50 protein-coding genes and 1 tRNA gene (1 of these 51 only partly in view) are annotated in these 57,343 nt (G+C 66.7%); 24 read left to right on the forward strand and 27 right to left on the reverse strand.

From position 1 onward, the window contains the following. Positions 1-767: 767 nt before the first annotated feature. Complete coding sequence (locus ACLQ3I_RS05025) at positions 768-944, reverse strand: hypothetical protein (protein WP_425793245.1); 177 nt, start codon at positions 942-944, stop codon at positions 768-770. Between the two features lie 167 nt (positions 945-1,111). On the opposite strand from ACLQ3I_RS05025, the gene ACLQ3I_RS05030 reads away from it, so the two are divergent. Together ACLQ3I_RS05030 and ACLQ3I_RS05035 are read left to right on the forward strand one after the other, a co-directional pair. Beyond that, positions 1,112-1,633 carry a peptidylprolyl isomerase gene (locus tag ACLQ3I_RS05030; RefSeq protein WP_425793246.1) on the forward strand — a complete coding sequence of 174 codons (522 nt, stop codon included), beginning with the start codon at positions 1,112-1,114 and terminating at the stop codon, positions 1,631-1,633. A gap of 47 nt (positions 1,634-1,680) precedes the next feature. Continuing rightward, entirely contained in the window at positions 1,681-2,574 is an 894-nt protein-coding gene (locus tag ACLQ3I_RS05035) for a rhomboid family intramembrane serine protease (RefSeq protein WP_425793247.1), read from the forward strand. Positions 2,575-2,590: 16 nt separating this feature from the next. Here the strand turns inward: ACLQ3I_RS05035 and ACLQ3I_RS05040 are convergent, their stop codons facing one another. Beyond that, on the reverse strand, positions 2,591-3,094 hold the full coding sequence (locus ACLQ3I_RS05040; protein ID WP_425793248.1) for a PH domain-containing protein: 504 nt from the start codon (positions 3,092-3,094) through the stop codon (positions 2,591-2,593). A gap of 92 nt (positions 3,095-3,186) precedes the next feature. Continuing rightward, positions 3,187-3,477 (reverse strand): cell division protein CrgA, encoded by a 291-nt coding sequence (gene crgA / locus ACLQ3I_RS05045; protein ID WP_124709472.1) that lies wholly within the window; start codon positions 3,475-3,477, stop codon positions 3,187-3,189. Between the two features lie 219 nt (positions 3,478-3,696). Here crgA and ACLQ3I_RS05050 point away from each other — a divergent pair, with 219 nt between their 5' ends. Next, positions 3,697-4,380 (forward strand): aminodeoxychorismate/anthranilate synthase component II, encoded by a 684-nt coding sequence (locus tag ACLQ3I_RS05050; protein WP_425793249.1) that lies wholly within the window; start codon positions 3,697-3,699, stop codon positions 4,378-4,380. Between the two features lie 136 nt (positions 4,381-4,516). On the opposite strand, the gene pknB is transcribed toward ACLQ3I_RS05050, so the two are convergent. The 7 genes from pknB to ACLQ3I_RS05085 form a co-directional block, all read right to left on the reverse strand. Continuing rightward, positions 4,517-6,439, reverse strand: coding sequence for a Stk1 family PASTA domain-containing Ser/Thr kinase (gene pknB, locus ACLQ3I_RS05055; RefSeq protein WP_425793250.1), 1,923 nt, complete (start codon positions 6,437-6,439; stop codon positions 4,517-4,519). Between the two features lie 106 nt (positions 6,440-6,545). Continuing rightward, on the reverse strand, positions 6,546-7,928 hold the full coding sequence (locus ACLQ3I_RS05060) for a serine/threonine-protein kinase (RefSeq protein WP_425793251.1): 1,383 nt from the start codon (positions 7,926-7,928) through the stop codon (positions 6,546-6,548). Further along, positions 7,928-9,433: a peptidoglycan D,D-transpeptidase FtsI family protein gene (locus ACLQ3I_RS05065; RefSeq protein WP_267631056.1), complete on the reverse strand. Its 1,506-nt coding sequence runs from the start codon at positions 9,431-9,433 to the stop codon at positions 7,928-7,930. Before ACLQ3I_RS05065 ends, ACLQ3I_RS05060 begins: the two co-directional genes overlap by 1 nt. Continuing rightward, the gene (locus ACLQ3I_RS05070; protein ID WP_425793252.1) at positions 9,430-10,860 is read right to left on the reverse strand and encodes an FtsW/RodA/SpoVE family cell cycle protein; all 1,431 of its coding nucleotides are present in this window, start codon (positions 10,858-10,860) and stop codon (positions 9,430-9,432) included. Before ACLQ3I_RS05070 ends, ACLQ3I_RS05065 begins: the two co-directional genes overlap by 4 nt. Further along, positions 10,860-12,317, reverse strand: coding sequence for a PP2C family protein-serine/threonine phosphatase (locus ACLQ3I_RS05075; protein WP_425800268.1), 1,458 nt, complete (start codon positions 12,315-12,317; stop codon positions 10,860-10,862). Before ACLQ3I_RS05075 ends, ACLQ3I_RS05070 begins: the two co-directional genes overlap by 1 nt. Then, positions 12,314-12,778 carry an FHA domain-containing protein FhaB/FipA gene (locus tag ACLQ3I_RS05080; protein ID WP_425793255.1) on the reverse strand — a complete coding sequence of 155 codons (465 nt, stop codon included), beginning with the start codon at positions 12,776-12,778 and terminating at the stop codon, positions 12,314-12,316. Before ACLQ3I_RS05080 ends, ACLQ3I_RS05075 begins: the two co-directional genes overlap by 4 nt. Positions 12,779-13,001: 223 nt before the next feature. Beyond that, positions 13,002-14,195 carry a DUF3662 and FHA domain-containing protein gene (locus ACLQ3I_RS05085; protein ID WP_425800269.1) on the reverse strand — a complete coding sequence of 398 codons (1,194 nt, stop codon included), beginning with the start codon at positions 14,193-14,195 and terminating at the stop codon, positions 13,002-13,004. A gap of 389 nt (positions 14,196-14,584) precedes the next feature. Between ACLQ3I_RS05085 and ACLQ3I_RS05090 the strand changes: the two genes are divergently transcribed. After that, positions 14,585-14,670, forward strand: a tRNA-Leu gene (locus ACLQ3I_RS05090). A gap of 91 nt (positions 14,671-14,761) precedes the next feature. Here the strand turns inward: ACLQ3I_RS05090 and ACLQ3I_RS05095 are convergent. Beyond that, positions 14,762-15,334 (reverse strand): hypothetical protein, encoded by a 573-nt coding sequence (locus ACLQ3I_RS05095; RefSeq protein ID WP_425800270.1) that lies wholly within the window; start codon positions 15,332-15,334, stop codon positions 14,762-14,764. After that, positions 15,331-17,175 carry a multicopper oxidase family protein gene (locus tag ACLQ3I_RS05100; protein ID WP_425800271.1) on the reverse strand — a complete coding sequence of 615 codons (1,845 nt, stop codon included), beginning with the start codon at positions 17,173-17,175 and terminating at the stop codon, positions 15,331-15,333. Before ACLQ3I_RS05100 ends, ACLQ3I_RS05095 begins: the two co-directional genes overlap by 4 nt. A 157-nt stretch (positions 17,176-17,332) precedes the next feature. Here ACLQ3I_RS05100 and ACLQ3I_RS05105 point away from each other — a divergent pair, with 157 nt between their 5' ends. Continuing rightward, the gene (locus ACLQ3I_RS05105) at positions 17,333-18,175 is read left to right on the forward strand and encodes an SDR family NAD(P)-dependent oxidoreductase (RefSeq protein ID WP_425800273.1); all 843 of its coding nucleotides are present in this window, start codon (positions 17,333-17,335) and stop codon (positions 18,173-18,175) included. 374 nt (positions 18,176-18,549) lie between these two features. Here the strand turns inward: ACLQ3I_RS05105 and ACLQ3I_RS05110 are convergent, their stop codons facing one another. From ACLQ3I_RS05110 to ACLQ3I_RS05125, 4 genes are read right to left on the reverse strand one after another with little or no spacing between them, the layout of a single operon-like run. Further along, positions 18,550-20,250, reverse strand: coding sequence for a dipeptide ABC transporter ATP-binding protein (locus ACLQ3I_RS05110; protein WP_425800275.1), 1,701 nt, complete (start codon positions 20,248-20,250; stop codon positions 18,550-18,552). Further along, positions 20,250-21,194, reverse strand: a complete 945-nt coding sequence (locus ACLQ3I_RS05115) for an ABC transporter permease (RefSeq protein ID WP_425800277.1) — start codon at positions 21,192-21,194, stop codon at positions 20,250-20,252. Before ACLQ3I_RS05115 ends, ACLQ3I_RS05110 begins: the two co-directional genes overlap by 1 nt. After that, on the reverse strand, positions 21,194-22,150 hold the full coding sequence (locus ACLQ3I_RS05120; RefSeq protein ID WP_425793264.1) for an ABC transporter permease: 957 nt from the start codon (positions 22,148-22,150) through the stop codon (positions 21,194-21,196). The genes ACLQ3I_RS05115 and ACLQ3I_RS05120 overlap by 1 nt, the downstream gene beginning before the upstream one ends. Beyond that, a complete protein-coding gene (locus ACLQ3I_RS05125) occupies positions 22,150-23,745 on the reverse strand; it encodes an ABC transporter substrate-binding protein (protein ID WP_425800279.1) in 1,596 nt (531 codons plus the stop codon). Before ACLQ3I_RS05125 ends, ACLQ3I_RS05120 begins: the two co-directional genes overlap by 1 nt. Positions 23,746-23,968: 223 nt before the next feature. Here ACLQ3I_RS05125 and ACLQ3I_RS05130 point away from each other — a divergent pair, with 223 nt between their 5' ends. Together ACLQ3I_RS05130 and ACLQ3I_RS05135 are read left to right on the forward strand one after the other, a co-directional pair. Continuing rightward, entirely contained in the window at positions 23,969-26,308 is a 2,340-nt protein-coding gene (locus ACLQ3I_RS05130) for a sulfatase-like hydrolase/transferase (protein WP_425800281.1), read from the forward strand. A gap of 90 nt (positions 26,309-26,398) precedes the next feature. Beyond that, positions 26,399-27,382, forward strand: coding sequence for a TauD/TfdA dioxygenase family protein (locus ACLQ3I_RS05135; RefSeq protein ID WP_425793267.1), 984 nt, complete (start codon positions 26,399-26,401; stop codon positions 27,380-27,382). 108 nt (positions 27,383-27,490) lie between these two features. Here the strand turns inward: ACLQ3I_RS05135 and ACLQ3I_RS05140 are convergent, their stop codons facing one another. Further along, on the reverse strand, positions 27,491-27,646 hold the full coding sequence (locus ACLQ3I_RS05140) for a DUF6131 family protein (RefSeq protein ID WP_190267130.1): 156 nt from the start codon (positions 27,644-27,646) through the stop codon (positions 27,491-27,493). A gap of 172 nt (positions 27,647-27,818) precedes the next feature. Between ACLQ3I_RS05140 and ACLQ3I_RS05145 the strand changes: the two genes are divergently transcribed. From ACLQ3I_RS05145 to ACLQ3I_RS05160, 4 genes are read left to right on the forward strand one after another with little or no spacing between them, the layout of a single operon-like run. Next, a complete protein-coding gene (locus tag ACLQ3I_RS05145; protein WP_425793268.1) occupies positions 27,819-28,640 on the forward strand; it encodes an SDR family oxidoreductase in 822 nt (273 codons plus the stop codon). A gap of 10 nt (positions 28,641-28,650) precedes the next feature. After that, a complete protein-coding gene (locus tag ACLQ3I_RS05150) occupies positions 28,651-29,916 on the forward strand; it encodes an acyl-CoA dehydrogenase family protein (RefSeq protein ID WP_425793269.1) in 1,266 nt (421 codons plus the stop codon). After that, positions 29,913-30,962 carry a phosphotransferase family protein gene (locus ACLQ3I_RS05155; RefSeq protein WP_425800283.1) on the forward strand — a complete coding sequence of 350 codons (1,050 nt, stop codon included), beginning with the start codon at positions 29,913-29,915 and terminating at the stop codon, positions 30,960-30,962. Before ACLQ3I_RS05150 ends, ACLQ3I_RS05155 begins: the two co-directional genes overlap by 4 nt. Before the next feature lie 4 nt (positions 30,963-30,966). Beyond that, the gene (locus ACLQ3I_RS05160) at positions 30,967-31,605 is read left to right on the forward strand and encodes a TetR/AcrR family transcriptional regulator (protein WP_425793271.1); all 639 of its coding nucleotides are present in this window, start codon (positions 30,967-30,969) and stop codon (positions 31,603-31,605) included. A gap of 84 nt (positions 31,606-31,689) precedes the next feature. On the opposite strand, the gene ACLQ3I_RS05165 is transcribed toward ACLQ3I_RS05160, so the two are convergent. After that, entirely contained in the window at positions 31,690-33,192 is a 1,503-nt protein-coding gene (locus ACLQ3I_RS05165; protein WP_425800285.1) for a long-chain-fatty-acid--CoA ligase, read from the reverse strand. A gap of 41 nt (positions 33,193-33,233) precedes the next feature. Next, positions 33,234-34,193 (reverse strand): phosphotriesterase family protein, encoded by a 960-nt coding sequence (locus ACLQ3I_RS05170; protein ID WP_425800287.1) that lies wholly within the window; start codon positions 34,191-34,193, stop codon positions 33,234-33,236. Positions 34,194-34,446: 253 nt separating this feature from the next. Between ACLQ3I_RS05170 and ACLQ3I_RS05175 the strand changes: the two genes are divergently transcribed. Both ACLQ3I_RS05175 and ACLQ3I_RS05180 read left to right on the forward strand, forming a co-directional pair. After that, a complete protein-coding gene (locus ACLQ3I_RS05175; protein ID WP_425800289.1) occupies positions 34,447-35,163 on the forward strand; it encodes a hypothetical protein in 717 nt (238 codons plus the stop codon). 48 nt (positions 35,164-35,211) lie between these two features. Continuing rightward, a complete protein-coding gene (locus ACLQ3I_RS05180) occupies positions 35,212-35,838 on the forward strand; it encodes a hypothetical protein (RefSeq protein ID WP_425793276.1) in 627 nt (208 codons plus the stop codon). On the opposite strand, the gene ACLQ3I_RS05185 is transcribed toward ACLQ3I_RS05180, so the two are convergent. Further along, positions 35,773-36,582: a DUF1266 domain-containing protein gene (locus ACLQ3I_RS05185; RefSeq protein WP_425793278.1), complete on the reverse strand. Its 810-nt coding sequence runs from the start codon at positions 36,580-36,582 to the stop codon at positions 35,773-35,775. The two genes, ACLQ3I_RS05180 and ACLQ3I_RS05185, sit on opposite strands and share 66 nt — an antisense overlap. A gap of 276 nt (positions 36,583-36,858) precedes the next feature. On the opposite strand from ACLQ3I_RS05185, the gene ACLQ3I_RS05190 reads away from it, so the two are divergent. Together ACLQ3I_RS05190 and ACLQ3I_RS05195 are read left to right on the forward strand one after the other, a co-directional pair. Next, positions 36,859-38,280: a phytoene desaturase family protein gene (locus tag ACLQ3I_RS05190; protein WP_425800291.1), complete on the forward strand. Its 1,422-nt coding sequence runs from the start codon at positions 36,859-36,861 to the stop codon at positions 38,278-38,280. 119 nt (positions 38,281-38,399) lie between these two features. After that, positions 38,400-38,987: a histidine phosphatase family protein gene (locus tag ACLQ3I_RS05195; protein ID WP_425800293.1), complete on the forward strand. Its 588-nt coding sequence runs from the start codon at positions 38,400-38,402 to the stop codon at positions 38,985-38,987. A 21-nt stretch (positions 38,988-39,008) separates the two neighbouring features. On the opposite strand, the gene ACLQ3I_RS05200 is transcribed toward ACLQ3I_RS05195, so the two are convergent. After that, positions 39,009-39,158, reverse strand: coding sequence for a hypothetical protein (locus ACLQ3I_RS05200; RefSeq protein ID WP_425793281.1), 150 nt, complete (start codon positions 39,156-39,158; stop codon positions 39,009-39,011). Positions 39,159-39,306: 148 nt separating this feature from the next. On the opposite strand from ACLQ3I_RS05200, the gene ACLQ3I_RS05205 reads away from it, so the two are divergent. Then, entirely contained in the window at positions 39,307-39,429 is a 123-nt protein-coding gene (locus ACLQ3I_RS05205; protein WP_425793282.1) for a hypothetical protein, read from the forward strand. A 104-nt stretch (positions 39,430-39,533) separates the two neighbouring features. Here ACLQ3I_RS05205 and ACLQ3I_RS05210 read toward each other — a convergent pair whose 3' ends face one another. After that, positions 39,534-40,733 (reverse strand): acyl-CoA dehydrogenase, encoded by a 1,200-nt coding sequence (locus tag ACLQ3I_RS05210; protein WP_425800295.1) that lies wholly within the window; start codon positions 40,731-40,733, stop codon positions 39,534-39,536. Next, positions 40,730-42,112, reverse strand: a complete 1,383-nt coding sequence (locus ACLQ3I_RS05215; RefSeq protein ID WP_425800297.1) for an LLM class flavin-dependent oxidoreductase — start codon at positions 42,110-42,112, stop codon at positions 40,730-40,732. Before ACLQ3I_RS05215 ends, ACLQ3I_RS05210 begins: the two co-directional genes overlap by 4 nt. A gap of 185 nt (positions 42,113-42,297) precedes the next feature. On the opposite strand from ACLQ3I_RS05215, the gene ACLQ3I_RS05220 reads away from it, so the two are divergent. From ACLQ3I_RS05220 to ACLQ3I_RS05235, 4 genes are read left to right on the forward strand one after another with little or no spacing between them, the layout of a single operon-like run. Next, positions 42,298-43,965, forward strand: a complete 1,668-nt coding sequence (locus ACLQ3I_RS05220) for an ABC transporter substrate-binding protein (RefSeq protein ID WP_425800299.1) — start codon at positions 42,298-42,300, stop codon at positions 43,963-43,965. Next, positions 43,962-44,981 carry an ABC transporter permease gene (locus ACLQ3I_RS05225; RefSeq protein WP_425800301.1) on the forward strand — a complete coding sequence of 340 codons (1,020 nt, stop codon included), beginning with the start codon at positions 43,962-43,964 and terminating at the stop codon, positions 44,979-44,981. Before ACLQ3I_RS05220 ends, ACLQ3I_RS05225 begins: the two co-directional genes overlap by 4 nt. Continuing rightward, the gene (locus tag ACLQ3I_RS05230; RefSeq protein WP_425800303.1) at positions 44,978-45,847 is read left to right on the forward strand and encodes an ABC transporter permease; all 870 of its coding nucleotides are present in this window, start codon (positions 44,978-44,980) and stop codon (positions 45,845-45,847) included. The genes ACLQ3I_RS05225 and ACLQ3I_RS05230 overlap by 4 nt, the downstream gene beginning before the upstream one ends. Continuing rightward, positions 45,844-47,532 (forward strand): dipeptide ABC transporter ATP-binding protein, encoded by a 1,689-nt coding sequence (locus tag ACLQ3I_RS05235; RefSeq protein WP_425800305.1) that lies wholly within the window; start codon positions 45,844-45,846, stop codon positions 47,530-47,532. The genes ACLQ3I_RS05230 and ACLQ3I_RS05235 overlap by 4 nt, the downstream gene beginning before the upstream one ends. A gap of 274 nt (positions 47,533-47,806) precedes the next feature. On the opposite strand, the gene ACLQ3I_RS05240 is transcribed toward ACLQ3I_RS05235, so the two are convergent. Next, entirely contained in the window at positions 47,807-48,232 is a 426-nt protein-coding gene (locus ACLQ3I_RS05240) for a MarR family winged helix-turn-helix transcriptional regulator (RefSeq protein WP_425800307.1), read from the reverse strand. An 81-nt stretch (positions 48,233-48,313) separates the two neighbouring features. Here ACLQ3I_RS05240 and ACLQ3I_RS05245 point away from each other — a divergent pair, with 81 nt between their 5' ends. Together ACLQ3I_RS05245 and ACLQ3I_RS05250 are read left to right on the forward strand one after the other, a co-directional pair. Beyond that, positions 48,314-48,625, forward strand: coding sequence for a DUF2316 family protein (locus tag ACLQ3I_RS05245; RefSeq protein ID WP_425800309.1), 312 nt, complete (start codon positions 48,314-48,316; stop codon positions 48,623-48,625). A gap of 44 nt (positions 48,626-48,669) precedes the next feature. Continuing rightward, positions 48,670-49,590, forward strand: a complete 921-nt coding sequence (locus ACLQ3I_RS05250) for an aldo/keto reductase (RefSeq protein ID WP_425800311.1) — start codon at positions 48,670-48,672, stop codon at positions 49,588-49,590. A gap of 24 nt (positions 49,591-49,614) precedes the next feature. Here ACLQ3I_RS05250 and ACLQ3I_RS05255 read toward each other — a convergent pair whose 3' ends face one another. Then, positions 49,615-50,805 (reverse strand): alkaline phosphatase family protein, encoded by a 1,191-nt coding sequence (locus ACLQ3I_RS05255; protein WP_425800313.1) that lies wholly within the window; start codon positions 50,803-50,805, stop codon positions 49,615-49,617. Positions 50,806-50,886: 81 nt separating this feature from the next. On the opposite strand from ACLQ3I_RS05255, the gene ACLQ3I_RS05260 reads away from it, so the two are divergent. Next, positions 50,887-54,270 (forward strand): SNF2-related protein, encoded by a 3,384-nt coding sequence (locus tag ACLQ3I_RS05260; RefSeq protein WP_425800315.1) that lies wholly within the window; start codon positions 50,887-50,889, stop codon positions 54,268-54,270. Here ACLQ3I_RS05260 and ACLQ3I_RS05265 read toward each other — a convergent pair. Next, positions 54,230-55,216 carry a hypothetical protein gene (locus tag ACLQ3I_RS05265; protein WP_425800317.1) on the reverse strand — a complete coding sequence of 329 codons (987 nt, stop codon included), beginning with the start codon at positions 55,214-55,216 and terminating at the stop codon, positions 54,230-54,232. The genes ACLQ3I_RS05260 and ACLQ3I_RS05265 overlap by 41 nt on opposite strands. Positions 55,217-55,435: 219 nt before the next feature. On the opposite strand from ACLQ3I_RS05265, the gene ACLQ3I_RS05270 reads away from it, so the two are divergent. Beyond that, complete coding sequence (locus ACLQ3I_RS05270; protein WP_425800319.1) at positions 55,436-55,822, forward strand: VOC family protein; 387 nt, start codon at positions 55,436-55,438, stop codon at positions 55,820-55,822. A gap of 292 nt (positions 55,823-56,114) precedes the next feature. Here the strand turns inward: ACLQ3I_RS05270 and ACLQ3I_RS05275 are convergent, their stop codons facing one another. Then, a protein-coding gene (locus ACLQ3I_RS05275; protein WP_425800321.1) for a DUF3556 domain-containing protein crosses the window boundary here: on the reverse strand, positions 56,115-57,343 show its 3' portion. The gene runs 517 nt beyond the window's last position; 1,229 of the gene's 1,746 nt are visible here — the last part of the coding sequence; its start codon lies beyond the right edge, outside the window; its stop codon occupies positions 56,115-56,117.

The raw sequence follows: 57,343 nt of genomic DNA on the forward strand, positions 1-57,343 counted from the left end.
CGTCGGAAGGTCCGAGGAATGGCCCGGGGCGGTTGACGGTCGTCTTGTCGTCGCCGGGGGTCGGTGCTTGCGTCGTCGCGTCGGAAGACGCCGCAGAGTCAGGTGGTGAGGCAGCGCGGGTCGGCGCGGCGCCGGGCGGCGGACCACCTGGCGGAGGACCGGCCGGACCGGACCCGCGAGGAGGCGGACCACCGGGGGGCGGGCCACCGCGCCCCGGCGGGGGCGGACGTTGTCCGGGAGGCGGTCGGTAACCGGGCGGCGGGGGACCACCGCGACGCGGAGGCGGAGCATTGCGCGGCGGTCCACCGGGGCCGGGGTTCCATGGCGGAGGACCGCTGCCAGGTCCACCGGGCGGGGGCGAACCGGGCGGAACCAGTCCTCGACCACTCGGTCCGCGTCGTCCCTGCGGCGGTGGGCCGGGCCTGTTCGCAGGCGGCGGCCCGGATTGAGGCGGGCGGGGAGCCCCACGGCCCGGTGGGGCTGGGGGTTGTGGTGGCGACTGAGCCGGCCGAGACGGCCCGGAGGCCGGAGGCACCGTGCCGGGCGCGGTGACAGGTGCGGTCGGGCGGCGCTCCCACGGAGCCGGGATCTGCGGGGCCGGCGTCGCGGCGCTGCGATCGTCGTCCTTCCCGCTGTCCGTGGGATCCGGATCGCCGGGCGGACGCGAGCTGTCGTCGGAGGTCACCATTACAAATTACCGGTGTGGGCGCGGCGACCGCGCCGCTACCGCTGGGTCGTTCGTCGCAGTGGCCGAGCCTGAGTGGATTTCATGACGCCGCCGTCGTCGAATCCCCTGGTGTGGCGTTGAGTTCCTCGACGCGTGGGACCGTCGCGGACACAGGTGCCGGTTCGCGACGAGAGCGTCGGACGATGACCACCGCGGCCGCGGTCGCGAGCAGGGAGGTCAGGACCGACACCGCGGCCCACACGTACTTGTTCGGCATGCCCACCAGCGTGCCAGCCCGACTGACCGCCTGTCACCTCGGACGTGTCCGACATGTTCGGGTCAGGCCTGTTGGCGGAGCGCCTGTTCGCGGACGGCCCTGTTCGCGGAGGGCCCTGTTCGCGGAGGGCAGAGTGCAGACTTGGCGTCAAGTGGTTGGATGGAGATGTGACTACTCAGAAGCAGACCGCGACCCTCCACACCAATCGCGGCGACATCGTTGTCGAACTCTTCCCGAACCACGCTCCCAAGACGGTGGCCAACTTCACCGGCCTCGCAGACGGCTCTCAGGAGTACAGCCAGCCGAACGCCTCCGGCGGCGACAGCGGCCCGTTCTACGACGGCTCGGTCTTCCACCGCGTCATCGAGGGCTTCATGGTCCAGGGCGGCGACCCGACCGGCACCGGCCGCGGTGGCCCCGGCTACCAGTTCGCCGACGAATTCCACCCGGAGCTGCAGTTCGACCGTCCATACCTGCTGGCCATGGCCAACGCCGGGCCGGGCACCAACGGTTCGCAGTTCTTCATCACGGTCGGACCGACCCCGCACCTGAATCGTCGCCACACCATTTTCGGTGAGGTCGTCGATCCCGCCTCGCAGCAGGTTGTCGACGCCATCGCGACCACGTCGACCGACCGCTCCGATCGTCCTCTCGACGAAGTGGTCATCCAGAAGATCGAAATCAACTGACCGGCCCGCAACAACCCGGACCTCAGTACGCCGCCGGCCCGCCGGCGGTGTGCTTCCGGCATCCCGACCGCCCGACCGGCCTAGCGTGCAGCCGGTGTGGTCGACCTGCCTGCCCGGAATGTTTGCGTCCGGCGGCGGTCGGACAGCACTGCGTCGACTGCCTGCGCAATGACGGCGTCCAGAAGTCCGTGACACAACCGACGTTCGCCGACCGCGGCATCCGCCCGATGGTCACGAAGCCCATGGTGGCGGCCCGCCCGTACGCGACGTACGGCCTGATCGCGGTCAACCTCGTCGTCTTCGCGATCTGCGTGATGCAGGCGAAGGGCGTCGACATGGTCCGGTCGCCGTTGTTCGTCGACTGGGCGCTGGTGAAGCCCTGGGTCGCCGGCGGCGACTACTGGCGACTGCTCACGGCCGGATTCCTGCACTTCTCGGTCACCCACATCGCGCTCAACATGATCTCGCTGTACATCCTCGGACGTGATCTCGAGGTGGCGATCGGCATCCCGCGCTACCTGGCCGTCTATGTGACGTCTCTACTCGGTGGCAGCGCGGCCGTGATGGCGTTCGGATCGGTTGCCGTCAACGCCGGTGCGTCGGGCGCGATCTACGGTCTGATGGGCGCCGTGCTGGTCATCGTGCTCAAGGCGAGGGTCTCGCCGGTCCCGGTGATCTCGATCATCGTGCTCAACCTGGTCCTGTCGGTGACCATTCCCGGGATCTCACTGCTGGCCCACGTCGGCGGCCTGGTGTTTGGTGCGGCGGCCGCCGCGGGCATCATCTTCCTGCCGCAATGGGTGCTCTCGCCGCAGCGCCGTACGGCCGCATCCGTCAGTCGGGTCGGCTGGGTCAGTGTGGCGGTTTTGCTGGTCATCGCGCTGGCCATCGGTATCGGGGCCGGGATCGCCTACGCGAACTCCCACGTCCTCGTCGGCTGACGACCCGGGGGCGCGCCTACTTGCGTTGATCCTCGACGACGAAGCCGGCTCGCCGGAGGTCGTCGGCGACATCCCCGAGGTCGGCGCCGAGATCCCATCTGCTGAAAACCATCAGGCGGGTGTCCTCACGCAGGTCGTCGGTCGGTGGCGTCGCCGGCGCATCCTCGCGGAGCACATCGAACTCGAGTTGGCCGGTGCGCCGACCGATCCGCCGGAAGTCGATCAGACGGATTCGATCGATTCGATCTCGCGGGTACGTGTGGGTGCCGCCGAGGGTGCGCACCGTGATCGCCGGCTGTGTATCCACAGTCGTGACGGCAAGCCGTGGACGTATCCACAGCGCGTAACCGGCGAAACCCAACAGCAGAAGTGCGGCGAAGCCCATCAGCACCACCCCGACCGGATCAGACGCGGTCAATATCGCCGCGACCAGCAGGATCACCCCGCCGCCGCCCAGCGCAAACGCGGCCGGGCGCGGCGTCGACCATTCGTGCGTGGATAGATCGGCTGAGTTATCCACAGGAGTTACTCACAGTGGGGATGAGTTACACACATGTGATTTCCACAATGTGGATGAATTACACACATGTGAGCCGGGTGCGTCACCAGTGGTCAGCGCCACCGCATCGTCATCAACAGACCCACCACCATCAGGGCGAATCCGATCAAGAAGTTCCACGGGCCGAGGTTGTACATCCAATGCAGGGCCTTGCCCTCGGCGCCGAGCGCCGACGGTGTCGCAACCAGGTAGAACACGATGAGCCAGGCGAGCCCGAGCAGCATCAGTCCGAGCATGATCCACACGTAGATGTTGCTCGACGGTCCGGCCTTCACCTTCACCGGCGTACGGCTGGCCGGGTTGATGGTGTAGTCGGTCTTCTTCCGGACTTTTGACTTCGGCATGACTTCCTTTGTAGTGCTGAACAGCGCGTCGGGCTGTCGGTCGGCGCGACGGTGCCGGAGATGGCCCGCATCGGGGGCCCGGCGGTCCGTCGCTCTCGCAAGAGATCTGTGTCCACGGTATCTCACCAGGTAGCTGACCCGACAATGTCGCGATTCCGACGTCGGGCGGCACAGAAAACCAGGTGACGCGCATCTGGGCGCCCGCGGTAGCCTGACGGGGTGAATCAGCCGTCTGCGCACGTGGGCGCCGGAAGCACCTCCGGCCGCATCCTGGTCATCGACAATTACGACAGCTTCGTCTACAACCTGGTCCAGTATCTGGGCCAGCTGGGCGTGGAGGCCGTGGTGTGGCGCAACGACGACCCGCAGCTCGACGACCCGACCGCCGCGACCGAGGGCTTCGACGGCGTGCTCCTGAGCCCCGGACCGGGCACTCCGCAGCGCGCGGGCGCGGCCATCCCGATGGTCGGTGTGGCACGGGCGACCGGCATACCGCTCCTCGGCGTGTGCCTCGGTCACCAGGCGATCGGCGCGGCCTTCGGTGGCACGGTCGACCGCGCGCCCGAGCTGCTCCACGGCAAGACGTCGCTGGTGTTCCACGACGACGCGGGTGTGCTGGTCGGACTACCGGATCCGTTCACCGCGACGCGCTATCACTCCTTGACCGTGCTCCCGGAGACGATCCCGGACGAATTGATCGTGACCGGCCGTACCGAGTCCGGCATCGTGATGGCGATGGCGCATCGCGAACTGCCCATTCACGGCGTGCAGTTCCACCCCGAGAGTGTCCTCACGCAGGGCGGTCACCGGATGCTGGCGAACTGGCTGGCGATCTGCGGCATCAACATCGACGAATCGCGGGTGGCCGTTCTCGAGGCGGAGATGGTCGACGCGATCGGCTGACCTGCGGGATCTCGATACGGTTCCTCGCTGCGCTCGTCGCCTACTCGATCGGCAGACGGGCGCGTGGTGACCCGATGGGCGCAAGGGCGGGTCGCCTACTCGATCGGCAGACGGGCGCGTGGTGACCGGGGACAGCTCAGCCGGGCAGCAGACTACCCTTTCCGACGACGATCGAGACCGAGCCGTTCTTGCGCACGCGGGCCCCGGCGTCGGGTTCCTGACCGACCACCTTGCCGTCGTCGGGGCTGGTGATCGGGACGTTCCGGGACGACCGCGTCAGCGTCGTGTCCGCCCAGCCCGCTGCGGCGAGCGACTGCCGGGCCTGTGCCGGGGTCTGCCCGCGCAGGTTGGGCATCACGAACATGTTGCCCCGCGACACGACGATCTGCACCGTCGAGCCCTGTTCCACGGTGGTACCCGCCGACGGCGAGCTGCTCACCACCTGTCCGGCCGGCAACTCGGAGTCGCCGGCGATCGAGACCACCTTCAGATTGACCTGTTCCAGTACGGTCCTGGCCGCATCTTCCGTCTGCCCGGTCACGTCGGGGACGGTGATCTCCCGTGGTCCGTTGCCGACATGGACCACCACGGCACCGTTCACCGGGGCCTCGGCACCGATGGGCGGCGTGGTGCTCGCCACCTTGTCCTTCAGATCGGCGCTGGAGTCGACCCGATCGGTCTTCACGTTCGAGAAGCCGAGGACGCGCAACGCCTCGGTGGCCTCGTCCGGAGTCTGACCCTGTAGGTCGGGCATCTGGTGTCGCTGTGGTCCGGTCGAGATGTACAGGGTGATCTCGGATCCCTGCGCGGCCAGTACGTTTTCCGCCGGCGCCGAGCGCGTGGCCGAACCGGGGGCGACGTCCAGACTGGGTTCCTCGAGTTGCTTCACCTTGAACCCGGCCTTCTCCAGGCTGTTCCGCGCATCGGTCAACGACTTGCCCGCGACGGCGGGCACCGGAACCTGCCGGGCAGAGTCCGAGCTCCACGGAGACCACAGCAACAGTCCGGCAATCAGGACCACGACAGCCGCGACCGCACCGATCACCGGACCACGGATGCGTCGCCGCGCCGGATCGTCACCGTCCGCGTCGGCGTCGTCACGGCGGTGGTTGCCGCTGCCACGTCGGACGCCGGCATCGGCAGCGAGGGCGCGGCGCGGGCCGCTGTCCATGAACTCGGTGCGGTCCTCGTCGGACAGCAGCATCGGCGCCGATGGTTTGCCGCCGGCGAGCACCTTGATGAGATCGGATCGCAGGTCCGCGGCCGACTGGTATCGGTTGGCCGGGTTCTTGCTCATGGCCTTGAGCACCACGGAGTCCAGCTCGCGCGGGATCTCCGGACGGATCGACGACGGCCAGGGCGGGTCCTCGTGTACGTGCTGATGCGCGACCGCCACCGGCGAGTCCCCGGTGAAGGGCGGTTCGCCGGTGAGCAACTCGAACAGCACGCAGCCCATCGAATAGATGTCGCTGCGCGGATCCACCTTGATGCCCCGCGCCTGCTCCGGCGACAGGTACTGCGCAGTGCCCATGACCGCCGACGTCTGCGTCATCGTCGACGTCGAGTCGCTCATCGCGCGGGCGATGCCGAAGTCCATCACCTTCACGGCGCCGGACTTGTCGATCATCACGTTGGCGGGCTTCATGTCGCGGTGCACGATGCCGTTGCGGTGGGAGAAGTCCATCGCGGCAGCCACATCGGCCATCCAGGTCATCGCCTGTCGCGGTGAGACCTGACCGTTGGCCCGGAGCACGTCGCGCAGCGTCTCGCCGTCGACGTACTCCATCACGATGAACGGCAGCGGGCCGTCCTCGGTCTCGGCCTCCCCGGTGTCGAAGACCTGCACGATGGTCGGATGGTTCAGTTTCGCCGCGTTCTGTGCCTCGCGGCGGAATCGGAGATAGAAGGTGGGGTCGCGGGCCAGATCGGCGCGCAACACCTTGACCGCGACGTCACGGTGAAGTCGGAGATCCCGGGCAAAATGGACTTCCGACATCCCGCCGAATCCGAGCGTCTCACCGAGTTCGTACCGATCGGAGAGATGGTGCGGTGTCGACATCACCTTGCGCTCACCATCTTTCGCTGCTCGCGATCGTCCGGACGGTGACCGGGCATGGTTGCCCGGACCGCGCTTCGAAACGACACCTCATCCATTATCGGTCAACTCATCCGCCTGGGAAGCCAGGAATGGTGAACGTCGGAAATGTCGGCCGGTTTGCCGAGGGAGCACCGGGGTCGGTGGTCTCCGGGACCGTCGTCGTGGTGGGCTCCTCCGGAGTCGTTTCCTCGGTGGTCGTCTGCGTGGTCGTCGGCGGCCGCTCGCGCGTCGTCGTCTGGACCGGCGCCTCCTCCTGAGTGGTCTCCGGGGCCTCGGTGGTGGTCTCGGTGATCGTCGTCGTGGACGACGGCGCAGGTGACTCCGGGGACGACGAATCCAGGTTCAGCAGCCAGTAGCCGAGTAGTGCGAGCGCGGCGATCAACAGCACGCCGGCGGCCCCGGCCAGTACCTTCTGACCGGTGGTCCAGCTGTTGTCGTCGGCCGGGGGCACCGGTCGGCTGGGCGGCCGGCTGGTGGTGCGCGCGGTCGCGGGCTGGGACGCAGCGGTGTCGGCCATCGACCTCGTCGTCGGTCGCATCGCGGCGGCGGCCGCAGCCCCGCCCAGGGCTCCCGCGGCGGCCGCACCGGCGATCGCGCCGGGATGTGGCGGTCGGTGACCGGCCCGGACCGCCGCGACCGCGGCCGCGAACTCGCCGCCGTTGGCGTACCGCTGGCGGGGATCCTTGGCCAGCGTGGTGTCGATCAGATCGCGGACGTTGCCGGGCACGCTCGTCGGCAGCGGCGGCGGCGTCTCACGGATGTGCTTCATCGCGACGGTGATCGCACCGTCGCCGAGGAACGGCCGGCGCCCGGTCAGCGCTTCGTACCCGACCACGCCGAGTGAGTAGACGTCCGACGCCGCGGTCGCCTCGTCGCCGGTCGCCTGCTCCGGGGAGATGTACTGGGCGGTGCCCATCACCATGCCGGTCTGGGTGACCGGTGCCGAGTCGACGGCCTTGGCGATACCGAAGTCGGTGATCTTGACCTGGCCGGTCGGCGTGATCAGGATGTTGCCCGGCTTCACGTCCCGATGCACCAGGCCCTGGCTGTGCGCGGCCTGCAGGGCACGCCCGGTCTGCTCGAGCATGTCGAGGGTGTTGGTCAGCGAGAGCCGGCCCATCCGGGAGATCACCGAGTTCAACGGCTCACCGTCGACGAGCTCCATGACGAGGTAGGCCAATGGATCGCCGCCGCCCCGGTCGGGTGTCTCGCCGTAGTCGAAGACGTTGGCGATGCCCGGGTCGTTGAGCTTCGCGGTGGTCTGCGCCTCCGTGCGGAATCGCGCCGTGAACTCGGGATCGTTCGAGTACTCGGCCTTGAGCACCTTGACCGCGACGCGCCGGTTCAGACGGCTGTCGACGGCCTCCCACACCTGGCCCATGCCACCGGTCGCGATGAGACGCATCAGCCGGTAACGATCGGCGATCGTGGTGCCACTTTGTAGCGTCATCAGCTTGCACCTCCCACCAATGCATTGATCACTGCTCGTCCGATCGGTGCCGACACCGCACCCCCTGTTGACGCGGGACCCGGGTCCCCGTTCTCGACCACCACCGCGACCGCGATCTGCGCATTCGAGGACGGCCCGAAGGCGATGTACCACGAGTACGGTGTCTCCGACTCGACGTCCGAGGTCGCCGAGTGCTCGGCCGTACCCGTCTTCGATGCGATCGAGACCGGGCCACCGGCCCCCTGTGTACTACGTTCCGACTCGATCATCAGTGAGGTCAGGGTTGCGGCCTGATCCGAACTGATCGGCTCGTTGATGGTCGTCGGTTGAGTTGTCTGCAGCGTCCGCAGATCGGCCGCCTGCAATTTGTCCACCAGGTAGGGCTGCATCCGCACGCCGCCGTTGGCGACGGTGGATGCCACCATCGCCATCTGCATCGGGGTCACCCGCACGTCGCGCTGCCCGATGGACGCCTGTCCGAGCGCGGCGAGGTCGGGGATGGCGCCGACAGTCGACCGGGACACCGGCAGCGGGGTGTCCGGCTGCTTCTCGTCGAGGCCGAAGCGCTGCGCCGTCTCACGGAACACAGTGATCGGATCCTTCATCTTGTTCGTCGTCAGATCGACGAAAGCCGTATTGCACGAGTACTTGAACGCCTGGAGCAGCGAGACAGTGCCGCCGGACGAGCCCGGGCAGGTCTCGCCGCCGTAGTTGGTCAGCGACGTGTTGGTGTCGGGCAGCACGATCGACGGCGCCGCGGTGAGTCGGACATCCGGGGTCTCGCCGTCGCGCAGCGCGGCCGCCGTGGTCACCACCTTGAACGTCGATCCGGGCGGATAGAGCTCGTTGACGGCACGGTTGAGCATCGGGTTGTCGATGTCGCCGGGCTGGTTCCACGCTGCCCAGCTCTTCTCGCGCACGTCCTGGTCGTGGCTGGCCAGTTTGTTCGGGTCGTAACTCGGCGTCGACGCCATCGCGAGGATCTTGCCCGTGTTCGGCTGCAGTGCCACCACCGCGCCGCGGCAGCCGCCCTGACATCCGTTGCGCAAACCGTCGAAGGCCGCCCGCTGCAGCCGCGGGACGATGGTGCTCACCACATTTCCGCCGCGCGGATCCCGGCCCGAGAACATGTCCATGAACCGCTGACCGAAGAGTCGGTCGTCGTTGCCGTTGAGGATCGAGTTCTGGTACAGCTCCAGTCCGGTACTGCCGTACTGGAACGAGTAGTAGCCGGTGACCGGCGCGAAGGCGGTCGCGGTGTTCGGCGGGTAGGTGCGCAGGAACTTGAGCCGGCTGTCGGTGGGCACCGACACGGCGACCACGGAACCGCCGTCGGCAGTGATCGCGCCGCGCTGCCGGGCGTACTCGTCGAGCAGCACGCGGTTGTTGCGTGGGTCGGACCGCAGCTTGTCGGCCTTGAACACCTGTACGTAGGTGGCGTTGGCGAGGAGCGCGATGACCATCACGATCACCGCCATCGACACCCGTTGGATCGGCTTGTTCATCGGCGCACCGCCTGGGTCGGCAGCGAGTCGATGCTCTTGGGCGGCGGTCGCTTACGCGTGGGATCGGGTTCGCGTGCCGCGTTCGAGATCCGGATGAGCAAGGCCACCAGGATGTAGTTGGCGAGCAGCGACGAACCTCCGTAGGACAGGAACGGTGTGGTCAGACCTGTCAGCGGGATCAGTTTGGTGACGCCGCCGACGACCACGAACACCTGCACGGCGATGGTGAACGAGAGGCCGGTGGCGAGCAGTTTGCCGAAACTGTCGCGAACCGCGATGCCGGTGCGGAGTCCGCGCAGGACAAAGATCAGATAGAGCATCAGGACCGCCGCGAGCCCGACCAACCCCAGTTCTTCGCCGATCGTGGCGATGATGAAGTCGGTGTTGGCGAACGGGACGATGTTCGGCCTGCCAGAACCCAGACCGGTGCCGAAGAGCCCGCCGGTGGCCAGGCCGAACAGACTCTGGCCGATCTGATAGCCGGAACCGTTGAAGTCGCTGAAGGGATCCCGCCAGATCTCCACGCGCACCTGCAGGTGGGCGAACAACTGATAGGCGAGCAGCGCGCCGATGACGAACAGGGTCACACCGAGGACCAGCCAACTCGCCCGCTCGGTCGCGACGTAGACCATCGTCAGCATCGTCGAGAAGATCAGCAGGGAGCTGCCCAGGTCGGACGAGTAGGCGAGCACCGCGATCGAGACGAACCACGCCGCCAGCAGCGGACCGAGGTCGCGGGCGCGGGGGAAGTCCATGCCCAGGAAGTGTTTTCCCGCGGTGGTGAACAGATCCCGCTTCGAGACGAGGAACGCCGCGGTGAAGATGATGATGAGGATCTTGGCGAACTCGCTGGGCTGGATCGAGAAGAACGGCAGGATGATCCAGTTCTTCGATCCGTTGATCTCCGACATCGACGACGGCAGCAGGGCCGGGATGATCAGGAGGACAAGGCCTCCCAGGCCCAGCGTGTACGAATACCGTGACAGCGTACGGTGATCGCGGACCAGGATGAGGATCGCCGCGAACGCGATGATGCCCAGGGCCGCCCAGACGAGTTGCTGATCGGCGTTGTGGGTGACCTCGGTGGGGTTGACCGTCTCGCCGTTGCGGCCGGTACCCAGGTCCAGCCGGTGGATGAGCACCAACCCGAGGCCGTTGAGCACTGCGACCACCGGCAGCAGCAACGGGTCGGCGTGTGGTGCGTACCGCCGGACCACCAGGTGCGCAGCACCGAACAGCACGATGTAGGCGATCACGTACTTCGCCAGATCCCAAGTGAGACTCTGTCCTTGGGCCGCCTGCACGATGAGCAGCGCCACCGTCACCAGGCCGATGGCGAATCCGAGCAGCACCAACTCCGCGGTGCGGCCGGTCTGTTCGGGCGGCTGGCGCGGCGGTGCGTGGACGGGAGTGGCGGGTTGGCTCATCAATGACCTCGGCAGATCTTGTTGCCGTCGCTGTCGTACTGCGGCGGTGCCTGCGGCGAGGTCTCGGTGGTCGGTGGGGCAGGTGCCGTCGTGCGTGGTGCCGACGGTGCCGGAGATGGGGCAGGCGGTGCTCCCGGCGCGGGCGCGGGCGCGGGCGCGGGAGCGGGCGCCGGCGTCGGCGCGGGACACAGCGGCAGGAAGTTCAGATGCCGTACCCGCTCTTCGGCTTCGGCGAGTGGCATGTTCCGGATGGACTTGCCGACGACCGCGTTGCGGTCGAGTTCGGCGAGGTCGGCGACCTGCAGCGGGGTGCAGGTGTCCGATGCGCCGTCGTCGACGAACTCGATCTCGGGGTCGGTCTGGTCGAGCCCGGTCACGCAGGCACTCTGGGATGCCGAACTGAGGTCGAGGAACAACACCTTGTCGGGTGAGCCCTGGAAGACCACGACGTCGCCGTCGACGGCACCGACGTAGTAGTTGTTGCGCACCATCGCCCGGGTGACGAAGAACCCGGCGACGATCAGCGCGATCACCGCGACCGCCGTGCCGGCGACCAGCCAACGGTGACGCCGATTGCGTGGTGGCGGTTCGTCGTCGGCCATGATGGTGGGCCGCTGCGGTTCGGCCGGTGGTGGTCGCAGCGCCGCGGCACGACCGGCGGCTGTCGCCGGGTTGGGTGTGTAGCCCTCGTCGTCGACTCCCGCGGCACCGCCGACGATGGGCCGCGAATCCCCGTACTCGGTGTCGACGACATCCGCGACGATGACCGTCACGTTGTCGGGACCGCCTCCGCGTAGGGCGAGTTCGATGAGCCGGTCGGCACATTCCTTGTGGTCGACGATCGAGCCGAGCGTGTCGGAGAGCGTCTCTTCGCTGACCACATCCGACAATCCGTCGCTGCACAGCAGGTAGCGGTCTCCTGCGCGCGCCTCGCGGATCGTCAGCGTCGGCTCCACCTCCTGACCGGTCAGCGCCCGCATGATCAGCGAACGCTGCGGGTGCGAGTGGGCCTGTTCGGGCGTGATGCGTCCCTCTTCGACGAGGGTCTGCACGAAGGTGTCGTCGCGGGTGATCTGGGTCAGCTGGCCGTCCCGGTACAGGTAGCCGCGGGAGTCGCCGATGTGGCACAGGCCGATGCGGTTGCCCGCGAACAGGATCGCCGTGAGTGTGGTGCCCATGCCCTCGAGTTCGGGGGAGTGGTCCACCTGGTCGGCGATCGCCGCGTTACCGGTGTGGGTGGCACGGTCGAGCTGGGCCAGCAGGTCGCCGCCCGGCTCGTCGTCGTCGAGGTTGCGCAGCGCCTGGATGACCAACTGGCTGGCGACCTCGCCGGCGGCGTGACCGCCCATACCGTCGGCGAGCGCGAGCAATCGGGCGCCCGCATACACGGAATCCTCGTTGTTCGAGCGGACCAGCCCACGGTCGCTTCGCGCGATATAGCGCAACACCAGTGTCACGGGCGCAGCTCGATCACGGTCTTGCCGATGCGAATCGGGGTGCTGAGGGGGACTTTGACGGCGGTCGTCACCTTGGACCGGTCGAGGTAGGTGCCGTTGGTCGACCCGAGGTCTTCGACGTACCAGTCGTCACCGCGCCGCGACAGCCGGGCATGCCGCTCGGACGCATAGTCATCCGTCAGCACCAGCGTCGAGTCGTCGGCACGGCCGAGCAGCACCGGCTGGGTGCCGAGAGTGATGCGGGTGTTGGCCAGCGCACCATGCGTGACGACGAGGTAGCGCGCCGAGCCACGGGCGGCCCGAGCCGACCGGTCGCCCTTGTCGCCCCGCGTGTAGCGCGTCAGCCGACTCCCCCCGGCGGTTGCGATGTCGGCCCGGAGCGTGCGGATGACGGCGTAGACGAACAACCAGAGCAGCAGCAAGAACCCGAATCGGGTCAGCTGCAGCACCAAGCCCTGCATTTACGTGTTCACCTCCAGCGCCGTCGCCTTTCGCGGCCCGCTCGTTCCACCCCGGGCGCCTAGTCGTTGAAACGGACCCGACTGCATCTTATGGGCAGACGCTGATTTCGCCGACATTGAGATGTGACAGTTCAGTATCAACGCCTGGTTCCTGAGGAGCGCGGCGCCGGCCGAGCATCGCGAAGGACGGTCTCTCGTAGGAGACCGGGTGGATGACCGGGGACTACTGGAACCGGACGGTGATGTCGGAATGCCCGACGCGGATACGGTCGCCGTCGGCGAGTTCCCAGCTGCTGACCTGGAGGTCGTTGACCGTGGTGCCGTTGGTCGAGTTCAGATCGGTCAGCATCGCGGTGGAGCCGTCCCAGCGGATCTCCACGTGCCGGCGCGACACGCCGGTGTCCGGCAGACGGAACTGTGCGTCCTGGCCGCGGCCGATGATGTTCGATCCGTCACGCAGCTGGAAGGTGCGGTTGCTGCCGTCTTCGAGCAGCAGCGTGATCGCGGCCGGTGCGTAGCCACCCGGCTGGGCGTAACCCTGGTCGTAGCCGCCCTGCTGGTAGCCGTACTGCGGCTGCTGGGCATAGCCCTGCTGGTAGTCGTAACCGGGCTGCTGTCCGTATGCGGGGTCGTAGCCGCCCTGCTGGTAGCCCTGGTCGTAGCCGGGCTGCTGTGCATAGTTCTGGTCGTAGCCGCCCTGCTGGTAGCCCTGGTCGTAGCCGCCCTGCTGGTAGCCCTGGTCGTAGCCACCTTGCTGGTAGCCCTGGTCGTATCCCTGCTGGCCGTACCCGGGCTGTCCATATCCCTGCTGCGCGTAGGCCTGGTCGTAGCCGGGCTGCTGGGCGTAACCCTGTTCGTAACCGCCCTGCGGGTAGTCGTAGCCACCTTGCTGGCCACCCTGGTCGTACGCCGGGTCGGTGCCCCTGCGCTGGTCGTATCCGGGGTTGTTGGTCATTTGTGGGGCTCCTACTTCTCGGTGTGCACGTTGTGGGTGCTGCTGTGCTGGTGGTCGTTGCGGACCCGACGCGACAGGCCGCAGACGCACATCCGGGTTCACCGCACCGCGGGCGCGGAATATACCCGTATGCAACGACGGCGACTGGTCGAACTCTACGACCACCCGGCCGTAGGTCTGCCAGCCATTGTCGGAGATGAAGTTCTCGAGATGCTTGGAGAACGTCTTGCGATTCAGTTCGTACTCGGCCGCGATCTGCTCGTAGTCGGTGGGACTGAACAACAACGTATAGCTGTTGGGAGCGAGGACTGCACCGTCGCCGAGATCCTCGAGGGATTCCTCGGCCTCTCGCTGCAGCCCGTTCTCGATCTCCTGGGGGGCGACCTGGCCCCCGAAGACCCGTGCGAAGCCGTCGTCGACGGCGCCTTCGAGCTTGCGCTCAATGCGCTGCAGAATGCCCACCGGCGACCTCCCTTCGCGGCTCGGTTCCAGACGGCCATGGCGTGTCGCCGTGCGTATGGCCTTGATAGATGATACCGATTGTGCCCATTATGACGGGGTTCCCGTCAATGCAGCACCGCGCGCAACATCAGCACCACCGACGTCGTGCCCATCACCCTACGCGCTGAACGGGATGTGACCAGCGCAGATACACGTATTTCTGATCACGAATCGGGATATTCAGCCCGGCAAACGCGAGTCCATTCGGCCCACGCGGGCCGCCGACAACCCGCGTTCACCCGCCAGACCCGCGGGACAGGCCGCCCGGACGGGTGAGCAGGGGCCCCCAACCGGTTTTACTTCCGCCCACCGGCCTTGCTATCGTCTTCCAGTCTCACGCAGACGGCCACGGGCGAGTGGCGGAATGGCAGACGCGCTGGCTTCAGGTGCCAGTGTCCTTCGGGACGTGGGGGTTCAAGTCCCCCTTCGCCCACCACGAGCGGTTCAACTCGGTCGGACATCAAGGGTCAGGTTGCAGAAATGCGGCCTGGCCTTTTTGTTTCTCCGATCTGTCCTTCGATGCACGATCAACCGGTGAGCCATCGGGTGAACTCGGGTGCCCCGTCGGTGACGGATGGATCGATCTTGTCGGCCGGATACCTACCGGTCATGGCGTTCACCAGAAATGAGGCGAGTCCGTCGCGGTCATACAGCCACACATCTGCGAGGTCGGTGTAGGCGACGGGCCACCGGTCGGAATCATCACCGATCTTGTGCCAGTAGCCGTAGCCGCCGGCCGAGCCGCCACCCCACGGGGCAAAGGGCGGCGGATCTTGCCGCAGATCGACGGGGTGGCGTAAACCGTCGGGCTCCAGCCACCCTTCGCCGATCTCGTCCACGAACTCCTGCCAGCCGGGATCGGCGATGATGTCCATCGAGGTCTGGTACTCGTCGACGATGTCCTGACCTTCCGGCCCGCCGGGAGCGAAGACGTAGAACTCGCCGCAGAATTGGCCGACGCCGTACTCGGTGACGATCTGTCGGTAGTCGGCCGGTGCCTCGAATCCTGTTGTCTGCCGGAAGTCTTCCCAATCGACCTGGGATTGTCCGCCGTCGGCGGGCGGCGGCACCAGCGCGAGTAGGTCTCGACAACCGCTCATGGCACCAGCCGATAGCGCAACATCATGTCGTGATCCTCGTGATCGAGGATGTGGCAGTGCCAGACGTACCCCTGTAGGTCGGTGGTGACCATCCCGTGCGCCGGCATCGCACCGGCGTGGTGGCTCCCGGACATGTGCGGCGCGACCGATCGACCGTGGGCCGGTCGCGTGCGCGAGTCCGTCGCGTCGGACGAGAAGATCGCGTCCGGATCGAAGCCGAGTTCGTCTGCCCGGGGGAACCGGACGAGGATCGAGGTCACCTGGCCGCCGTCGGCCCGCACCGTGTCCTTCCACCCGGCCTCCCACGCGGCCGCCGGTCGCATCGGCCCGGCGTAGAAGTTGCTCGGGTCCGGCGCCCATCGGGTCCCGATGGGCGGCTGCGGATTCGCCGCCTGGTAGTCGACGGTGCGGAGAGGACGTCGCCCGAGGACCCGGAACATGATCAGGTGCAGATGGATCGGATGCGGGTCGGGCGTGATGTTGATGATGTCCCAGCGCTCGACGGTGCCCTCGCGGGGCTTTTCGATCTGTGGATCGCTGTAGCGCAGGTTGTTCAGCGACATGATCGCCGGCGGCAGACGGACCTCGTACGGCTGTGACACGGACACCCGTCGGATCACGTCGGGCCGTGCGGGCGGAGGGATCCGGGCCGGCCGATTGCGCCCACCGCGCAGAGTGGTCGGCACCGGGCGTCGGTCGCCACGTCCCGTACCCGCGGTGAACCGACAGAACCTCGACATCGCGACCTCACCCAGCATGGTCGCCTGGAAGGGTGGCGTCAGATCGTTGCACAGCTCAACTGATTCACCGGGGGCCAACGAACTGAAGTCCACCAGGATGTCGAAACGTTCGGCGGGGGCCGCCAGGATGGAGCGGCACCGTACCGGCTCGTTGAGCAGACCGCCCTCGTTCCCGATCACCCAGAAGCGCATGCGGTTGGAGAAGAACAGTCGCCAGACCGAGAACGACGCGGCGTTGATGAGGCGGAAGCGGTACATCCCGCGGTCCACTGTCATCTTCGGCCACACCCGGCCGTTCACCACGCCGCGATCGCCGACGGCACCACCCTCCCACAAGCCCTGTGGCACCACAGGGGTGGATCGCAGACTCTGCCGGCCGTCTTCGTGAAAGACCTTTTCCTGCAGGACGAGTGGGAGCTCATGCGGTCCGGACGGCAAACCGAGCGGGTTGTCGGCGCCGCCGGTGTCGTAGCCGTCACGCAGGAAGTACATCCCGGTGAGACCTGCGTAGACGTTGGCGCGGGTGATCCCCATCGCGTGGTCGTGATACCAGAGATGCCCGGCCTCTTGACGATTCGGGAACTCGAGAAGCGATGTGCCGTGGTGGGGCAGCAGGAGGCGTTGTGGGTTCCCGTCGAACTGCGGGGGTGTGGCGCCGCCGTGCAGATGCAACGAGGTGGGCGGGCTGCTGCGATAACTCTCGGAGACACCGTGGAGCGTGGTGTCGAGGTCTGCGGCAAAGGTGTGCCGGCCGAGCTCGCTGCGGTAGTGGAGGGTCGTCTGCTCGTCGACGTGGGCTTCGATGGTGGGGCCGTGATACGTCTCGTCGTTGTACCCCATCGCCGGCACTCGCGGCTGGTCGCGGTGGAAGCGCGTCGTGGTGGACCGGGCGACCATCTCGATCGGTTCTGTCGGCGACGAGGTGATCACCTTCGGTACCGGCAGGTCGTCGACGTACTTCTCCATCGGCGGCGAATGAAAGATCGTCGGGTATGGCGGCGGCGCGGGCTCTGCCGCCGCGATTCCCCGGCCGAACCGAGCCGCAGCGGCAGCGGCCGCCGCTCCCACGAGTAGTCGACGACGACCGATGTTCGCGCTCACGCCTGCTCATCCCCCCGATCAGTTGCGCTCAATTGAGACACCGTGGAGAAGTTACCCGGCGCCTCGTCGCGCGGAACAGGTGGACGCGGTGGCTCGGTGGACGAAGATGTCCGTATCCGGACGTTGGAGTTCGGGCTGCTGATGGAGAATGAGGCCCATGCCGTCACTCTCCCTCACCAGCACGCTGATGGACCTCGTCCAGCGCCGTAGTCTGCTCCCCGGCATCGTCGAGGATGCCCTCGCCGGACCCGGCCGCGACATCACCGGCCTCACGATCGTGGTCACCGGGGCGTCAGCCGGGATCGGCCGGCAGGCCACCACTCTGCTCGCCGAGCGGGGCGCCCGCGTCATCGCGGTCGCGCGACGGGAGGACGAACTGCGTTCTCTGGCAGAAGAAACGGGCTGTGTCTACCGGACCTGTGACCTGTCCGACGAGAAGGCCATCGAGACGCTGGTGGCAGATCTCGCGGACGAGGAGGTCGACGTTCTCGTCAACAACGCGGGCCACTCCATCCGGCGGACCGTCCTCGACTCGGTCGACCGTCTGCACGACTATCAGCGCACGATGCAGCTCAACTACTTCGCCCCTGTGCAGCTCACGCTCGGTCTTCTGCCCGGCATGGTGGACCGCGGCCGCGGCCAGTTCGTCAACGTCTGTACCTGGGGCATCATGGCCAACACGTTCCCCCGCTTCTCGGCCTACGCGGCGTCCAAGAACGCGCTCGCCATCTTCGGTCGCAGCCTCAACGCCGAGAACCCGCATCCGGAGGTGCGTGCGACCAACGTGCTCTACCCGTTGGTGCGCACCGAGATGATCGCGCCCACCGCCGAGTACGACGACGTGCACGCGCTCAGTGTGGAAGAGGCGGGCCGGTGGATCCTGCGCGCGGTCACGCATCAGCCCACCGACGTCGCGCCGGCCGCCCTGCGCGCGATCCTGCCCGCGATCGACTACTTCACACCGACGACGGCCGACCGCGCGATCGCGTCACTGACCTGACTCGGGAGTTACGCCTTCGAGAGAGATTGGGACACAACGAGTTCTAGGCGTCAAGAGCGAAACACGTTGTTGCTCAACGTGACTTGCTCACCACAGGAAGCCGCCGACAGCTCGGAGGATGTTGAACACCAGTTCTGAGATCAGACCGAACATAAGGGACACCTCCCTCCGGCTCTTCGCGCCGAAGACCCAAGTGTAATCCAGATCACACCTGGCGTCGACGCCGTTCGGTCAACCGGATGAACACGGAATCGTTAGCGGGACAAACGAGTTCCGGCCGAACCTGCAGGGTCTGGCCGCAGTTGCGGCTCCAAGCCGGAACCAGGAACTGCGGCCAGAACCGCGTTTGCGCCGAGCGGGAGCTGAGCGGGAGCTCAGAGGGAGCCGGCGGGCACCTGTCGGCCGGCGCGCTGCCGCACCGGGTCGGGGTAGGGGACGGCTGCGAGCAACGCCTTCGTGTACTCGTCATGCGGCGCCGACAGCACGGTCCGGGCGTCGCCGGTCTCGACCAGTTTTCCGTCGCGCAGGACGGCCACCCGGTCGGCGACCTGCTCGACGACGGCCAGATCGTGACTGATGAACAGCGCGGCGAAGCCCAGGTCCCGTTGCAATTGCGCGAAGAGTTCGAGCACGCGCGCCTGGACCGAGACGTCGAGTGCGCTGGTCGGTTCGTCGGCGATCAGCAGGGCGGGCTCGACCGAAAGAGCGCGGGCGAGGGCAACCCGTTGGCGTTGGCCGCCGGAGAGTTCGTGCGGCAATCTGCCCGCGAACGTGCGCGGCAGCTGGACGGCGTCGAGCAGTGCGGCGACCCGCGTGTTCCGCTCGTCGCGCGTACCGAGGCGATGGATCTCCAGCGGTTCGCGGATCGATTCGGCGACGGTGAACCGAGGGTCGAGCGAGGCCGTCGGATCCTGCGGGACAAACGCGATGGTCCGGCGCACCGCCCGCAGCTCGGTGCGGGACACCTGGGCGATGTCCTTGCCGCCGAGCACAATCCGGCCGGCGGCTGGTGCGATGAGACCGCCGATGGTGCGGCCGAGCGTGGTTTTTCCCGATCCCGACTCGCCGACCACACCTACCACCTCGCCAGGACGGACCGTCAACGAGACACCCGCGAGGGCGGTGTGCGGTGCACTGCCGAATCTGCCCGGATGACGCACCGTGATGTCGTCGACGTGCACCACTGCCGTCGACGTGAGTCCATCGCCGTCGGGTTCATCGTCGGCACGCTCGGCGTCGAAACCATCAACGTCGGGGGCGGGCAGCGTGGGGACGGCGGCCAGCAGCTGTTTGGTGTACGGCTGCGTCGGCGCGGCGAAGATGTCGAAGACGTCGCCACGTTCGACCACCTCGCCGAGCTGCACCACCACCACGCGGTCGGCGATGTCGGCGACCACGCCGAGGTTGTGGGTGATGAGGAGGATCCCGGCGTCGGTGCGATCGCGGAGGCGAAGCAGGAGATCGAGGATCTCCCGTTGCACGGAGACGTCGAGGGCCGTGGTGGGCTCGTCGGCCAGCAACAGAACCGGGTCGTTGGCCAGCGCCAGGGCGATCACCACCCGCTGCTTCTGTCCGCCGGAGAGCTGGTGCGGGTACTGCCCGGCACGCTGTTCCGGATCGGGGATCTCGACCAGACGTAACAGTTCCACAGCTCGCTGATGGGCATCACGCCGGGAGAGCCTGCGGTGGGTACGCAACGCCTGGCGCAGCTGCCACCCGACGGTCTGGACCGGGTTGAGAGCGGTCTGCGGTTCTTGGAAGATCATCGCGACCCGGGTCCCGCGGACGGCATCGAGTTCCTTCTCGGACCTGTTGAGCATCTCGATGCCGTCGACCTTGACCGACCCGGTCGCGGTGGCTGTCTCGGGGAGGAGGCCGATCGCGGCACGGGCCGTCATGGTCTTTCCGGAGCCCGATTCGCCCACGAGCGCCAGGATCTGGCCGCGGTCGACGCGGAGGCTGATGCCGGCGACCGCGGGCCGCGGATACGCGAAGGTGACCCGTAGATCGTCGACGGCCAACGCCGGCACGGGCTCGTCGGGAGTGTCGGCCGCCGGCCGGGTGGTCTCGGACATCACTGCCTCCGGGTTCGGGAGATGGATTGTGCGATGAGGTAGAAGCCCAGCACCAGGGCCGAGATCACCACGAGCGGGCCCAGTGAGAACCAGGGATTGGTCTCGAGATAGCCGTTGCCGGCCGCGAGGATCGAGCCCAGGGACGGGGTGGGCGCGACCACACCGATCCCGAGATAGCTCATCGCGCCCTCCACGAACACCGCCAGCGACAGCGACAGGGCGACCTGGACGCCGAGCGCCTCGACCGAATTGGGCAACACATGGCGGAGCAGGATGTGCCGGTTGGTCGCACCGCTGACCCGGGCGGCCTCGACGTAGGGCATCTCCCGAACCTTGAGCACCGAGGTCCGCGTCAGGCGCCCGAAGATGGGGATCTCGGCGATGGCGATCACGATCACGATGGTCTGGGCGCCGGGTGACAGGACCGCGGTGAGCGCGATTCCGAGGAGGAGGGCGGGAAAGGCGAGGATCACGTCGAAGGTCCGTTGCGCGATCACATCGCTCCACGGATGGGTGACGGTCACCAGGCCCGTCGCGATGCCCACCGCCGCGCCGATCGGCACGGCGATGAAGATGATGAGCAGGTCGACACGGATTCCGTAGAGCATCCGGGTCAGGAGGTCGCGGTTCAGATCGTCGGTGCCGAGCCAGTGTGCTGAGCTCGGCGGCAGAAGGTACGCGCCGTCGATCTGCTGGTCCGCCGCGAACGTGGTCAGCCACGGGCCGACCACTGCGAGCAGCACGACGACGGCCACCAGAACGGTGCCGACCAGACCGGAGCCGCTGAGCAGGCTGCGCAGCGTCGACTGCCGCACCCGGGACCCGACGTCGGTGGCCGACTCGGGTAGCAGGCCGGGTTCGATGTCGAGGACGGCCTCGGCCCCGAAGGTCGAGGCGAGCGGGTCGGTCGTGGTGGGGCTGTTGGTTGCGGTTCTTCCGGACATCACTGACCTGCCAATCGGATTCGGGGATCAAGCCAGGCGTGCAGGATGTCGGCGGCGAGCTGGAGCACGACGAACACCGTCACCGACAGCAGTACGAGCACCTGGACGAGGGGATAGTCGCGCGCAAAGATGCCTTCCTCGGTGAGCAGTCCGAGCCCCGGCCAGCCGAAGATCGACTCGACGAGGATCGCTCCACCGAGCAGCCCGCCGACGACGAGACCGAGCGCCGTGAGAGTGGGCGGCAGCGCATTTCGGAGCGCATTGCGAACGACGATGGTGTGCCACGGGACACCGAGCGACCGGGCCGTCACCGCGTACGGCTGGCGGAGTTCGGTACGCAGGGCCTCGGTGAGGAACCGTGCCAGCACCGCCCCGGCCGGCAGTCCCAGCGTCAGCGCCGGGAGGATCAGGTACTGCAGGCTGATCTGGAGACTCTGCGTGTAACCACCCGGTGGTGTGCCGCCGGCCGGCAACCAGCGGAGTTGGACACCGAACACGAGTATCAGCACCGTGCCGACGACGAAGGTCGGGATCGCGATGGCGACAGCGTTGATGCCGATCAGCACGGCATGTACCACGCGGCTCTCGAAGATCGTCGCGGACAGGCTCAGCGCGAGGGCCAGCACGACGGCGATCACGAGTGCGGTCACGGTCAGCACCACGGTGTTGACGAGCCCGAATCCGATCAGGTCGCTGATCGATCCGCCCACCTGGTAACTCTCCCCGAGGTTCAGCGTGAGGATCCCACCGAGCCACGCGAAATACTGCACCAGGAACGGTCGGTCGAGACCGAGGTCGTGCCGGATCGCCGCGAGCTGTTCTGGCCCCGCGTCGGGGCCGGCGAGGGCCGCCTCGGGGCCTCCCGGGATCAGCCGGAGGATCGAGAAGATCAAGAGCGAGGCGATCGCCAGCACGACGATGGCGGTCGGGATCCGTCGGATCACATAACCCAGCATTACGAATTCCGTCCCGTGGTGTTGAGGTAGGTGTCCTTGAGGTGCAACTGATCACGTCGATCCCAGTCGATGTTCCCGACCGCGTTCGACGTCGCGACCTTCTGGAAGACGATGCCGATCTCGACCAGGAAGAGGTCCCGAAGCCAGATGTCATCGAGTTGGCGATAGGCACGCAACGCTGCCGGCGATGCGCCGTCCGGCACGGTCCACGCCGCGTTGGCGGCGGCGGCGTACTGCGGATTGAGGTAGTTCGACGAGTTCTTGGCAGCGTTGAACGGATAGGCCGAGACCGCCAGCGTCGACGGGGTGAATTGAGCAAAAGCATGCTGCAACAACCAGATCCCGGTGAATTTCCCACCGATCAGCTTGGACGCCTGCTGAGTCTGGTCGTTGGGGACGAGGGTCACCGGGATGCCGATGTCCTTGAGATTCGACTGCACGATCTCGGCGACCACGCGGTCGATCCCCTGTGTGGAGAAGTCCAGCGGAATCGGCGGTACCGGGCCGTGTTGCGCCACCAGCTTCCTGGCCTGTGCGACGTCGCGACCGTACGTCGCGTTGGCTGCGGCGTCATAAGCAGGCGACCATTTCGGCCACGGGAGATTCACCACGTAGCCGCTCTTGCGGAAGACGTCGTTGATGATGCGGGGTCGATCGATGGCGAGGGCGATCGCCCGACGGAGACGGACGTCGGACAATGCCGGATTGGTGACGTTGATGCCGACATACTCCTGCGATTCGGCACCGGTGAAGGTGACGTCCTTGAAGCCGTAGCGGGTGGTCGCGAGTTGCTGATCGTGGTAGTTCAGTCCGTACGCCACGTCGATCTGGCCGGTGCGCAGCCGGGTGTACAGCGACTGCTGGTCCCTGATGATGACGAACGTGATCGAATCCAGGTTGGGCTTGCCGCCCCAATAGTTGTCGTTGCGAACCAGTCGCAGCGACGAGTTCGGTTGCCACGAGGCGAACTTGAACGGTCCAGTCCCGATGTAGGACTTGCCCGCCTTCAGCTGCGGGAGGGACTGCGCGTCAAGGATGGGCGCGGAGTCGAGCAGATCGAAGATGTTGCTCAACGGGTGAGCGAAGCGCAGCACCACGCGATGCGGATCGCTGGTGTCGTAGGAGGTGATGGCGGCCGCCGTGCGTTTGAACTGGGGGGTCCACGGGCCGGCGAGGTAGGCCTCGAGGGACTTCTGCACATCCGACGAGACGAAGGGCCTGCCGTTGTGGAACGTCACGTCCGAACGGAGATCCAGTGCCAGCGAGAGTCCGTCGGGCGACAACCGCCACGCGGTCGCCAGCGACGGCCGGACGGTGAGGTCGTCACGCGAGTAGCGGATGAGCGTGTCGAAGGTGTTGCTCACCACCTGGCCGGCGAGATTCCCGGTGCCGATCTGCAAGAAGGTCTTGGGCGACATGTCGCCGAGTACCCCGACACGGAGGTTGCCCCCTTGCGGCGCCGGTTGCCCGGGCGCCAGGGACTGGGAGATGGAGTTCTCCTGCTTGGCGACCGCGGACTGACACCCCGCCGCGAGGAGGCAGGTGGCAAGGGCCAGTGCGAGTACTTGCACCACGCGGGTACGGCGTCCGGGCATCGTTGCGAACTCTCTGTTCCGAGGGGCTGACACGGCCGGTCGCGCTACGTCGCACGAACGGCCCAGGTCACCACTCTGGGCAGACGGAGCGCCGAACGCCAAGCCCGGAGGGGGGTTACGAAGCGTCTCGGCGAAAGTATTGACAGTTGCGCCGACTGTCTGAAAGGTGCTGTGACGCACGGTGTCACCGTGCGATCGCGACAGGACGAGAAGAACGGATCCCATGGCGCAGCACCAGAGTCCTCCGGAGGAGTCCCGCGGCTACGCGGACTTCGGCGGCACCGTCGGACGGACATCGTCGGTCTCGCAGCCGTGGTGGCCGGCCGAGCGGACCGCACCGCCGGGAGCCCCGAACATCGTCGTCGTGCTCGTCGACGACATGGGCTTTTCCGACATCGGCCCGTTCGGTGCCGAGATCGACACGCCGAACATCGACGCGTTGGCGCGGCGAGGTCTGCGGCTGAGCAACTATCACACGACGCCGGTCTGTTCGCCGGCCCGCGCGGCATTGCTCACCGGGCTCAACCCACACCGCGCCGGTTACGGGAGTGTGGCCAACTCTGATCCGGGGTACCCGGGCCTTCGGCTCGAGCTGGCCGACGACGTGCTGACATTGCCGGAAACTCTGCGGGAGAGCGGTTATGCGACGTACGCGGTGGGCAAGTGGCATCTGGTCCGCGACGCGAACATGGGACCGGGCCGGAACCGGGATTCGTGGCCGGTGCAGCGCGGCTTCGACAGCTACTACGGATCGCTCGAGGGGCTCAACTCGTTCTTCCACCCGAATCAGCTGATCTCCGACAATTCGGTTGTCGATGTCGACGAGTATCCGGATGACTACTACGTCACCGACGATCTCACCGATCGGGCCGTCGGTCAGATCAAGGCGCTGCGGGCGCAGGATCGGAGCAGGCCGTTCTTCCTGTACTTCGCCCACATCGCCATGCACGGTCCGCACCAGGTGAAGGAATCCGATCTCGCGAAATACCGCGGACGCTACACCGAGGGCTGGGACGTGGTCCGGCAGCGGCGTTTCCAGCGGCAGGTCGATGCCGGCCTGTTCGACCCGGACACCCCGATCGCCGAGCGCAACACCACTCCCGGTTACGACGCGCCCCCGTGGGATGGCCTCGAGCCGGACGAACAGGACCGCTTCGAGCGCTATCAGGAGGTCTATGCGGCGATGGTCGACAGTGTGGACCAGAGCGTCGGACGTATCGTCGACACGCTCACCGAGTTGGGCGAACTGGACAACACGATCATCGTGTTCACCTCGGACAACGGCGGGACCGCGGAGGGTGGCCCGGTCGGTACCCGCTCGTACTTCAGCCAATTCGTGCACGGTCCGGTTCCGGCGGACTGGGAGCGTGACGTGCCGCACGACGAGGAGCTGATCGGTTCCGCCGCCCTGGGCGTGCACTATCCGCGCGGGTGGGGCCAGGCGTCGAACACGCCGTTCCGCTTCTACAAGGGTCAGACCTTTGCGGGTGGGGTCCGGGTGCCGTTCGTGATCTCCTGGCCCGACGGTTTGCAGCGGGATCCCGTCGACAACGGCGTCCGGCGTCAGTACTCCTACGTCACCGACGTGGCACCCACCCTGCTGGATCTCGCAGGCATCCCGACTCCCGCGAACCGATTCGGCAAGCCGGCCCAGGATCGAGACGGGGTGAGCGCGGCCTCGTTCCTGCGGGACCGGTCGGCGGAGTCCGCGCACACCGAGCAATACGCCGAGTTCGGCGGACACCGCGGGTTCTATCGGGACGGGTGGAAACTGGTGTCCCTGCACACCGATCCGGCGAAGGTCGACGATCCGGAGTGGGAACTCTACGACGTGACCGCCGACCCTGCGGAGACCACGGATCTGGCGGCGGGCCAACCCGGTCGGGTCGCCGAACTCGCGCAGGCGTGGGAGGACGCGGCCTGGCGCAACACGGTGTTCCCGCTGTTCGATACGCCCGCCGATCAGATCCGGCGGCGTCCGGCCGAGAGCCGGTACAGCGAACCGGTCCGCATCCTCGCCGGCACGCCGACCTTGGAGCGATACCGGTCGAGCCGATTGATCGCCTATCGGGATTTCGAGATCGAGGTGGATCTCGTCGACTGGACCCGCTCCGATGAGGGGGTGCTCGTCGCGCACGGCGACCCGCAGGGTGGCTATCTGCTGTACGTCGAGGATGCGGCAGTGCATTTCGTCTTCAACAGCTACGGCAGACTCGCCCGTGCCTCCGCTCCGCTACCCGACGACGTATCCGTTGTGACCGTTCGTGCCGTCGCGACACCGGAGGTGCGCTGGGATTTCTCGATCGAGGTCACCGATGCTGGTCAGACGTCGGTGGTCGCCAAGCTGCCCGATCAGTTCCAGCTGGTGGGCATGGCGCCATGGACGGGTATCTCGGTCGGCCTCGATGCGCGCGGTCCGGTGGATCCCGATCTCCGTGCGCGGCAGGGGGTCTTCCGGTTCGGTCCGGCGCTGCGCGCGGTCACCTACCGGCCCGGCCCGGTTCGAGTCCCGAGCGGGGTCCGGCATGCCATCGACGAGAGCGCGGAGCATCACGCGGACTGACGCACGGACTTCGAATCGTCGTGATTTCAGGTCTCGATTGCCGCGCCGAACTGTGCGGAAATGGAGCGAAAGAACAGAAAGGATTTCCCAATGACATTGGCACAGATCGACGAACGGGCGGACCGGGATGCGCGTGCCCGAGAGGTCTACCGTGACGCAGGCATCACGGTGGACAAGCTCGGTGAGCACATCGGCGCCAAGATCGGACAGGTGCGTCTCGGCGGCGATCTGCCGACCGAACAGGTGGAGGCGATCCGGCTTGCGCTGGCCACCAACAAGGTGGTGGTCTTCACCGATCAGCACCACCTCGACGACGAGACGCAGTATGCGTTCGCCGAATCGCTCGGTGACCCGACCGCACCGCACCCGACGGTCACCTCGCGTGGAACCCAACTGCTGACCATCGAGGGTGCCGCCAACAGCTGGCACACCGACGTCACCTTTGTCGATCGCATCCCCAAGGCATCGATCCTGCGCGCGGTCACTCTGCCGGAGTACGGCGGTGCCACCACCTGGGCGTCGACGGTGGCCGCCTACGAGCAGTTGCCGAAGCCGTTGCGGGCGTTGACCGAAGAGCTCTGGGCGACCCACAGCAACCTCTACGACTACGTCGGTCTGAAGGAACCGTCGGGTGGTGTGGACATCTCCAGGAAGGCAGACAACTACCAGGAGTTCACCAGCACCGAGTACCAGACGCTGCACCCGGTGGTCCGGGTCCATCCGGAGACAGGTGAGCGGAGTCTGTTGCTGGGCCACTTCGCGAAGGAGTTCCGGGGACTCAAGTCCGCCGAGTTCGCCGATCTCTACCAACTGCTGCAGGCACGGATCACCAAGCTCGAGAACACTTTCCGCTGGAACTGGCGTCTGGGTGACGTGGCGATCTGGGACAACCGGGCAACCCAGCACTACGGCATCGCCGACTACGGAAACCAGAAGCGCGAACTGCATCGCATCACCCTCGCCGGCGACGTCCCGGTCGATGTGCGCGGCGAGCGCAGCCAGGTGCTGCAGGGCGATGCCTCGCACTACTCGGGAGTCGAACAGCCGAACCGTCTCGGGGTCTTCGCTGCGTGAGTGCCTGATCTCATCTGACAAACGCCGCGGCCGGCGGACACATGACATCTGTGTCCGCCGGCCGCGGCATTTGCGTGGTGCTGACGGGTCGAGTTCTCGACCTGATCGTCAGTAGTAGTGCGCCCGCCCGCCGACCGCACGGCCGGTCGCACCGAGAACGGCGAGAATCGCGCCGATCACGATCAGGATGATGCCGATCGTCCAGAGGATCGGGATACTGAAGATGAACCCCAGAACCAGTAGGACGATGCCGAGAATGATCACGTGTGTCTCCTTGCGATAGACCAACACGCACTCGACGCTGCTGCAAGTGCCCGTAATGCCAGCCTAGTCCGGCATCGACACGCGGCGGGGATTTGTCATCCTTTCGCCACACTTGAACCTGAACACAACTTCAAGTAGGTTCACCTTCAAATTCGGCGGCAGAGGGATGTGTATGCAACTCGACGGCAAAGTGGCCATCGTGACCGGTGGCGCCGGCGGAATCGGCGCCGCGATCGCCCGAGCACTCGTCACTCGAGGTGCCCGGGTGGTCGTCACCGATCTGAACCCGACCGCCCTCGAGGCCGTGGTGACCGGGATCGAGACCTCGGCGCCCGGGGCGGTGGCGTCCATCGCGGGTGACGCCGCTTCGACGGCCCACATCGACGCGGTCATCGAACTCGCCGAATCACGGTTCGGTCCCGTCGACATGTACTTTGCGAACGCCGGAATCGGCGGTGCTCCAGGGCTGTTCGCCTCCGACGACGAGTGGTCGCAGGTCATCGACGTCAACGTGATGGGTCACATCCGCGCTGCCCGACGACTCGTTCCGGAGTGGGTCGAACGTGGCGGCGGATACTTCGTCGGGACCGCGTCCGCGGCCGGCCTGCTCACCCAATTGGGCTCGGCCACCTACTCCGTGACCAAGCACGCGGCCGTCGGATTCGCGGAGTGGCTCAACATCACCTACGGCGACCGTGGCGTCCGGGCGAGCTGCCTGTGCCCGATGGGCGTCGACACCAAGCTGTTGCGTCCGGACCACGTTCCCGACGACGAGGATGCGCGACTCATGCAGCGCGCGGTCGAGACCGCCGGTCGCGTGCTGACTCCGGAAGAGGTCGCCGACACCGTCATCGAGGCCCTCGGAGACGAACGTTTCCTCATCCTCCCCCATCCCGAGGTGCTCGAGATGTACCGGCACAAGAGTGCCGACTACGACCGCTGGCTGAGCGGGATGCGGCGGTACCAACAGGGTCTCACAGAAGCCACGTCGTAAGGAGTCACCGATGGATCTGCTCAACCCGTCCGAACGGACCGAGAAGTACCGTGCGCAGCTGCTCGAGTTCATGGACAGCCACGTCTACCCCAACGAGGCGGTGTTCGACCAGCAGATGCGCGAGTCGGACAACCCCCACGCGACGCCGCCGATCCTGCTGGAGCTCAAGGCGAAGGCCAAAGAAGCCGGGTTGTGGAATCTCTTCCACCCGCACGCCGAGTGGGGCCCCGGGCTGACGAATCTCGAATATGCACCGTTGGCCGAGATCATGGGACGCGTGGCATGGGCCCCGGAGGTCTTCAACTGCAACGCACCCGACACCGGCAACATGGAGGTGCTCACGCTCTTCGGGACCGACGAGCACAAGAAGCTCTATCTCCAGCCGCTCCTCGACGGTGAGATCGCATCCGCGTTCGCCATGACCGAGCCGGGTGTCGCGAGCTCGGACGCCACCAACGTCGAGCTCTCGATGGTCCGGGACGGCGACGAGTACGTGCTCAACGGCCGCAAGTGGTTTGCCTCCAACGCGGTTCGGCCCGACTGCAAGGTCCTCATCGTGATGGGCAAGACCGATCCGAGCGCCGCCACCCATCGGCAGCAGTCGATGATGGTGGTCCCCACCGACGCGCCGGGCCTCACCATCCTGCGCAACCTCCCCGTCTTCGGCTATGTCGACCGCGAGAGCCACGGCGAACTCGTCTTCGAGAACGTCCGCGTCCCGTCGAAGGACGTGCTCAAGGGCGAGGGTGAGGGCTTCGCGATCAGCCAGGCCCGCCTCGGCCCCGGCCGCATCCACCACTGCATGCGGACCATCGGGATCGCCGAACGCGCCCTGGAACTGATGTGTACACGCGCCACCCAGCGTGTCACCTTCGGACAGCCGATCGCCGACCGCGCCAACATCCAGGACTGGATTGCCGAGGCGCGCATCGACATCGAGATGGTCCGGCTGCTCACGCTCAAGGCTGCGGCCCTGATGGACACGGTCGGCAACAAGGCCGCCGCCACCGAGATCGCTGCGATCAAGGTCGCCGCACCCAACATCGCACTGAAGATCATCGACCGCGCGATCCAGGTGCACGGCGGTGGCGGCGTCACCGACGACTTCCCACTGGCGATGGCGTACGCCCACATCCGAACCCTTCGTCTGGCCGACGGCCCGGACGAGGTCCACAAGCGGGCCATCGCCCGTCGAGAGCTCCGGCCGTATCGGGACGCTGCATCGGCCCCGGAGACGGTGGCGGGCGTCTCGGATCAGGCGCTCGTCTCCCGATGAGCGCAGGCGCGACGACCGGAATGCTCATCCCCGACACCGACATGACCGCTCTGGTCGGGTGGCTGCGAACGGTGGGCGTCGAGACTTCGGGTGAGATCACCTGCTCCCGTGTCGGTTTCGGTCAGTCGAACCTGACCTATCGGGTCCGCGACGAGGCCGGCGGACAATGGGTGCTCCGTCGGCCACCGGTGGGTCACCTGCTGGCCTCGGCTCACGACGTCTCCCGCGAGGCACGGATTCTCGACGCGTTGGCGGCGACCGACGTTCCGGTCCCGCACATCTATGGGGTGTGCGACGACGCCGCTGTCGGCCCGGTGCCGATCGTGGCGATGGAGTTCGTCGACGGGTCGGTGCTGACCGATCGCAGTGCGGGCGAGGCGCTCTCGCCAGACATCCGGGGCGCCGTCGGCCGGGCGATGACGGAAACCCTCGCCCACATCCACGCCGTCGATCTGGATGCGGTCGGGCTCTCGGACCTGGCGAGTCACAAGCCCTATGCGCCGCGCCAGCTCAAGCGGTGGAGTGCACAGTGGGAGAAGTCGAAGACGCGCGACATCCCGGACCTCGACACCCTCACTGCGCGTCTGTCCGACAACATCCCGGAGCAGCACGAGACGACTCTTGTGCACGGCGACTTCCACATCCGCAACGTGATGGTCGGTCCGGCCTCGGGAGCGGTGTCGGCGGTCCTGGACTGGGAACTGTCGACGCTCGGCGATCCGCTCGCCGACATCGGCAGCACCCTGGCCTACTGGCCGGAACGGACCGACGCCGTCGTGCTGGGTGACCCGGTCGAGGTCATGGAAGGATTTCCCGGCCGTGATCAGCTGGCGCAGGCCTACCTCGAGCGAACCGGACGCGATCCACAGGCCCTGCGGTACTGGCACGCACTGGGGCTCTGGAAGGTCGCGATCATCGCCGAAGGCGTTCTGCGGAGGGCGCGCGAGAACCCGTCCAATCGAGCGGCCGCCGGCGTGCCGACCCCGGCCCATGTCGACAATTTCGTGGCCCGAGCGGTGGCCGTGGCCGACGACGCGGGACTATAGCGTCATGCCGAAAGCCGACGGCGCACCCGCCCGATCGCGTCCGCTCACCCCGCGGGGTGAGCGGACCCGTTCGGCGTTGATCTCCGCGGCGCGGACGGTGTTCGAGCGCGACGGCTTCAGCGATTCCCGGCTGACCGACATCACCGCGGAGGCGAACTGCGCGACCGGCTCTTTCTACACGTACTTCGACAGCAAAGAGGACATCCTCGACGCCGTCCTCGCCGAGGCGGAGGAGGACATGCTGCATCCCGGACTGCCGCACGTCGAGCCGGCATCCGACGATGATCCGACTGCGGTGATCGAGGCGGCCAATCGTGCGTACTTCGAGGCCTACCGGCGGAATGCGCAGCTGATGCTGGTTCGCGAACAGGTCGCAGGCCTCAGCACCGAGTTCCGCGAGACCCGGCGTCGTCGAGGGCAGGTCTTTGCGGAGCGGAACGCGAAACGCATCAGAGAGCTCCAGGCCCGGGGCCTCGCCGATCCCGATCTGGATCCGCTGGCGGCCGCACGCGCCCTCTCCGGCATGGTCTCCCGGATGGCGTATTACGGCTTCGGTCTCGGCGACGAGATTGACATGGACGAGCTGGTGTTCACCGCCACCCGACTGTGGGTCAACGCGATCGGACTGCGCCGTCCCACCTGACGCCGACAGCAACCGAAATCTCGCCGACAGCAACCGGAATCTCGTTGACAGCAACCGGAATCTCGCCGAGAGCAACCCCCGTCGTCAGTGCGCGACCCTCCGCAACGTCTCCCGATCGATTGCCCGCTTCAATATCTTGCCGGTCGCACCTTTGGGCAACGCGTCGACGGTCTGCACGATCCGCGGCACCTTGTAGGCGCTGAGCCGTTCCTTCGTCCAGTCGCGTAGCCGATCCGGATCGATGGTCGCTCCCGGGCGTGGCGTGATCACCGCGGCGATCTCTTCTCCGTAGTGGTCATCCGGCACGCCGACCACTGCCACCTCGACGATGTCCGGGTGCTCGTAGAGCACCTCCTCCACCTCGCGCGGGTAGACGTTGTAGCCACCCCGGATGATGAGGTCCTTGACCCGGTCGACGATCCGCACGTTGCCTGCGTCGTCGATGGCACCCAGGTCGCCGGTCTTGAACCATCCATCGATCAGCTCGGCCGCGGTCGCGTCAGGCCGGTTCCAGTACTCCTTCATCACGGTCGGACCCTTGAGGAAGATCTCGCCGACCACATCCGCACCGACCACCAGGCCGTCGGGATCGCGTACCTCGACCTGGGTTCCGGGCAGCGCCGGACCCACGGTCCCGACGACGGGGCGGCCGTTGATGTCGTGAAATGTTGCTGCACCGGATGTTTCGGTGAGGCCGTAACCTTCAAGAATCTTGCAGCCGAACTTCTCCTCGAACGCACGGATCACTTCCGCCGGCAGCGCGGCCCCGCCCGAGCCGGCCAGCCGCAGTGCGCGGAAATCATCGGGTGAGTAGCCCTCGGCCACCTGCAACATGGCGTTCCACATCGTCGGGACGCCGCACGAGATGGTGATCTTCTGATCGCGCAGCAGGTCGAGGAATGCCGTCGGGTCGAACGGGCTCATCAACGACAGACTGCAGCCCTGCGACAACGCCGAGTTCATCACGATCGCCTGACCGAACACATGGAACAAGGGCAGGCCGGTCGCCCACCGGTCGTCGGTGGTCACCTCCATCAGCTGCCGGAAGGCGACGGGACAGGCGTTGATGTTCCCGACCGTCAGCGCCGCACCCTTCGGCCGACCGGTGGTGCCGGACGTGTAGAGGATCACCGAGACGTCGTCATCCGAGCGGTCGACATAGGACGGCACCGGTTCGGGGAGATCGATGGCCTCCTCGTAAGGACCCACCTCCAGGAACGGAATGCCCGCGGATTCCGCACTGCGCCGGGCGGTGTCGGCGCAGTGGTGCCACGCGACGACGAGCGATGCACCGGAGTCGTCGAGCACGTAGTCGATCTCTGGCGACGTCGACATCACGTTCATCGTGATCGCCGTGGCACCCAGCGTCTGGAGTCCGTAATAGGTGATCACGAACTCGGGAATCGACGGCGCGATGAGAATGACGCGATCACCCTCGCGCACACCGAGTCCGGCGAGCGATGCGGCGCTCCGCGCGATCCGGTCCCGGAGGGCGGCGTAGGTGAGTTCCCGATCGCCTGCACGGACGGCGAGTCGGTCGGGTGCGTCGTCCGCAAAAGCCCAGAGGCTGGCGACAGTGCTGGCCATGGTGTTCCTGTCTTTGTGGAGAAGTGTTGCGGTGCAACCGATCACTCGAAATAGCGACGGGGGACGTCGACCAACATGGTGTCGATGTCCTTGTCACTCACCCCACGCTCACGCAGTGCCGGCAGCACGTCCTCACTGATGTGCCGGTAGTTCCATTTGGGCACGGCCTGGCGCTTGGCCTCGGGATCGAACCAGTCGATGAAGCAGGCGGCATCGTGGGCCAGTGCCATCCGATCGGCGTAACCCTTCTCGACGAGAGAGACCACGGTGTTGATCCGGTCGTCGAAAGGCAGCAGGACGTCGAGCCCGAATCGGTCCATCCCGAGGATCGACCCGGCGTCGGCGATCTTCATCAGGTAGTCGAGGTCGGTCGAGTCGCCCGAATGCCCGATCACCACCTTGCTCAGGTCGGCACCCTCCTCGGAGAGCACCTGCTGCGCAACGAGTCCGGATTGGGTGTGCGGGTTGGTGTGCACGGTGATCGGCGCTCCGGTCTGCGCGCTGGTCTGTCCGACCGCGCGCATCACCCGTTCCACGCCGGGCGTCAGGCCCTGCTCCTCGATTGCGCACTTGAGGAACGCGGCCTTGACCCCGGTGTCGGCGATGCCCTCGGTCAGGTCCTTCGTGAAGAACGTGACCAGTGGTTCGGACACGTCGAACAGTAGGCCGGGGCCGGTGTAGTGGAACTGGAAGGGAATGTCGTTGTAGGTGTAGAGCCCGGTCGCGACGACGATCTTCAGATCGATCTGCTCGGCGATGCGCTGGATGCGCGGGATGTAGCGGCCCAGCCCGAGCACCGTCGGGTCCAGGATCGTGTCCATGCCGAGGCCTTTGAGTTCGCGGAGGTCGCGGACCGCCTCGGCGATCTTTTCTTCCTCGTCCCAGTCGTCTTGATAGTTCTGCCGGTACTCCTCGCCGAGGACGAAGACATGTTCGTGGACGAGAACGTTGCCCAGCTCGGCGGAGTCGACGGGGCCGGTGACGGTGTTGACGGTGCTCATGTGTGTCCTTCGCGACGTGGGAACCAGGGTGTGGTCTGGCTCACTCCGGGCGACTGTATTTGAGGATGAGTTCAACTTCAAGATGTACTGCTCCTCGAGGTGCGTGCGCCCGATCCCGTCGTCGGTGCTTCGAGACGGATGATCCCGCCGCCACATGTCATTCGGCCGGCGGAGCGGATCTCGCGGGTCGGCTACTCTCCACTGCGACGTTTCTTCGACCTGGGGGACGTTCTTCGACCAGGGGGGTGGGCCGGTGCGAGCATCGGTGCGGGTGATGACGAGTGCGATGGCCGCGATGGCGACCATCACGATGGTGGCCGGATGCGGGGGTGCCGGGTCCGACGCGGCGGCAGCCGACACGTCCCCGGCGGGATCCGATGTGACCGTCCCGCCAAAAGATCTGGTGCTCAGCGGTTCCGAACTGCCGCGCGGGTACCAGGAGATGCCCATCCCGGCGGACCAGATGCAGAAGTCCGCCGACGGCATGCTCGACGCCACCAGGGGCGCCGACATCAGCCCGGCCGCCTGCGCGCCGCCGAGCGCCATTCCGGACACGATGGACATGTCCGAGATGGGCATGCTGGTCGCGGCGCTCGGCTCGACGACCCTCGCGGAGGTCGTCACCGCTGACCATGGCGACATGACGGCCATCCGGAAGTCGATGACCGGCGACTGCGAAAAGGTCACCGCCGCCATCAAGAACGGTGACGCGGCGGGATCGTCGTCGACGATCGTGAACACCCCGATGGATGTGCCCGACTCCAGGGCCGACGATGTGTTCGCCGTCAAGCAGACGAGCACGTCGACGGTCAACGGTCGGGAGGTGACGGCGACCTCGTTGCTGGGGTGGGCGACGGTTGGTGGTTACTCGGTGGCGGTGACCTCGGGTGGCCTGCTCGGCGCTCCCGACGCCGTGGTCTTCAACACGACGCTGGTCAAGGCAATCGACAAGGTGGCCACCGCGGGCTGAGGGCGTACCCGTCGCGCATCGCCCGAACGAGCAACTAGATTGCTTGCTGTGAGTGATGCCGACACACCGTTCGCACATCTCACCGGACTGGCCACCGCGCACGGTCCGGTGTCGCCGCACCGTCCCGACATCGCCGCTGCGCTCTGGTGGGAGTCCGAGCCGAACGGCAAGCTCGACCGGCTCATCGCCTACCTGCGCGACGACGAGCTCCTCCTCGCGGCGCGCAACGCCTGGCTCCGCGGTGTCTGGGGGATCATGGCCGTCACCACGCGACGCGTGATCATGGTGAGTGTGCCGACGGAGAGCAGGGAGGGCTACGCGTACGAGCTCCCCGTGGAGGCGGCCCTGGAGATGACCGACGGCGGCACCGACGACGGGTATCGCATCTTCTATCTGCACGACTACGAGGCGACGACCAAGCTGTTCTTCACCAATGCGCTGGTCGGCGAGTCCTTGTACGACCGGCTCTACTGGTGCGTCTCGCGCACCATGCTCGACGACCGCGGCGGCCGGCTCGAGCGCGCCGACGATCGCGGGGTGACCGACGATTTCGCCCGCTTCCGCAAACTCAAGGACGCATTCGACACCGGGGCCCTCGATGACGATGCGCTACGGAACGCGACGTTGCGGCTCTTCCTCGGGCCAGAGGGGCATCCGCCGCCACGGACTGTCTGACCGGACCAGCAGGGCATTGACCCAGTTGCCGGCAACCTGTGCCGCGTCGCCTGCTTTGCCGATGTCGGTGAGTGCACTCCAGTAGGCGCGCCCGATCACCACGCCGTGCGCGAACTGCCGCCAATTGGCGTAGTAACTCCGGGCCGAGTCCAGCGCGGCGAACAGCATCGGCCAGCACTCGTCGACCTCGAGGTAACCCGAGCTCAGGCAGGTCCGCACCACAAAAGGCAGTCGACCGAGGTCCCAGGCGCGGATGTGGGTGGGAAAGTGTCTGTCGGAAACCGTGTTCCGGAGCAACCTCGCGGTGCGCAGGTTGTAGAGGGCGTTGTAGTGGCCGATCCAGTGGCCGGGTGACTCGCCGCGGGCGGCCGCCCGCGCTGCGAGGAACTCTCGGTGGACCTCCGGGTCGTGACCTGGCGTCCTGTTCGTCGCCTCTGCCACCAGCGGTGCGATCACCTCGAACGTCGAACTGTGCATGCCGTCGAGCAGCAGGCCGACGGTCTTCCTGGCCGAGACGTCGTCGGTGATACCCCACCAGTCGCGCATGCGGGTGCGCAGTAACTCCGGGTCGTCGTCGAGAGCGATGGTGTCGCATGCGTACTGATTGGAGATCCACATGTGGGCGCCGACATTCAGCGCGGCCTGTGGTCGTTCGGGGAGTGGTGCGTCGCCGTGCCAGATGAACGGCCTCCCCAACGACGACCTCTCCCCGGAGGGGAACGGTGTTATCGGCGAGATGGACACATCGATGAGGGTAGCGGCAGCGCCGTCCGGCAGACCCGCCCGGACGTCCCGTCTCGCCAGCCGTGGGCGCCATCTCCGCCGATCGTGCCCAGTTTCTCGTCGATCGTGCCCAGTTTCTCGTCGATCGTGCCCAGTAACCGTCGTGGTGAGAGCGAGCGCCGGCGTTGACGCGTGCTCTGACCTGACAGATGCTGGGTCTATGGCCGACATGACGACGAGATCCGACGCTCACGCCGACCAGGACAAGGCTTCCGACTCTCGGAATCGGGCGCGGCGATGACCACTGCAGTCGTTGTCGGGGCCGGGCCCAACGGGCTCGCCGCAGGCTTGCGTCTCGCGCGGAACGGCGTCGACGTGCAGGTTCTGGAAGCATCGGACACGGTGGGCGGGGGAGCGCGGTCGGGCGAGCTCACCGTCCCCGGCGTCATCCACGACTATTGCTCGGCGTTTCACCCGCTCGGGGTCGGGTCGCCGTTCTGGGCGGAAGTGGGTCTCGAGAAGTACGGGCTGACCTGGAAGTGGCCCGAGATCGACTGCGCGCACCCGCTCGATTCGGGAGATGCAGGCCTGCTCTACCAGTCCGTCGAAGCCACCGCGGCCGGACTCGGTGAGGACGGACGGCGGTGGCAGCTGGCGTTCGGAGATCTCGCCCGGAACTTCGACGACCTCGGGCACGATCTCCTCCGGCCCATCGTCAACGTTCCCGCGCACCCGCTCAGGCTCGCCGCCTTCGGTCCGCGCGCGCTCTTGCCGGCTACGGTGTTGGCCCGCTGGTTTCGTACCGAACGTGGACGTGCCCTCTACGGGGGCATCTCCGCCCATCTGTTCTCGCGCCTCGACCGCCCGCTGACCGCCGCCCTCGGCCTGATGATCGCCGCGAGTGGTCATCGCTACGGGTGGCCGGTCGCCGAAGGTGGCTCGGGAGCGATCACCGCCGCCGCGGCCGCGGCGCTGACCGATGCCGGCGGCAAGATCGAGACCGGGGTGCGGGTGAGCTCTCGCGCCGACATTCCCGATGCGGACCTCGTCCTGTTGGATCTCTCCCCGGCCCAGGCGCTCGCGATCTACGGCGACGAGATGCCCGCCCGGATCACGCGGGCCTATCAGCGGTATCGCGTGGGTGCCTCGGCATTCAAGGTCGACTTCGCGATCGAGGGCGACATCCCATGGAGCAACCCTGACTGTGTCCGCGCCGGAACCGTCCACCTGGGTGGGGACTTCGACGAGGTCCGCGACACCGAACGCCGTCGGGCAGCCGGTGTGATGGTCGACCGCCCCTTCGTGCTGCTCGGTCAGCAGTACGTCGCGGACCCCAGTCGGAGCAACGGAACCGTCAATCCGATCTACGCCTACGCTCACGTGCCCCGCGGATACGACGGTGATGCCACCGAGGCGGTCACCGCGCAGATCGAGCGATTCGCCCCCGGCTTCCGGGAGCGCATCATCGCCACCGCAAGCGCCGGCACCGAGCAATTACATTCGTACAACCCCAATTTCGCGGCCGGCGACATCATCGGTGGTGCCAATGACGGACTGCAGATGGTGGTGCGCCCAAGGCTCGCTCTCGATCCATATGCCGTCGGGGTCGACGGGGTGTTCCTGTGCTCGCAGTCGACGCCGCCGGGAGCGGGCATCCACGGATTGTGCGGATACCACGCGGCTTCGTCGGCGCTGAGGTCGCTACCGCGGCGATCCTGACGACCCGAACCCCGCCGGCGGCAACCCGAATCCCGCCGACAGCAACCATGTCCTCCGAGCAGGCCGGCCTTCCCAGCCCCGCCGGCCTGCCGCGATGGCCCATACGGTGAACTGAACAGATGGAACTCCTGCTCATCCGCCACGCCCAGCCGTTCCGGCTGAACGATCCGAACGGTGCTGACCCGGACCTGACCCCCGAGGGCGAGGAGCAGGCCAAGCGGCTCGCCGCGGCGCTGGCCGACGACCGGTATGGCAAGGTCGACCGGCTGGTCAGCAGCCCCATGCGTCGCGCTGCGCAGACCGCGGGTTTTGCGCGCGAAGCGCTGTCCCTGGACGTGGCCACCGATCAGCGGCTCGTCGAACTCGACCACGGTTGGACCACCTACGGCGCCGTGGATGCCTACACCGACCGCAGTCTGCTGCTGAAGGACATGAACGGTGGACGGCTCGGGGAGAACACCTTCGATCCCGAGGTGTTCCGCGAGCGCGTGGTCGCTGGGATCGAGGAGGTGGCCGCACCCGCGGACGTCGGGGTGGTCGCGATCGTCTGTCACGGTGGGGTCATCAACGCGTACCTGTCGCATGTGATCGGCACTGCGAGCATGTTCTTCGTCGAGCCGTACTACACGTCGGTGACCCGAGTGCTCGCTCTCGAAGGCGGCCATCGACAGGTGTTGTCGGTCAACGAGATCGATCACCTACGGTGAGACTCGACGGCCTGCCGTCGGTCATTGCGCCCCGGCCGTGATCGTCAACCAGATGGTGCGCGACAACGCCGCCACCAACCGGTCATCCGACGACTCCCGCGGATGCAGGATGTGCTGGGTGACGGTCCGCTCGACCATCCAGGTCACAGCCGCCACGGCCTCCGACGTCATGGAGAAGCGCAGATTCCTCCGATCAGCGGTCGGTGACACCCACCCAGGAACCTCCCAGCCGGCGTCGAGGATCCCACAAGTCGCGTAGCGCAATCTCAATGGTGTCAACGAGATCCGCACCGGATCTCACCATCGAGAAAGGCCGACGATGCCCACTCCGAAGCAGAACAACAACAACACCCGCCGCGCCCCGCAGGCCCCCGCGCGGCGTCGCCGGCGGGTCCGCCACTTCGACCAGCGCTCGCGTCGCTGGCTCTGGGTCTGGCAGTGAGCTGACCGGCCTTCGCCGTTCTACCACAACCCCGCCGTGGCAGATGCCGCGGCGGGGTTGCTGTGTGTTGGGCGCCTCCCTCCGAGGTGAGAGGCGTCTGCTGGTCAGAAGTAGCCGTTCGTCGGCAGCGGCGTACCGTTCACCAACCGGTCGCCGAGGGCAATCGCTTTGTACGACGTCGGATTGTGCAGTGTGACGGTCCGGATGTTGCGCCAATGACGATCGAGATTCTTCGACCGGCTCGCCGACGACGCGCCGCCGATGTCGAAGAGATCGGCGGCTGCGCGAAGACCGATCCGGTCGACGTGCACCTTCACCCGCGCCGCCGCCACCGACGCCTGGGTGAACAGGTCCGGGTCGACTGAGCCGCTACGTGCCGGAGCAAACGCCGCCTCCACGTCCCGCGCGGCCGCGAGAACAGCAGACCGCGACACGTGTGCCGCCGCGTCGATCTCGCCGACGGTCTGCAGCAGAACCGCGTCCTGTCGGGGCGCCGCATCCGGCGCGTGCTCGAAGGTCCTGGTCCGCGAGCGCAACAGTTCGGCGGCGTCGTCGGCGACCGACAGCAGGATGCCGGTGATCAACGCCTGCAGATAGAGCTGTAGGAAGGGGCCGTCGTTCACGGCCGGTCGCACCGACCCGGGATCGCTGAACGCCAGCACGTCGTCGGGTGTCACCAGGACATCGGAGAGATTTGTCGAGCCGGTTCCGGTTCGATGCTGTCCGATCCCGTCCCAGTCGTCGACGATCGCGATGCCCTCCCGGTCCACCGGCAACACCACCCGGGCGATCTGATCACCCGATTCGCCGCCACGCACCGTCGCCGCCACCGAGACCCAGTCGGCGAAGGCCGTCCCCGTGCTGTAGAACTTCGCGCCGGTCAGAAGCCAGCCCCCGTCGATCGGACGCAACTCGGTGCGGAATGCCTTGGCACCGGCGTCGCCGGTACGTTCGCTTGTTGCGTTGCCGAAAATCGCCCCGGCGCGGATCTCGGCGGCCCACCGGTCGCGGGCCGGACCGGGTGGCAACCGTCGGATCTGCTCGACGAACCAGTAGTGAGCTCGCAGGATGTGGGCGACGATCGGGTCGGCCCGGGCCAGCTCGACGAGGAACTCGAAGAACTCGACGATGTCGGCGCCGGAACGGGTGTCGTCGTCGAGGGTGATCGCCGTGAATCCGGTCTCGGCCAGGAGCCGCACTTGTTCGTGCGGGTCGCTGCCTGCGCGCTCTCGCGCCGCGGCGTCCGCGGCGATCTCCGCGAACACATCGACGCGGTCGGCGGAGATCCTCGTCACGACCGTCATGCCGGTACCTCCACCGCCTCGGCGAACGCGCCGCGGTAGCGCGCTGCCGGATGGGTGTCGGGCAGGCGGTCACGTCCGGTCAGCTTGTGTCGCACAGTGCCCGGCGAATATTCACGTTGCGCCAGGCCGCAGTCTCGCAGCACCGGCAGCACGTGCTCCGCGAATTCCAGATAGCTGCCGGGGATCGTCGCGTTGATCACGTTGATCCCGTCGACCCCGGCGTCACGCCATAGTTCGAGACGGTCGGCGATCTGCTCTGGCGTGCCCACCACGCGGCCGCTTCGACTCCGCAGTTCGGCGAGGTCGCGGACTGTCGGCTCGCGATCCGGCACCGCCTCGCGCAGCCACAGCAGGGTGCTCTGGGTTCCCTCCGTACGGATCTCGCCGACCGGGGTGTCGAGGTCGTAGAACCCCAGATCGACTCCGAGGCCGCCGGCGGAGTGGGCGATGATGGTGCTCGGATCGATGTACTCGTCGAGTTCGCGGGACTTGCGCTGCGCCTCTTCCTCGGTGCTGCCGATCACGAACGAGAGTCCTTGGAAGAAGTTCAGGTCGTGCGGGTCGCGGCCCGCTTCGGCCACGAGCCGTCGGGTGTCGTCGACGAGTCCTCGGGCCGCCTCCGGGTTCGGGGACTGAATGAACTGGGCCTCGGCGTTGCGGGCGGCGAACCGGCGCCCGGTGTGCGACGACCCGGCCTGGAACAGGATCGGAGTGCGCTGCGGCGACGGCGCGACCAGATGCGGGCCCTCGACGCGGTACCGCTCACCCTGGTGGTGGATCTTGTGCACCTTGTCGAAGTCGGCGTGGACGCCGCTGCGCTGATCCTGCACGAGCGCGTCGTCGTCCCACGAGCCTTCCCACAGCTTGTAGACCACGTCGGCATACTCGTCGGCCCATGCGTAACGGTCGTCGTGTGCAGTGATGCCGTCGTAACCGAAGTTGCGCCACGCGTTCGACGACAGACTCGTCACGATGTTCCACGCGATCCGGCCCTTCGAGGCATGGTCGAGAGTGGAGATCTTGCGGGCGAAATCGAAGGGGTGTTCCTGCAGGATCGAGCTGGTGACCGCGATCCCCAGATGCTCGGTGTGCGAGGCCAGCGCGGATGCAAGGACCAGCGGGTCATTGCTGGGGATCTGCAGACCGGTGTCGACGAACTTCTTCCAGTCGCCCTGATAGTCGTCGTAGAGCCCGACGACGTCGGCGAAGAAGATGAAGTCGAATCGGGCCTCCTCCAACGTCTTCGCGAGGTCGATCCAATGCTCCAAAGAGTTGAAGTCGGTTTGCTGTGCGCCCGGAACCCGCCACGCCCCATGCAGGATGTGCGAGGTGGTGTTCATCACAAAGGCGGAGAAACGCAAGGGTTTTGGTTGTGCCACTCTCCTGACGCTAGTCAGCCGGGTGCTCGTGCCGGGGTGTTGCGCTCACCGTGAACTCAAGACCTGACGTGGGCGGCGCTGATCGCTACCGTTCTCGCCGAACCGCCGTGTGCGCTGCTCGCGCACCGGTCGTGCCGCCGACATCGCCGTGACGTCGAGCCCCAGCCGAACGAGGAGATCCCCCCGTGCCCAGATCCGTCCGCCCAGCGCGGGCTCGAGTGCTGCTTGCCGTGAGTCTGTCGGCAATGGCTGTGCTCGCGGCCTGTGGGCAAGGTCCAGAGACAGGTGACGGAAACTCCACCGGCGTCGCGGCGTCCCCCGGGGATTACGCGACTGGCGGTGTCATCGAGTACGGACACGAGCAGGAACCACCGTGCATCCACGGCGGCTGGGTGCAGAACGCCTACCTGGCGCGACAGTACCTCGACAACCTCGTGTCTCTCGACGACTCGGGAAAGCCGGTGCCGTGGTTGGCCACCAGCTGGGAGATCTCGCCCGATCGACTGACCTACACCTTCCACCTGAAGCCCGACGTCCACTTCACCGATGGCACCGTTCTCGATGCCGCGGCGGTCAAGACGAACTTCGACGCCTACCTCGACCCGGACAAGCCGAACGGCACCGTCAACGCCTACATCGGCCAGTACTATGCGGGTGGTGAGGCGGTCGATCGCAACACCTTTGCGCTGCACCTGAAGTCGCCGTACAGCCCGCTGCTCACCGTCCTCACCCAGGGATACTTCGGCATCCAATCAGCGACCGCCCTTGCGCGGGGTGCCCAGGCCAACTGTTCCAAACCGGTCGGATCGGGACCGTTCATCATCGATCGATGGGACCGCAACCGCAGCATCACCTTCTTGCGCAACCCGGATTACAACTCGGCGCCGGCGAACGCGAAGCATCAGGGCCCGGCATACGTCGACAAGGTGATCTGGAAGTTCCTCAAGGACCCGGTATTGCGGTACGGCTCACTGACCAGCGGATCGTCGGATGTCATCTACAACGTGCCCGCGATCAACTGGGCCGACGCGGCCAGGCGATTCCAGACCCGCCAGTACGTGACACCGGGACGGCCGAACGCGATAACCCTCAACGCCGACCACGCACCGTTCGACGATGTCCGGGTCCGACAGGCATTTGCCTACTCGGCCGACCGTGAGAAGGCTGTCGAGACAGCGTATCTCGGTGTGGTGCCGTACAACCCGAACGGAGCGCTGAGCCAGAGCACGCCCGACTACGACGCGACCGCAGGCGCCTACGTGCGGGATCCGGCGAAGGCCGCCGCCCTCCTCGACCAGGCCGGGTGGAGCCAGCGCGCCGACGACGGCGTGCGGGTAAAGGACGGCCGGCGCCTGAGTGCGCGGGTCGTCTACGCCGCGGACGCCATCATCGGTCCGGAAGGGTCAGCAATCCTGCAGGACATCGCCTTTCAGGCTCGCCAGGTCGGGTTCGACATCCAGCTGGTACCCGCGACGCAGAGCGAGTACTTCGGGGGCCAGTACGCCAAGGCGCCGACTTATGACGCCTACGTCGGTTACTGGACCAGCCCGACGCCCGGGCTGTTGTACATCAACTGGCGGCAACGTCTGGACGACAATCCGAATCCGTACAACAACGCCTTCTACAACGACCCGGCTCTGCAGGGTCTGATCGAGAAGGCGAACAGCTCGGCCGATCCTGCCGAGCAGCAGAAGCTCTACGGCGACGCTCAGCAGCTGATCGGTGACAAGGCTCTCGCGATCGGGCTGTACACCCAGACGACCTCGATCGCGAGTTCGCCTCGGCTGCACGATGTCTGGATCGAGAAATCCCAAGGTGAACCGGTCTTCTCGGATGCGAGGTTCGTGCGATGACGACAGTGGTCGATTCTACGGCGACCGGCGGCAACCGCGTGCCGGCCCTGCCTCGACGCCGACGGGGCGGCGCCGGTGCAGGGTGGTTGCGGTGGCTCGGCAAGCTGGGGTCCGCGATCTTCGTACTCTGGGCGGCGGCCACCATCACCTGCCTGCTCCAGGTGCTCGCGCCCGGCGATCGGGCGACGCTGCTGCTCAACCTGTCGTCGGGGGAGAGCCGTGAGCGGACTCCCGACGAGATCGCACCCGTCAACGAGCAGTACGGGTTCACCGAATCCATCTGGCAGCAGTACCTGCACTATCTGCAAGGCCTTCTACATGGCGACCTCGGCACGTCTTTCCAACTGCAGCAACCGGTCACGCAGATCATCGCCGAGCAGATCGGGCCCACCCTGGTGCTGACTGTCAGTGCGTTGGTGGTCGCATGGCTGCTGGTGTTGGCGACCACGACCCTGACCGCGGGGCGGCGGGGACCGTTCGGTGCACTCGGCGCGTTCCTGGAGACGGTGAGTGCCGGTCTGCCCCAGTACTGGCTGGGGTCGATCCTGCTCGTGGTCTTCGCGATCGACCTCGCGTGGTTCCCGGTGGAGAGCGGCACCGGACTGCGGGGGCTGGTCCTGCCGGTCCTGACCCTGGCGATCCCGCTGGCCGGATTCCTGGGCAGCATCGCCCGTGACGAGTTCGCCAGGGCGCTGGACCAGCCGTTTGTCCTCACCGCTCGCAGCCGAGGGCTCGGCGATCTATCCGTTCGGGCTCGTCATGTGTTGCGGCACTCGGTGATACCGGCAGTGACGGTGTCCGGATGGGCGATGGGTGCACTGCTCTCCGGCGCGGTCATCGCGGAGACGGTCTTCGCCCGCGCCGGAATCGGTCAGACGCTCGTGGCGGCAGCCAGTTCCCGCGACGTACCGCTCGTGAGCGGCATCGTCGTGCTGGTCGCCGCGATCTACACCATCGCCAACCTGGTGGTGGATTTCCTCTACACCGTCATCGACCCCCGGATCGAGATCCCATGACCGCCCTGTCGCCGACCCCCGCCGCCACGTCCTCGCCCGCACAGCGCCGGGGTCGTCGGTGGCCGTTTCCTCCGACCGTCACCGCAGCTCTTGTGGTGCTTGTCGTGCTGCTCGTGGCAACGGTGGTCCCGGCGCTCCTCGCGCCGTACGATCCGCTCGCGGTGAATCTCGACGCTACCCTCACGCCGCCGAGTTGGGCCCATCCGTTCGGTACCGACCTGTCGGGGCGAGACCTGTTGAGCCGAATCATCTTCGGCACTCGTCAATCCCTCGCCATCGGATTCGGCGCCGTCGCATTGGCATTGGTCCTCGCCGTGCTGCTCGGCGTCGCCGCGGGACTCTCGGGCCGCGTCGCGCAGGCCTTGGCGAACCGGTGGATCGACGTGATGTTCGCATTCCCGACCATCCTGCTCGGACTGCTCCTCACCTCCGTGTTCGGCCCGGGGTCGTCCACGCTCATCTTCGCGATCGGGATCGGGATCGCGCCCGGGTACGCCCGGATCGTGCGGGGCCAGGTGTTGACCGTGCGCAACGCGCCATACGTCGAGGCGGCCACCGCACTCGGACATTCACGCCCCCGAATCCTGTTCCAGCACATCGCCCCCAATGCGCTCCGTCCGATGATCGTCACCGCAACCCTCGGGATCGGGCAGGCCATCATCTGGGCCTCGGGATTGGCGTATCTGGGTCTCGGTGTGGCGCCGCCGGCTCCGGAATGGGGCGCTCTGCTCGATGCCGGGCGCACCTACATCACCGTCGCGTGGTGGCTGGAGATCTTCCCCGGGCTGATCATCGTGGTCGTGGCCCTTGCATTCACCACCGTGGGTCGTCACCTGGGCGCCCGACTGGAAGGAACCATCCGATGAGCACACTGTTGACCGACGAGTCCACCGCGACCCTCGAGACGACGCCGCTCGCCGAGGTCCGTGACCTACGCGTCGCCTTCGACGGCCGGGAGGTGGTCAAGGGAGTGTCGTTCAGTGTTGCCGCAGGCGAATGCCTCGCCATCGTCGGCGAATCCGGATCGGGCAAATCGGTGACAGCGCGCACCCTCATCGGACTGACCGGGGATCGCGCGCAGATCGATTCAGGCTCCATCACGTTCGATGGGCGGTCGCTCGTCGGCCTGACCGACCGACAGTGGCGGCAGGTGCGCGGCCGGGAGATCGGCTTCGTCCTGCAGGATGCCCTCGTGTCGCTCGATCAGCTGCGGACCGTCGGCAGCGAGATCGCCGAGGCGTGGAGTGCGCATCACGGCGTCCGGTTCGGAGGCGCCGCTCTGCGCCGCGCCGAACGGGAGGAGAAGGTCGTCGAACTGTTGAGTCTGGTCGGCGTGCCCGAGCCACGTGTGCGCGCGGGTCAGCGTCCGCACGAACTGTCCGGCGGATTGCGGCAGCGGGCGCTGATCGCGTCGGCCCTGGCGCAGGACCCGAAGTTGCTGATCGCCGACGAGCCGACCACCGCTCTCGACGCCACCGTCCAGGCGCAGATCCTGGATGTGTTGGCCGGCGCCAAGAAGCGGGGTAACGCGGTGATCCTCATCTCGCACGACCTCGCCGTCGTGTCCCGGCTGGCCGACCGGGTCGCGGTGATGCGGGACGGGGAGATCGTGGAATACGGGCCGGTCTCCGACATCCTCGTACGGCCCGCCCACGAGTACACCCGCAACCTGCTGGCATCCGTGCCGTCGCGGACATCCAAGGGAACCCTGCTCACCAGCGGTGAGACGCTGCCCGACCCGCCCGTAGCGGTGGCGTCGTCGGATCAGCCACCGGCGCTGCGCGTCCGGGAGCTGCGAAAGTCCTTCGTGGCCAAGGACAAGTCCGCCCGCGCGGCCGTGCGCGACGTGAGCTTCGACCTGGCCCCCGGCCGCACGCTGGGTATCGTCGGGGAGTCCGGCTCCGGCAAGACCACCACCGCACGGATCGTGCTTGGCCTCACCGCACCGGACTCCGGCACCGTCGAACTGAACGGCCGCCCGTGGAGCGCGCTGAACGATGCCGATCGCCGCACGAACCGCCACCAGATCTCGGTGATCTACCAGGATCCGCTGAGCTCCTTTGATCCCCGGTGGAACGTCGAACGAATACTGCGCGACAGCCTGCGTTCACGCGCCCTCCGCGGCGCGGCCGTCGACGAGCGGGTGTCGGAACTGCTGGATCACGTCGGGTTGTCGGATGAGTTCCGGCGCCGTCACCCGCTGTATCTGTCCGGCGGCCAGCGACAGAGGGTGGCGATCGCCCGGGCCCTCGCACCAGAACCATCGGTGATCGTGTGCGACGAGCCCGTCTCGGCCCTGGATGTGTCGATCCAGGCGCGCATCCTCGATCTGCTCGCGCGGCTGCAGGCGGAAACCGGTGTCGCGCTGGTGTTCATCTCGCACGATCTCGGGGTGATCCATCACGTCGCCGACGACATCCTGGTGATGCGCGACGGTGACGTGGTCGAGTACGGCGGTGCCGACAAGGTCTTCGGCGAACCGGAGCATCCGTACACCCGCGAACTCCTCGCCGCCGTCCCGACCATCGACGCCGACCAACTCGTCGCCTGACCCACCTCGTCGATCGGTCCCAGTTCCTCGCCGACAGCAACGCGCATCTCGCCGATCGGGCAGACCTCCGCATACCGCGCCCGCTAGACCCCGCGTCTGGCACCACCATCACCCCACGGCTCCGTTGACCGCACTATGCGGCCAACGGACCTGTGGGGTGATGCTCATGGCACCTCCGCCGGGGCCGGGCAAAGTCCTCCGTCGATCGTGCGCAGTTTCTCGCCGATCGGGCACAGATCCGCGCCGATCGTGCGCACGTCTACGCCGACCGTGCCTATCCGTCGAGCGTGGTGAGGATGTCGCGCAGGGCCCGCTGCTGCTCGACGTCGAGTCTGCCGATGAGGTGCCGTTCGACGGCGTCGTGAAGTGCACGTTGTTTGTCGACCATGAGGTCCTCGCCTGCCGGCGCGAGCGACACCTCGACGCCGTTGCGTAGCCGCTCACGGGTGAGAAAACCACGCTTCTCCATACGCGTGAGGAGATGCGAGAGTCGGCTGCGGTCCCACCCGGTCGACGTGACGAGCGCATTCTGCCTCGCCGTCCCGCCTGCCTTGTTGAGGTGCACGAGCACCGTCAGTTCGGGTTCGGAGACCGAGTTCGCGGCCGTGACATCGTCGATCACGGCTGTGCGGATCACCTCGCTGGTCCGCTTCCAGAGGAGCCACAGCGCGACACCGGACTCGTCCCCATCTGTTGACATTTCTACACCTCGCTTCTACTGTTGACATTACAACACCCGCAATCGCCGCGCCAGATCAAGGCGCGCGGGAAGAAGGAACACATGTCACTCAACGAGGCAGAACGGCGACGCACCAGCGAGGAACTGCGGCGCAACGCCGAACTCACCGGCCTGACCCACGCCGCGATGGCAGCCGACCTCGGGTTCACGTCGGATCACCTGTACGGACTACTGGAGCTGTCCGGATCTCAGAATCCGGTCGACGTCTGGATGGTCCGGGACTACCTCGAGCAGGCCGTCCGCGACGCCGGGCGGGAGCCCGAGTCGTTCACCGTGCTCACGCCCCAGAGTCGGCGCATGGCGCGAATGTGGTTCCGGCTCCGACCGGCTCCGCGGCACGTCTTCGCCGCCTGATCCACCGAACTCCCATCCATCCAGCAACCGAATCGAGGACTCTGATGTCTGACACCAACTCCGTCTCAACCGCGTCCCACCCGGGCGGTACCGGGACCATCGGCGACCGATCGGTCGCCCGCGTCGGCTACGGCGCAATGCAATTGGAGCGACGACGCGACGACCGCGCAGCTGCCGTCGCGGTGATCCGGCGGGCGATCGAACTCGGTGTGAACCACATCGACACCGCGCAATTCTACGGAAACGGTTTCTCGAATGAGCTGATCCGCGAGGCCGTACGCCCAGACGACGGTGTCACCGTGGTCACCAAGGTGGGTGCCGACCCGAACCCGGACGGCCCGATGCCGATGCGAGCCGCGCAGCGTCCCGAAGAGCTCCGGGCGAGTGTCGAACACAACCTGCGCAGTCTCGGGCTCGATCAGATCCCGGTGGTGAATCTGCGACGCGTCGACGCCAGCGCTCCGATCCCCGTCTCGGCGGACCAGGTCGTCGACTTCGACGATCAGCTCGCCGCGATGGTCGCCATGCGCGACGAGGGTCTGATCGGCGGCATCGGACTGAGTACCGTCTCGATCGAGATGCTGCGCCAGGCGCTGCCTGCCGGCATCGCGTGCGTGCAGAACGCCTACAGTCTCGTGTCCCGCACCGACGACGACATGCTCGATCTGTGCACCGCCGAGGGCATCGCGTGGGTGCCGTACTTTCCGCTCGGCAGTGCGTTTCCCGGGATGCCGAAGGTGACCGACGAGGCCATCGTGGTGCAGGTCGCTCAGACCCTCGACGTCACGCCGTCGCAGGTCGGGCTCGCGTGGCTGCTGCACCGGGCTCCGAACATGTTGCTGATCCCGGGCACCTCATCGGTGGGCCATCTCGAAGAGAACGTCGCCGCCGGCTCGGTCGTGCTCGATGCGGACACGGTGGCCGCCCTCGACGGCGTGCCCCATCGTGAAGGTCAAATCGGCTGACACCGAGCGGTTCTCGGAACGCAGTCAGTTCCCACCCGCGTGCACCAGCACCGGCACCAACTGCTCGGCCGCCGTCCAGGCACCGTGATGGCCGGGCATGTTCACCTCCGGCGCCGGGTCGGCCAGGGTCCGGGTGATGATCGTTCTTCCCCGTGCCACGGCCACCAGGTCGCCGATCCGCTCGGCGACCACGTCGGTCACCTCAGCACCGAACCACTGTTCGTCCAGCACCTGTTCACGCGGCACCACGAACGCGTCGTCACCCAGGACGTCGGTCCAGAACGTGTGCACGTCGTCGCGAGCGCCGGGTCGTGTGTAGACGTGACGGACGCGCATCTCACCCGCCACCGCCTCGACACCCTTGAGCATCTCGTCTGTGGTGTCGATGTCGATTCGATTGTCCGCCTGGATCATCCCGTGATCTCCGGTCACCACCAAGGTGGCATCGCGGGGGAGATCCGACGCGATGTCGGCGACCAGGCGGTCCACCACACCCAACGTCTTCACCCACTGCGGCGAGCCGGGCCCGAAGAGGTGTCCGGCCGCATCGAGATCGGGCCAGTAGGCATAGATGAGACGATGATCCGGCGTGGACGGCGCCAGTGCGTCACCGATGCCGGCGAGGATGTCGGCAGGTATCTGCGCCCCGATGTACGTGCCCTCCACGCGGAAGGCGGCCCGGCTGAATCCCGACCCGCGGTATGCCGCAGGCATCACGTACGTCACGTCGACGCCGCGGTCGGCCATCTCGGCGAGGAGGCCTGGCTCCGGCTGGATCAGTTCCGGCACATACAGTCCCAGAGCCGAGCGTCCGTCGGATCGGTTGAAGGTCCAGCGTAACGCGTTGAGGGTCCGGCGTTTTGGTCCACGGGTTTCGTCCCGATCCGTGCGGAACGAGTAGCCGATGATGCCGTGGCTCCCGCAGGGTGCGCCGGCCATCAGGCTGGTGATGCTGGTCGCCGTCGTCGCGGGGAAGCCCGCGCGGATGGTGGCCGTCCGCATCGCCGTCAGCGTCGGCGCGACCTCGGCGTGGTCGTCGAGCAGGGTGGCGCCGAGACCGTCGATCAGGAGCAGCACGACGTCTTTGCTCGAGGGGATCGGAACGGTCGACGTCGGGCTCTGCTGGAAGGCGTCGTCGATCGCCGGTAGCACGTCGGCGAGCGTCGCAAAGCTGCTCCATTGCAGAGGATGGAGCTCGTCCGACGATTCACTCACAACGACACGGTATCCGCATTTCTTGTGGACAACCCGGGCGCATCGGCTTGCCGCGTCGGCTACTCGCCCTAGCCTGGGTGCATGCCCGATTTCGATCCCCTGCACGAGGCGGCGAGCGACCTGCTCGTCGATTTCGACATGGCAACCGTCGACCGGGGGTCCGACTACGCCGACGACGGCCGGATCATCGGGATGAGCTGGTCACCGGACGACCTGGCGCTGACCGGCCGATGCCGAGGATCCGGCGGTCAGGTGTACGAGACCACAGCCGTCTTCAACGCACTGGAGACCTCACGCTCCCTCGACTTCACCGAGTGTTCGTGTCCGGTCGGATTCATGTGCAAGCACGGCGTGGCGCTGGTGCTGACCGCGCTGCAGGTCGAGAGCACGACCGAACCACAGACCGACGTCGGCGAGCTCGCGCCCATCAGCAGGCTCCCCGCCCAGTGGCGCACCACCTTGGGTGCGTTTGTCCACGAGGAACCGAAGACGGCGCCCGTCGACATCGGTATCCTCGTCGAACTGCCGCCGAAGAAACGGTGGGCGCCCAATCCCGCGCCAACGTTACGGCTGGTCAAACAGGGTAAGCGCGGCAGATGGGTGAGGAAGGGCATCAGCTGGCGAACGGTGGCCCGACGAGCCGGCGGCCTGCCGCTCGCCCCGGAGCACCCGGAGTTCGAATCGGGGCAGCTGCGCGCAGTGGTCGCAATGGCGCGCGCCTACGTCAACACCGGGGTCCACGATGACCAGATGGCGCTCGGCTGGGCGCCGAACGACATCTGGGAACTGGTGGCTGCAGCCCACGACGCCGGGGTGGCCTTGCTCGCCGACCCGTCGACCGGTGCCACCTACGTCGACCTCTTCGCCGGCGCGCGGATCGCGTTCCGTATCACCCGTACCGACGACGGCGCCCTCGTCTCCCCGTATCTCCAGGTCGATCACGACAACTGGCACGATTCACCCGTGGGCTTGATCGGTACGCCTGTCCCACATGGTGCATTCACCGTCGACGAGGACGTCTTGCTGATGGGTCCGTTCGAGGCGCCGTCCGACCGCCGGGCACTCGAGGAGCTCGTGTCCACCGGTGGCGTGGTGATCCCCGACGCCGATCTCGACGAGTTCGTCGCGGACCTGCTGCCGTCACTCGCCGCGACGGTCCCGGTCGACATCGAAGACGGTGCCATCACCCCGCCGACCATCGTCGGGCCGACGCCATTGCTCACCATCCGAGTCGGTGAACAGGCATCGCAGGTGGACTGGCGGATCAGCTATCGCATCAACGAGCGGCGACGCGTCTTCGACACCGCCGACCCGGTGGCAGCGAGCAGCATCCGCAACGCCGAAGACGAAGCGCAGGCGTGGAAGGACGCACGAGTCGCGATGGAACTCGTCGCCTGTCGATGCACGCGGTGGCAGACGCAGGCGGCACGTCTGGTCAACCAGTCGCTACGGTCCGGAGCGCGAACCGACGACGGCGACCTCGACGCCGTCGTTGCCGACGACGTTGTCTCCGCGGTCCGGCAGGCCGGCACCGATCTCCTGCGCCGTACCTTCACCTACTCGCTCATCGACACCGCCGTCCTGGTCGGCGAGCTGGTGCCCGAACTCGGTGACGGCATCGAGGTCGAGGTGATCGGTGACCTCGTCGATTTCCGCCCGGCGCAAGAGGAGCCGGAGATCGTCATCAGCGAGGACACCAGCCCGGCCGGCAACGATTGGCTGAACCTCCGGATCACCATCGAGGTCGACGGCCGTGAGGTCCCGCTCGGCGACGTCATCCGGGCACTCGCCGCCAACGCGACCCACCTGCTCCTGCCCGACGGCACCTACTTTCCGCTCGACAGCGCCGAGCTACGGCGACTCACCGAGCTCATCCGCGAGGCGCAGGACCTCGGCGAGATCGAGAACGGCCTCGTCAAGCGCAACACCTACAACGCGACCCTCTGGGAGGAACTGCTCGGCCTCGGTGTCGTCGACGACCAACTGGCCGAATGGCATTCGCGGGTAAGACGCCTCGCCGAGGCCACTCTGCCCGCGCGCATGGGTCCGCCTGCGGGGCTGCGCGCCGACCTACGTGACTATCAGCATGACGGACTCGACTGGCTGAGGTTCTTGTGGCAGAACAGGATCGGTGGCATCCTCGCCGACGACATGGGGCTCGGCAAGACTGTGCAGGCCCTCGCCCTGATCGCCGAGGCGACGGCCGAGCAGCCGTCCGGGTGCTTCCTGGTCGTCGCGCCGACCAGTGTCGTCGGTAACTGGGTCAGCGAGGCGCACAAATTCGTACCCGCCCTGGAGGCGGTCGCGGTGACCGCCACCGAGGCCAAGAGCGGTATCGACTTCGCCGAACAGGTCGGTGGCGCGCACATCGTGGTGACCTCGTACACGTTGCTCCGCCTGCAATTCGACAAGATCAACCAATTCCGTTGGACTGGAGTGATCTTCGACGAGGCTCAGTTCGTGAAGAATCACAAGAGCAAGACCCACCAGTGTGCGCGTCGCCTCGGCGCCGAGATGAAACTTGCCATCACCGGCACGCCGATGGAGAACAACCTGATGGAGCTGTGGTCGCTGCTCTCCCTGACCGCGCCCGGCCTGTTCCCTTCGCCCAACACCTTCGGGGAGTACTACCGCAAACCGATCGAATCCGGCGAGCATCCCGAGCGGCTCGACGGCCTGCGCCGACGCATCCGTCCGGTGATGTTGCGCCGCACAAAGAACCAGGTCGTCGCCGACCTGCCGGCCAAACAGGAGCAGGTGCTGGCCGTCGACCTGACCGCCAAACACGAGCACATCTACCAGGCCAGGCTCAACCGGGAGCGCCAGCGGGTCCTCGGTCTGCTGGGGGACTGGGAGGAGAACCGCTTCGCCATCTTCCGATCGCTGACGATGATGCGGCAGCTGAGTCTGCACGCGGGACTTGTCGACGAGAAGGACCTCGGTGTGGCGTCCGCCAAGATCGACTACCTCGCCGAACAGCTGCCCGAACTGATCGCCGAAGGCCATGCCGCCCTGGTCTTCAGCCAGTTCACCGGGTTCCTCGGGCTCATCCGCGAACGCCTCGACGGTCTCGGCATCGCCTACAGCTACCTCGACGGGTCGATGAGCGCGAAGCAACGCACCACCGCGATCGACCAGTTCAGCAGTGGCCACACCAAGGTATTCCTGATCAGCCTCAAGGCCGGTGGCTTCGGTCTGAACCTCACCGAGGCCGATTACTGCTTCGTCTGCGACCCGTGGTGGAACCCCGCCGCCGAGGCTCAGGCCGTCGATCGGACCCATCGCATCGGCCAGACCCGGCCGGTCACCGTGTACCGGCTGGTGTCCAAGGGGACCATCGAGGAGAAGGTCGTCGAGTTGCAGGACAAGAAGCGTGCGCTGTTCGACGCCGTCGTCGACGACGGCGATCTGTTCGGTACGGTGATCAGCCCCGACGACGTGCGGGCGATGCTGGGGGACACGTGACCGTTCCGGCCGCACCTTCAGTATCCGGCCGCACTTTCGGCTCGAAGCCGGAATCCGAAGGTGCGGCCAGAACCACGCCATCGGACAGCGCCCGCGCGCTGCGCCGCGCGTGACTGTCGTCGTCGTACCACTCGAACCAGGGAAAGCGGTGTCGCCGGTACTCGTTGATCGTCAGTGGTGGGTGATGGGGTTCCCCGCCCGTGAGTTCTTTCCACGCAACCGAATTGACGATGCGCAGGACGGCGCCGGATCGGGCGGTCGGATGCCAGTTCTCGCGTGGTTCGACGGGTGTCGCGATGGACCGGGTGAGCGACCCGGCCGCGCTCAGACCCATGCTGCCGGTCAGGGACGCGCCCCACGCATCCACCTCGGGAACCATTTCGGCGCTGCATCGATTCGGGTCGATTCGCCGCGCCTCCCAGAGCTCCCCGCGCAACGGGATGACCTCGATGCGGACGGTGCCGTCGTCGGCGTCGGCGACGTGCTCTGTGGTCGACTGTCCATCCGCGGCGGGGACGGCGACGAACTGACGGACCGTCGAAGCGTCGGTCCGGAATCCATCGAGCCTCGGCTGATTCGGGACCTCGAAATAGTCTTCCGCGTCAAAATCGGGATCATCAGAGAACGCCTGACCGGTCACGGCGTTCACTCCACCCACTCCGATCCGCACGAGGAAGGGGTACACGGACGCGAAGTTGACCCACGCCGCCTCCGATTGCCACATCGGGAGCAGCACGTCGGCGGTGTGCCATCCGGTCGAGTGGATGCGGGGCCCGAGGTGGCCTCCGGAGAGCAGGTCGAAGGAGCCGAGTCCGGGCGGCAGCGGATGAGTGGTGTCGTAGTCGGGCACTCGCAGTGTGCGTACGAACTCGATGTACAACTCGGCGTCGGCGTGAACCTCGGGGAAGGAGAACGCGAGGGTGTCATGGGAGACGGTGACTGCCATGGGTCTCCAGTCGTCGGCAATGACAGCACGATATGGAGCGGGTCCGACAAGTTCGGGGCTGGCTCCACAGTGCTCGGGCGGGGCGCATCGTCACGGACGAGCATTCGCGTCACGCCTTGGCCAGAAGATCGGGGCAATCGCACGATGCGTTACACCGGCGCGATCTTCTGCTCATTTGTTTACCCCCAGTCGCCCGTCGTGGACGGTAGATTCCTTGCCATGCTCGATCACGTCGCCCTGCAGTGCGCCGACCCCGGCGGTGCCGCCGACTTCTACACCACGGTGTTCGCTGCCGTCGGCGTGCGCAAGGCCATGCGGTATCAGCGCGACGGCGGCCCGGTGATCGGACTCTCCGGCGCCGACGGCTTCCCGCGCCTCTGGGTAGGTCCGCTCGACGACACCGGACACCGCCCCATCCATCTGGCCCTCACGGCCCCGAGCCGTGAGGCCGTCGACGATGTGTTCGCCGCGGCCAAGGCCGCGAACGCGACGATTCTGCACGAGCCCCGCGTCTGGCCCGAATATCACCCGAACTACTACGGGGTGTTCCTACGCGACCTCGACGGCAACAACGTCGAAGCAGTGCATCACGGGTTCGACGACTGACGACGGGTTCGTCTCAAGCAAACTGCCAGGAAGAGTCGATGGCACCGCAAGGTTGCCACCGCATTGTTGTGGGTGTCAGAGCGAGCCGGCACCCGCCGGATCAGAGAGAACGGGCGCATCGATGCCGACCCCCACCAACAACCGCAAGAACACACCCGCCGCCCCGCAGCATCGTCGCCGGCGCGTGCGCAAGTTCGATCAGCGCACCCGCCGCTGGAACTGGGTGTGGCAGTGATCTGACCCGGACTTGCATCCCTGCCGCAGTCTGTTCGGGTCACGCAGTCAGGGCGGTCTATCCCGCCGACTCCCGACTCTCCGCTTGCCATGTCACCGTCACCGGAATCTGATCGTCCCAGGGCTGCCGGGTGACGAGGTCGGACACCTTCACGAATCCCCGCTCGAACTCGCCGACTGCCGGGTCGACGAGCCGGTACTCCTGCGTCTGCCGGTGGATCGGCTGCGCGTCGAGGATCACGATCCGCACCTCACCCGGCTCGAACCGGCAGTGCCGCTGCAACGACGCGATCAGTTGCTCGTTGCACATGTGGCCGTCACCGAAGTTCCAGCCCATCGCCGTGCTGGTGATCCGCTCACCGTCCGTCAGCACGAAGCCTGACTCTTCACAGCCGGCCATCGCCCGATGCGCGAGCGTGAACAACGCCCGACCGTGACTGTTGAACGAGCGGAACGCATATCCCATGTAGAGCGGGATCTGCGCTGCTTCCGCGCTGCCGTAGAAACGCTCGAGTTGTGCGGCCGGCATCGACGCGATCGCGACGATTCCGCTCTCGATCTTCGCGGATGCTGCGGGGGTGAGGCACCAGAGGCTGGTGTCCCAGTTCCCGGCGTAGTACCGCATACCCGGCAGGAAGGAGACCTTGCGTGGCATCAGGTTTCCGATGATCACGGTGCCCGCCGACACGAGGAACAGCAGGATCGGCCAGACGGACTGGAGGTCGGTGAGCCCGATGTCGGAGTGACCGACGAACAGCGCCACCACACCGAACATCATGAAGACGTTCCACTCCAGCGGCACACCCATCGGGATCGACGACAGGATGCCGAAATGGAAGATCAACATGATGATCGCCGCGACCGCAGTCAGCCAGCCGCCGCCCGAGAAGAACAGGACAATCGGGACGAGACCTTCGACGGCGGTGGAGAAGTGGGCGATCCACCGCGACCGCCGTCCGGGCCGCAGGTCCTCGGGGAAATCCTCGAAGAACTTCCGCTTGATCTTCGGTGACCGCCAGATCGGATTGTTCGACATCATCGTCGAGATCACGAACGGGAAGTGCTTGTTGAGCTTCGACGTTGCCGCGCCCATCCAGATGACGAGGAAGATGAGCTTGGCGCCGAGAATCATGTCGACGCCGGCGAACAGGAACGTGACGGTCAACGCGCCGTACACCTCTCCGCGAGCGGCCAGGAAGATCGTCTTGTCGCGCAGACCTGCCGCAGCGAGCAGTACCACGATGGTCCAGATCTCCCAGTCGGGCAACACGCCGACGGTGGTGTCGA

Origin of the sequence: Gordonia sp. DT101, from assembly GCF_049844895.1 — a bacterium.
GTDB lineage: Bacteria > Actinomycetota > Actinomycetes > Mycobacteriales > Mycobacteriaceae > Gordonia.

Coding starts and splice junctions, on each gene's coding strand:
- ACLQ3I_RS05025 (WP_425793245.1), bottom strand. CDS start 944: ATGCCGAACAAGTACGTGTGGGCCGCGGTGTCGGTCCTGACCTCCCTG.
- crgA (WP_124709472.1), bottom strand. CDS start 3,477: ATGCCGAAGTCAAAAGTCCGGAAGAAGACCGACTACACCATCAACCCG.
- pknB (WP_425793250.1), bottom strand. CDS start 6,439: ATGTCGACACCGCACCATCTCTCCGATCGGTACGAACTCGGTGAGACG.
- ACLQ3I_RS05060 (WP_425793251.1), bottom strand. CDS start 7,928: ATGACGCTACAAAGTGGCACCACGATCGCCGATCGTTACCGGCTGATG.
- ACLQ3I_RS05065 (WP_267631056.1), bottom strand. CDS start 9,433: ATGAACAAGCCGATCCAACGGGTGTCGATGGCGGTGATCGTGATGGTC.
- ACLQ3I_RS05070 (WP_425793252.1), bottom strand. CDS start 10,860: ATGAGCCAACCCGCCACTCCCGTCCACGCACCGCCGCGCCAGCCGCCC.
- ACLQ3I_RS05080 (WP_425793255.1), bottom strand. CDS start 12,778: ATGCAGGGCTTGGTGCTGCAGCTGACCCGATTCGGGTTCTTGCTGCTG.
- ACLQ3I_RS05095 (WP_425800270.1), bottom strand. CDS start 15,334: ATGAGCGGTTGTCGAGACCTACTCGCGCTGGTGCCGCCGCCCGCCGAC.
- ACLQ3I_RS05105 (WP_425800273.1), top strand. CDS start 17,333: ATGCCGTCACTCTCCCTCACCAGCACGCTGATGGACCTCGTCCAGCGC.
- ACLQ3I_RS05110 (WP_425800275.1), bottom strand. CDS start 20,250: ATGTCCGAGACCACCCGGCCGGCGGCCGACACTCCCGACGAGCCCGTG.
- ACLQ3I_RS05115 (WP_425800277.1), bottom strand. CDS start 21,194: ATGTCCGGAAGAACCGCAACCAACAGCCCCACCACGACCGACCCGCTC.
- ACLQ3I_RS05120 (WP_425793264.1), bottom strand. CDS start 22,150: ATGCTGGGTTATGTGATCCGACGGATCCCGACCGCCATCGTCGTGCTG.
- ACLQ3I_RS05125 (WP_425800279.1), bottom strand. CDS start 23,745: ATGCCCGGACGCCGTACCCGCGTGGTGCAAGTACTCGCACTGGCCCTT.
- ACLQ3I_RS05130 (WP_425800281.1), top strand. CDS start 23,969: ATGGCGCAGCACCAGAGTCCTCCGGAGGAGTCCCGCGGCTACGCGGAC.
- ACLQ3I_RS05135 (WP_425793267.1), top strand. CDS start 26,399: ATGACATTGGCACAGATCGACGAACGGGCGGACCGGGATGCGCGTGCC.
- ACLQ3I_RS05145 (WP_425793268.1), top strand. CDS start 27,819: ATGCAACTCGACGGCAAAGTGGCCATCGTGACCGGTGGCGCCGGCGGA.
- ACLQ3I_RS05150 (WP_425793269.1), top strand. CDS start 28,651: ATGGATCTGCTCAACCCGTCCGAACGGACCGAGAAGTACCGTGCGCAG.
- ACLQ3I_RS05155 (WP_425800283.1), top strand. CDS start 29,913: ATGAGCGCAGGCGCGACGACCGGAATGCTCATCCCCGACACCGACATG.
- ACLQ3I_RS05160 (WP_425793271.1), top strand. CDS start 30,967: ATGCCGAAAGCCGACGGCGCACCCGCCCGATCGCGTCCGCTCACCCCG.
- ACLQ3I_RS05165 (WP_425800285.1), bottom strand. CDS start 33,192: ATGGCCAGCACTGTCGCCAGCCTCTGGGCTTTTGCGGACGACGCACCC.
- ACLQ3I_RS05170 (WP_425800287.1), bottom strand. CDS start 34,193: ATGAGCACCGTCAACACCGTCACCGGCCCCGTCGACTCCGCCGAGCTG.
- ACLQ3I_RS05190 (WP_425800291.1), top strand. CDS start 36,859: ATGACCACTGCAGTCGTTGTCGGGGCCGGGCCCAACGGGCTCGCCGCA.
- ACLQ3I_RS05195 (WP_425800293.1), top strand. CDS start 38,400: ATGGAACTCCTGCTCATCCGCCACGCCCAGCCGTTCCGGCTGAACGAT.
- ACLQ3I_RS05200 (WP_425793281.1), bottom strand. CDS start 39,158: ATGACGTCGGAGGCCGTGGCGGCTGTGACCTGGATGGTCGAGCGGACC.
- ACLQ3I_RS05205 (WP_425793282.1), top strand. CDS start 39,307: ATGCCCACTCCGAAGCAGAACAACAACAACACCCGCCGCGCCCCGCAG.
- ACLQ3I_RS05210 (WP_425800295.1), bottom strand. CDS start 40,733: ATGACGGTCGTGACGAGGATCTCCGCCGACCGCGTCGATGTGTTCGCG.
- ACLQ3I_RS05225 (WP_425800301.1), top strand. CDS start 43,962: ATGACGACAGTGGTCGATTCTACGGCGACCGGCGGCAACCGCGTGCCG.
- ACLQ3I_RS05230 (WP_425800303.1), top strand. CDS start 44,978: ATGACCGCCCTGTCGCCGACCCCCGCCGCCACGTCCTCGCCCGCACAG.
- ACLQ3I_RS05235 (WP_425800305.1), top strand. CDS start 45,844: ATGAGCACACTGTTGACCGACGAGTCCACCGCGACCCTCGAGACGACG.
- ACLQ3I_RS05240 (WP_425800307.1), bottom strand. CDS start 48,232: ATGTCAACAGATGGGGACGAGTCCGGTGTCGCGCTGTGGCTCCTCTGG.
- ACLQ3I_RS05245 (WP_425800309.1), top strand. CDS start 48,314: ATGTCACTCAACGAGGCAGAACGGCGACGCACCAGCGAGGAACTGCGG.
- ACLQ3I_RS05250 (WP_425800311.1), top strand. CDS start 48,670: ATGTCTGACACCAACTCCGTCTCAACCGCGTCCCACCCGGGCGGTACC.
- ACLQ3I_RS05260 (WP_425800315.1), top strand. CDS start 50,887: ATGCCCGATTTCGATCCCCTGCACGAGGCGGCGAGCGACCTGCTCGTC.
- ACLQ3I_RS05265 (WP_425800317.1), bottom strand. CDS start 55,216: ATGGCAGTCACCGTCTCCCATGACACCCTCGCGTTCTCCTTCCCCGAG.
- ACLQ3I_RS05270 (WP_425800319.1), top strand. CDS start 55,436: ATGCTCGATCACGTCGCCCTGCAGTGCGCCGACCCCGGCGGTGCCGCC.